58 protein-coding genes (1 of these 58 cut by a window edge) are annotated in these 57,229 nt (G+C 46.0%); 36 read left to right on the top strand and 22 right to left on the bottom strand.

Annotated elements, in window-relative coordinates; translation table 11 throughout:
* Together ACO0KY_RS12705 and ACO0KY_RS12700 are read left to right on the top strand one after the other, a co-directional pair.
* Positions 1-1,327: the 3' portion of an alkaline phosphatase family protein gene (locus tag ACO0KY_RS12705; protein WP_423046552.1), read on the top strand. It extends 1,118 nt beyond the left edge of the window; 1,327 of the gene's 2,445 nt are visible here — the last part of the coding sequence; its start codon lies off the left edge, out of view; its stop codon occupies positions 1,325-1,327.
* Between the two features lie 178 nt (positions 1,328-1,505).
* Entirely contained in the window at positions 1,506-2,840 is a 1,335-nt protein-coding gene (locus ACO0KY_RS12700) for a cytochrome-c peroxidase (protein WP_423046550.1), read from the top strand.
* Between the two features lie 13 nt (positions 2,841-2,853).
* On the opposite strand, the gene ACO0KY_RS12695 is transcribed toward ACO0KY_RS12700, so the two are convergent.
* The 3 genes from ACO0KY_RS12695 to ACO0KY_RS12685 are packed head-to-tail and all read right to left on the bottom strand — an operon-like array spanning position 2,854 to position 5,017.
* Positions 2,854-3,507 (bottom strand): response regulator, encoded by a 654-nt coding sequence (locus ACO0KY_RS12695; RefSeq protein ID WP_423046686.1) that lies wholly within the window; start codon positions 3,505-3,507, stop codon positions 2,854-2,856.
* A 40-nt stretch (positions 3,508-3,547) separates the two neighbouring features.
* Complete coding sequence (locus ACO0KY_RS12690; protein WP_423046548.1) at positions 3,548-4,066, bottom strand: ATP-binding protein; 519 nt, start codon at positions 4,064-4,066, stop codon at positions 3,548-3,550.
* A gap of 33 nt (positions 4,067-4,099) precedes the next feature.
* Complete coding sequence (locus ACO0KY_RS12685) at positions 4,100-5,017, bottom strand: HAMP domain-containing protein (RefSeq protein ID WP_423046546.1); 918 nt, start codon at positions 5,015-5,017, stop codon at positions 4,100-4,102.
* A gap of 282 nt (positions 5,018-5,299) precedes the next feature.
* On the opposite strand from ACO0KY_RS12685, the gene ACO0KY_RS12680 reads away from it, so the two are divergent.
* Positions 5,300-6,835 (top strand): cytochrome C, encoded by a 1,536-nt coding sequence (locus ACO0KY_RS12680; protein ID WP_423046544.1) that lies wholly within the window; start codon positions 5,300-5,302, stop codon positions 6,833-6,835.
* 62 nt (positions 6,836-6,897) lie between these two features.
* Here ACO0KY_RS12680 and ACO0KY_RS12675 read toward each other — a convergent pair whose 3' ends face one another.
* Complete coding sequence (locus ACO0KY_RS12675) at positions 6,898-7,449, bottom strand: thymidine kinase (protein ID WP_186913485.1); 552 nt, start codon at positions 7,447-7,449, stop codon at positions 6,898-6,900.
* 196 nt (positions 7,450-7,645) lie between these two features.
* Between ACO0KY_RS12675 and ACO0KY_RS12670 the strand changes: the two genes are divergently transcribed.
* The 9 genes from ACO0KY_RS12670 (at position 7,646) to ACO0KY_RS12630 (ending at position 17,605) form a co-directional block, all read left to right on the top strand.
* The gene (locus ACO0KY_RS12670; protein ID WP_423046541.1) at positions 7,646-8,098 is read left to right on the top strand and encodes an Hsp20 family protein; all 453 of its coding nucleotides are present in this window, start codon (positions 7,646-7,648) and stop codon (positions 8,096-8,098) included.
* 562 nt (positions 8,099-8,660) lie between these two features.
* Positions 8,661-9,029: a response regulator gene (locus tag ACO0KY_RS12665; RefSeq protein WP_186913487.1), complete on the top strand. Its 369-nt coding sequence runs from the start codon at positions 8,661-8,663 to the stop codon at positions 9,027-9,029.
* Between the two features lie 12 nt (positions 9,030-9,041).
* Positions 9,042-9,335: an STAS domain-containing protein gene (locus ACO0KY_RS12660; protein ID WP_186913488.1), complete on the top strand. Its 294-nt coding sequence runs from the start codon at positions 9,042-9,044 to the stop codon at positions 9,333-9,335.
* Positions 9,336-9,478: 143 nt separating this feature from the next.
* Positions 9,479-11,728, top strand: coding sequence for a chemotaxis protein CheW (locus ACO0KY_RS12655; protein ID WP_423046539.1), 2,250 nt, complete (start codon positions 9,479-9,481; stop codon positions 11,726-11,728).
* Positions 11,729-11,781: 53 nt separating this feature from the next.
* Complete coding sequence (locus ACO0KY_RS12650; protein WP_423046537.1) at positions 11,782-14,460, top strand: methyl-accepting chemotaxis protein; 2,679 nt, start codon at positions 11,782-11,784, stop codon at positions 14,458-14,460.
* A 9-nt stretch (positions 14,461-14,469) separates the two neighbouring features.
* Positions 14,470-15,060: a chemotaxis protein CheW gene (locus ACO0KY_RS12645; protein ID WP_423046535.1), complete on the top strand. Its 591-nt coding sequence runs from the start codon at positions 14,470-14,472 to the stop codon at positions 15,058-15,060.
* Positions 15,050-15,883, top strand: coding sequence for a CheR family methyltransferase (locus ACO0KY_RS12640; protein ID WP_423046533.1), 834 nt, complete (start codon positions 15,050-15,052; stop codon positions 15,881-15,883). The genes ACO0KY_RS12645 and ACO0KY_RS12640 overlap by 11 nt, the downstream gene beginning before the upstream one ends.
* Positions 15,884-16,019: 136 nt before the next feature.
* Positions 16,020-16,514, top strand: coding sequence for a chemotaxis protein CheD (locus ACO0KY_RS12635; RefSeq protein ID WP_186913492.1), 495 nt, complete (start codon positions 16,020-16,022; stop codon positions 16,512-16,514).
* A 17-nt stretch (positions 16,515-16,531) separates the two neighbouring features.
* Positions 16,532-17,605 carry a protein-glutamate methylesterase/protein-glutamine glutaminase gene (locus tag ACO0KY_RS12630; protein ID WP_423046684.1) on the top strand — a complete coding sequence of 358 codons (1,074 nt, stop codon included), beginning with the start codon at positions 16,532-16,534 and terminating at the stop codon, positions 17,603-17,605.
* Positions 17,606-17,862: 257 nt separating this feature from the next.
* Here the strand turns inward: ACO0KY_RS12630 and ACO0KY_RS12625 are convergent, their stop codons facing one another.
* Together ACO0KY_RS12625 and ACO0KY_RS12620 are read right to left on the bottom strand one after the other, a co-directional pair.
* Positions 17,863-18,996, bottom strand: a complete 1,134-nt coding sequence (locus ACO0KY_RS12625) for an alpha-hydroxy acid oxidase (protein WP_422990917.1) — start codon at positions 18,994-18,996, stop codon at positions 17,863-17,865.
* A 170-nt stretch (positions 18,997-19,166) separates the two neighbouring features.
* Complete coding sequence (locus tag ACO0KY_RS12620) at positions 19,167-20,075, bottom strand: LysR family transcriptional regulator (RefSeq protein ID WP_423046530.1); 909 nt, start codon at positions 20,073-20,075, stop codon at positions 19,167-19,169.
* Between the two features lie 186 nt (positions 20,076-20,261).
* Between ACO0KY_RS12620 and hmgA the strand changes: the two genes are divergently transcribed.
* Both hmgA and fahA read left to right on the top strand, forming a co-directional pair.
* Positions 20,262-21,590 carry a homogentisate 1,2-dioxygenase gene (gene hmgA / locus ACO0KY_RS12615; RefSeq protein WP_423046528.1) on the top strand — a complete coding sequence of 443 codons (1,329 nt, stop codon included), beginning with the start codon at positions 20,262-20,264 and terminating at the stop codon, positions 21,588-21,590.
* Positions 21,591-22,922 carry a fumarylacetoacetase gene (gene fahA, locus ACO0KY_RS12610; protein ID WP_423046526.1) on the top strand — a complete coding sequence of 444 codons (1,332 nt, stop codon included), beginning with the start codon at positions 21,591-21,593 and terminating at the stop codon, positions 22,920-22,922.
* Positions 22,923-23,060: 138 nt separating this feature from the next.
* Here fahA and trmL read toward each other — a convergent pair whose 3' ends face one another.
* Positions 23,061-23,531: a tRNA (uridine(34)/cytosine(34)/5-carboxymethylaminomethyluridine(34)-2'-O)-methyltransferase TrmL gene (gene trmL, locus ACO0KY_RS12605; protein ID WP_422990373.1), complete on the bottom strand. Its 471-nt coding sequence runs from the start codon at positions 23,529-23,531 to the stop codon at positions 23,061-23,063.
* A gap of 9 nt (positions 23,532-23,540) precedes the next feature.
* Positions 23,541-24,287, bottom strand: coding sequence for a phosphoribosyltransferase family protein (locus ACO0KY_RS12600; protein WP_423046523.1), 747 nt, complete (start codon positions 24,285-24,287; stop codon positions 23,541-23,543).
* Positions 24,288-24,387: 100 nt separating this feature from the next.
* On the opposite strand from ACO0KY_RS12600, the gene ACO0KY_RS12595 reads away from it, so the two are divergent.
* Positions 24,388-25,302, top strand: a complete 915-nt coding sequence (locus ACO0KY_RS12595; protein ID WP_422990377.1) for a methyltransferase domain-containing protein — start codon at positions 24,388-24,390, stop codon at positions 25,300-25,302.
* A 72-nt stretch (positions 25,303-25,374) separates the two neighbouring features.
* Here ACO0KY_RS12595 and ACO0KY_RS12590 read toward each other — a convergent pair whose 3' ends face one another.
* Entirely contained in the window at positions 25,375-27,303 is a 1,929-nt protein-coding gene (locus ACO0KY_RS12590; protein WP_423046521.1) for an alpha/beta fold hydrolase, read from the bottom strand.
* An 863-nt stretch (positions 27,304-28,166) separates the two neighbouring features.
* Between ACO0KY_RS12590 and coxB the strand changes: the two genes are divergently transcribed.
* From coxB to ACO0KY_RS12560, 6 genes are read left to right on the top strand one after another with little or no spacing between them, the layout of a single operon-like run.
* Positions 28,167-29,339 (top strand): cytochrome c oxidase subunit II, encoded by a 1,173-nt coding sequence (gene coxB / locus ACO0KY_RS12585; protein WP_423046519.1) that lies wholly within the window; start codon positions 28,167-28,169, stop codon positions 29,337-29,339.
* Between the two features lie 26 nt (positions 29,340-29,365).
* The gene (gene ctaD, locus ACO0KY_RS12580; RefSeq protein WP_423046517.1) at positions 29,366-30,979 is read left to right on the top strand and encodes a cytochrome c oxidase subunit I; all 1,614 of its coding nucleotides are present in this window, start codon (positions 29,366-29,368) and stop codon (positions 30,977-30,979) included.
* A 48-nt stretch (positions 30,980-31,027) separates the two neighbouring features.
* On the top strand, positions 31,028-31,153 hold the full coding sequence (locus ACO0KY_RS12575) for a cytochrome oxidase small assembly protein (RefSeq protein ID WP_423046515.1): 126 nt from the start codon (positions 31,028-31,030) through the stop codon (positions 31,151-31,153).
* 12 nt (positions 31,154-31,165) lie between these two features.
* On the top strand, positions 31,166-31,756 hold the full coding sequence (locus tag ACO0KY_RS12570) for a cytochrome c oxidase assembly protein (RefSeq protein ID WP_423046513.1): 591 nt from the start codon (positions 31,166-31,168) through the stop codon (positions 31,754-31,756).
* Complete coding sequence (locus ACO0KY_RS12565; protein WP_423046511.1) at positions 31,753-31,980, top strand: DUF2970 domain-containing protein; 228 nt, start codon at positions 31,753-31,755, stop codon at positions 31,978-31,980. The genes ACO0KY_RS12570 and ACO0KY_RS12565 overlap by 4 nt, the downstream gene beginning before the upstream one ends.
* 40 nt (positions 31,981-32,020) lie before the next feature.
* On the top strand, positions 32,021-32,881 hold the full coding sequence (locus ACO0KY_RS12560) for a cytochrome c oxidase subunit 3 (protein WP_186913503.1): 861 nt from the start codon (positions 32,021-32,023) through the stop codon (positions 32,879-32,881).
* Between the two features lie 101 nt (positions 32,882-32,982).
* Here ACO0KY_RS12560 and ACO0KY_RS12555 read toward each other — a convergent pair whose 3' ends face one another.
* A complete protein-coding gene (locus ACO0KY_RS12555) occupies positions 32,983-33,183 on the bottom strand; it encodes a twin transmembrane helix small protein (RefSeq protein ID WP_186913504.1) in 201 nt (66 codons plus the stop codon).
* A 68-nt stretch (positions 33,184-33,251) separates the two neighbouring features.
* Here ACO0KY_RS12555 and ACO0KY_RS12550 point away from each other — a divergent pair, with 68 nt between their 5' ends.
* The 5 genes from ACO0KY_RS12550 to ACO0KY_RS12530 are packed head-to-tail and all read left to right on the top strand — an operon-like array spanning position 33,252 to position 37,184.
* Positions 33,252-34,016: an SURF1 family protein gene (locus tag ACO0KY_RS12550; protein WP_423046508.1), complete on the top strand. Its 765-nt coding sequence runs from the start codon at positions 33,252-33,254 to the stop codon at positions 34,014-34,016.
* Positions 34,000-34,611: an SCO family protein gene (locus ACO0KY_RS12545; RefSeq protein ID WP_423046506.1), complete on the top strand. Its 612-nt coding sequence runs from the start codon at positions 34,000-34,002 to the stop codon at positions 34,609-34,611. Before ACO0KY_RS12550 ends, ACO0KY_RS12545 begins: the two co-directional genes overlap by 17 nt.
* A 5-nt stretch (positions 34,612-34,616) precedes the next feature.
* The gene (locus ACO0KY_RS12540) at positions 34,617-35,708 is read left to right on the top strand and encodes a COX15/CtaA family protein (protein ID WP_423046504.1); all 1,092 of its coding nucleotides are present in this window, start codon (positions 34,617-34,619) and stop codon (positions 35,706-35,708) included.
* A 1-nt stretch (position 35,709) separates the two neighbouring features.
* Positions 35,710-36,594 carry a heme o synthase gene (gene cyoE, locus ACO0KY_RS12535; RefSeq protein WP_186913508.1) on the top strand — a complete coding sequence of 295 codons (885 nt, stop codon included), beginning with the start codon at positions 35,710-35,712 and terminating at the stop codon, positions 36,592-36,594.
* A gap of 2 nt (positions 36,595-36,596) precedes the next feature.
* Positions 36,597-37,184: an SCO family protein gene (locus ACO0KY_RS12530; RefSeq protein WP_423046502.1), complete on the top strand. Its 588-nt coding sequence runs from the start codon at positions 36,597-36,599 to the stop codon at positions 37,182-37,184.
* An 82-nt stretch (positions 37,185-37,266) separates the two neighbouring features.
* Here the strand turns inward: ACO0KY_RS12530 and rpoH are convergent, their stop codons facing one another.
* The 4 genes from rpoH to ftsY all read right to left on the bottom strand — a co-directional run bounded on the left by rpoH (position 37,267) and on the right by ftsY (position 41,221).
* Positions 37,267-38,157: an RNA polymerase sigma factor RpoH gene (rpoH, locus tag ACO0KY_RS12525; RefSeq protein WP_186913510.1), complete on the bottom strand. Its 891-nt coding sequence runs from the start codon at positions 38,155-38,157 to the stop codon at positions 37,267-37,269.
* Between the two features lie 329 nt (positions 38,158-38,486).
* Positions 38,487-39,401 (bottom strand): cell division protein FtsX, encoded by a 915-nt coding sequence (locus tag ACO0KY_RS12520; RefSeq protein ID WP_423046499.1) that lies wholly within the window; start codon positions 39,399-39,401, stop codon positions 38,487-38,489.
* A gap of 23 nt (positions 39,402-39,424) precedes the next feature.
* On the bottom strand, positions 39,425-40,099 hold the full coding sequence (locus ACO0KY_RS12515; RefSeq protein WP_423046497.1) for a cell division ATP-binding protein FtsE: 675 nt from the start codon (positions 40,097-40,099) through the stop codon (positions 39,425-39,427).
* 30 nt (positions 40,100-40,129) lie between these two features.
* The gene (gene ftsY, locus ACO0KY_RS12510; RefSeq protein ID WP_423046495.1) at positions 40,130-41,221 is read right to left on the bottom strand and encodes a signal recognition particle-docking protein FtsY; all 1,092 of its coding nucleotides are present in this window, start codon (positions 41,219-41,221) and stop codon (positions 40,130-40,132) included.
* Positions 41,222-41,337: 116 nt separating this feature from the next.
* Between ftsY and rsmD the strand changes: the two genes are divergently transcribed.
* From rsmD to ACO0KY_RS12495, 3 genes are all read left to right on the top strand, one after another.
* The gene (gene rsmD / locus ACO0KY_RS12505; protein WP_423046493.1) at positions 41,338-41,967 is read left to right on the top strand and encodes a 16S rRNA (guanine(966)-N(2))-methyltransferase RsmD; all 630 of its coding nucleotides are present in this window, start codon (positions 41,338-41,340) and stop codon (positions 41,965-41,967) included.
* Between the two features lie 85 nt (positions 41,968-42,052).
* A complete protein-coding gene (gene coaD, locus ACO0KY_RS12500; RefSeq protein WP_186913515.1) occupies positions 42,053-42,547 on the top strand; it encodes a pantetheine-phosphate adenylyltransferase in 495 nt (164 codons plus the stop codon).
* Between the two features lie 92 nt (positions 42,548-42,639).
* Complete coding sequence (locus tag ACO0KY_RS12495) at positions 42,640-42,897, top strand: YfhL family 4Fe-4S dicluster ferredoxin (protein WP_186913516.1); 258 nt, start codon at positions 42,640-42,642, stop codon at positions 42,895-42,897.
* Positions 42,898-42,927: 30 nt separating this feature from the next.
* On the opposite strand, the gene ACO0KY_RS12490 is transcribed toward ACO0KY_RS12495, so the two are convergent.
* From ACO0KY_RS12490 to ACO0KY_RS12480, 3 genes are all read right to left on the bottom strand, one after another.
* Positions 42,928-44,067: a DUF484 family protein gene (locus tag ACO0KY_RS12490; RefSeq protein WP_423046490.1), complete on the bottom strand. Its 1,140-nt coding sequence runs from the start codon at positions 44,065-44,067 to the stop codon at positions 42,928-42,930.
* A gap of 53 nt (positions 44,068-44,120) precedes the next feature.
* Positions 44,121-44,978 carry an MOSC domain-containing protein gene (locus tag ACO0KY_RS12485; protein WP_423046488.1) on the bottom strand — a complete coding sequence of 286 codons (858 nt, stop codon included), beginning with the start codon at positions 44,976-44,978 and terminating at the stop codon, positions 44,121-44,123.
* A 108-nt stretch (positions 44,979-45,086) separates the two neighbouring features.
* On the bottom strand, positions 45,087-46,094 hold the full coding sequence (locus tag ACO0KY_RS12480) for a GlxA family transcriptional regulator (RefSeq protein ID WP_423046486.1): 1,008 nt from the start codon (positions 46,092-46,094) through the stop codon (positions 45,087-45,089).
* Between the two features lie 116 nt (positions 46,095-46,210).
* On the opposite strand from ACO0KY_RS12480, the gene ACO0KY_RS12475 reads away from it, so the two are divergent.
* Together ACO0KY_RS12475 and ACO0KY_RS12470 are read left to right on the top strand one after the other, a co-directional pair.
* Entirely contained in the window at positions 46,211-46,852 is a 642-nt protein-coding gene (locus ACO0KY_RS12475) for a cysteine hydrolase family protein (RefSeq protein ID WP_423046484.1), read from the top strand.
* Between the two features lie 167 nt (positions 46,853-47,019).
* A complete protein-coding gene (locus ACO0KY_RS12470) occupies positions 47,020-48,168 on the top strand; it encodes a hypothetical protein (RefSeq protein ID WP_423046482.1) in 1,149 nt (382 codons plus the stop codon).
* Positions 48,169-48,448: 280 nt separating this feature from the next.
* Here the strand turns inward: ACO0KY_RS12470 and ACO0KY_RS12465 are convergent, their stop codons facing one another.
* The 4 genes from ACO0KY_RS12465 to ACO0KY_RS12450 all read right to left on the bottom strand — a co-directional run bounded on the left by ACO0KY_RS12465 (position 48,449) and on the right by ACO0KY_RS12450 (position 50,536).
* The gene (locus ACO0KY_RS12465; protein ID WP_423046480.1) at positions 48,449-48,895 is read right to left on the bottom strand and encodes a hypothetical protein; all 447 of its coding nucleotides are present in this window, start codon (positions 48,893-48,895) and stop codon (positions 48,449-48,451) included.
* Between the two features lie 26 nt (positions 48,896-48,921).
* A complete protein-coding gene (locus ACO0KY_RS12460) occupies positions 48,922-49,443 on the bottom strand; it encodes a hypothetical protein (RefSeq protein WP_423046478.1) in 522 nt (173 codons plus the stop codon).
* Between the two features lie 474 nt (positions 49,444-49,917).
* Positions 49,918-50,322, bottom strand: coding sequence for a carboxymuconolactone decarboxylase family protein (locus ACO0KY_RS12455; RefSeq protein WP_423046476.1), 405 nt, complete (start codon positions 50,320-50,322; stop codon positions 49,918-49,920).
* Positions 50,323-50,350: 28 nt separating this feature from the next.
* Positions 50,351-50,536, bottom strand: coding sequence for a 4-oxalocrotonate tautomerase (locus ACO0KY_RS12450; RefSeq protein ID WP_422990429.1), 186 nt, complete (start codon positions 50,534-50,536; stop codon positions 50,351-50,353).
* A gap of 119 nt (positions 50,537-50,655) precedes the next feature.
* On the opposite strand from ACO0KY_RS12450, the gene ACO0KY_RS12445 reads away from it, so the two are divergent.
* Complete coding sequence (locus tag ACO0KY_RS12445; protein WP_423046474.1) at positions 50,656-51,555, top strand: LysR family transcriptional regulator; 900 nt, start codon at positions 50,656-50,658, stop codon at positions 51,553-51,555.
* Positions 51,556-51,706: 151 nt separating this feature from the next.
* On the opposite strand, the gene ychF is transcribed toward ACO0KY_RS12445, so the two are convergent.
* Positions 51,707-52,798 (bottom strand): redox-regulated ATPase YchF, encoded by a 1,092-nt coding sequence (gene ychF / locus ACO0KY_RS12440; protein ID WP_422990433.1) that lies wholly within the window; start codon positions 52,796-52,798, stop codon positions 51,707-51,709.
* Between the two features lie 152 nt (positions 52,799-52,950).
* Between ychF and ACO0KY_RS12435 the strand changes: the two genes are divergently transcribed.
* The 4 genes from ACO0KY_RS12435 (at position 52,951) to ACO0KY_RS12420 (ending at position 57,118) form a co-directional block, all read left to right on the top strand.
* Entirely contained in the window at positions 52,951-54,096 is a 1,146-nt protein-coding gene (locus ACO0KY_RS12435) for a site-specific integrase (RefSeq protein ID WP_423046472.1), read from the top strand.
* Between the two features lie 92 nt (positions 54,097-54,188).
* Positions 54,189-54,959, top strand: a complete 771-nt coding sequence (locus ACO0KY_RS12430; RefSeq protein ID WP_423046470.1) for a DUF6387 family protein — start codon at positions 54,189-54,191, stop codon at positions 54,957-54,959.
* A 168-nt stretch (positions 54,960-55,127) separates the two neighbouring features.
* Entirely contained in the window at positions 55,128-55,331 is a 204-nt protein-coding gene (locus ACO0KY_RS12425) for a hypothetical protein (RefSeq protein WP_423046468.1), read from the top strand.
* 80 nt (positions 55,332-55,411) lie between these two features.
* Positions 55,412-57,118 carry a phage/plasmid primase, P4 family gene (locus ACO0KY_RS12420; protein WP_423046466.1) on the top strand — a complete coding sequence of 569 codons (1,707 nt, stop codon included), beginning with the start codon at positions 55,412-55,414 and terminating at the stop codon, positions 57,116-57,118.
* Positions 57,119-57,229: the final 111 nt, after the last annotated feature.

Raw genomic sequence — 57,229 nt, 5'->3', positions numbered from 1 at the left:
TATGGCCAATCCTATCGGAACGACGACGGGTGATCCAGTGCACCGTTTCTTCCAGATGTGGCAGCAAACTGGCGGTGACAATTCTAAATTGGATATGTTTACATGGATTTCTAATTCAGTTGGACAGGGCGGCGATACGACTGGCATCACGCCAGCGAACCCATCGCAAGGTGGTGAGCTGATGGGCTTCTTCAATATGAATACAGGTGATGCACCTTACTTCAAATTCCTTGCACAGAACTATGCAATGAGTGACAACTATCACCAATCGATTCTTGGTGGAACTGGTGCTAACTTCTTTGCAATTGCGACGGCTGACGTACCATACTTTAATGTTGCCGGTGCAGTTGCCGTGCCGCCAGCGACGCAAATTGAGAATCCTAATCCCCTGTCCGGTACAGCGAATTTCTATACCAGAGACGGCTATAGTGGCGGCTCTTACGTGAATTGCTCAGATGCTACCCAGCCCGGCGTTGCACCAATTTTGGCTGCACTTGCTGTCAAAGGTGTAAAGAGTAATTGCGATGCTGGTAAATACTATCTGGTCAATAACTATGGACCGGGTTATGACATGAACGGCAATCCTCAGCCTATCGGCCCAAACAATTACAACTACCCGCCGCAGACAGTACCGACAATTGCCGAAGCGCTTGCAAGCAAAAACGTAACCTGGAAGTGGTACACAGGTGCACGTGACCTGGCCGATGTGACACAAGATGCATTAGCTTTTGGCGTTCCCGCACCGTATGCGCAAGTTGTTCAATATAATGCGATTGGCGATCCATTGGTTGCGTCCTCAAACGTGATGACAAATCCTAAGTTGAAGGCAGGTTTGGCGGGATTGACAACCTTCTTCTCCGATTTGAAAAGTAATAATTTGCCTGCAGTTTCTTTTGTTGTTCCGAAAAACCTGGATAGTGGACATCCTGGTTATTCAGTTGCAGCGAAATACGAATACTTCTTGCAAAATCTGATCGCTCAAGTACAGGCCAATAAAGCCTTATATGCGCATACTGCGATTATCGTAACGACCGATGAAGGTGGTGGTCACTTCGATACAGGTCCTATCCAGAACATTGATTTCTTTGGTGATGGCCCGCGTATTCCGTTCCTGATCGTTTCTCCGTATGCACGTACGAACTATATCGATCATACTTACCACGATCACTCTTCAATTTTGAAGTTTATTGAACGCAACTGGAAACTCCAACCTTTGTCAGCACGCAGCCGTGACAATCGTCCAAATCCAGTCAATACTGCTGCCGATCTGTATCGCCCAGCTAACTCGGCAGCATTGGGTGACCTGACAACGATGTTCAAGTTTTAAGTTGTAGCATTGAGTAGCAGCGGAGTGAATGCCTGGCATTGACTCCGTTTTTTGCTTTTTATTGAGGCTGTTAAGCGCGAAATATCAGAGATACACTGATTTCACAATAATGGTTTCATTAAGTAAGTTTAAGCAAGTTGAGCACTCTAAGTATTTTTGATTACGAAGGTAAGTTTGCATGTCTATACGAAGTAAGATTTTTTGTTCAATTTTTCTGTTGGCGCTGGCGGCTTGCCAGAAGCAAACCGAATCACAGCAAGTGGCAACAAACTCAGCGTCAGTAGCTACGACCCGCGCACAAACTGCGTCAGCATCAACATCAGCAGTCTCCGCAAGTCAGATCGCTACGCAACAGAAGAAAAGAATCTGGGTCCAATATCCTGATCCAAACACGCCGCTAAGTCCTGAAGCGAGTTTGGGGAAACAATTATTCTTCGACGCTACCCTTTCTGCTTCCGGCAAGATGTCGTGTGCGACCTGTCACGAACCTGATCATGCTTACGCTCCATCCAATAATCTGGCGGTGCAATTAGGCGGTTCTGACATGCAACAGCCGGGTACTCGTGCTGTTCCTTCTCTCCGCTATCTGGCATTTACGCCAAAATTTACTCGGCATTTTTATCGCCCTTCAAGTGAAGGTGTAGAGGATGAAGGGCCAACCGGTGGCTTTACGCATGACGGTGCGGTTGACTCACTGGCGTTACAAGCGGCGATTCCTATTCTGGCCGCAAATGAGATGGCGAACTTAACTGCAGGGGGTTTCACAGAGCGACTGCGCCAAAGTCCTTCTGCGGCTGCTTTTATTAAGTTGTTTGGCGCGGATATGTTGCAACGTCCAGAGCAAGCCTTAGAGCGCGCAGGGGCAGCCCTGGAAGCGTTTCAAATGGAGGACTATAGCTTTCATCCTTACACAAGTAAATATGATGCGGCAGTATCCGGTGAGACGCAGTTAAGTGACGCTGAAATGCGAGGCTTCATTGTCTTTAATGATGTACACAAAGGTAATTGCGCCAAATGCCACACCAATCAGATCGGGCCCGGTGGTCGTCCGGCACAATTTACTGATTTTGAATTTGAAGCAATCGGCGCGCCACGCAATGCCGAGATTCCTGCAAATAAAAATCCAGCCTATTTTGATCTTGGTATTTGTGGACCTGCGCGCAAAGATCTCATTAAAGAAACTAACTATTGCGGCATGTTTAAAACACCGACTTTACGTAACGTCGCAACACGTCAGGTTTTTTTGCACAATGGTGTTTTTAAAAGTCTCGATGATGTGATTCATTTTTATGCCGAACGCGATAGTAAACCAGAAAAATGGTTTCCTAAGTCGCACGGAAAAACCGAACTCTACAATGATCTTCCAAAAAAGTACCGTGAAAATGTCGACCATATCACAGCACCATTTAATCGCAAAAAAACCGATGGCCCAGTCATGACCGAAGCCGAAATGCAAGACTTGTTAGCATTTCTGAAGACGCTTGATGATGGTTATCGAAAAGTAGGGCATTAAAATAATCTGGAATTTAAGACGCAGGCATCTCAAAACGGTAACCAACCCCATACACAGAATTAAGGCACTCTGATTCTGGCAGCTTGCTTTGAATTTTTTTACGGATATTTTTAATGTGAGAATCGATGGTTCTGTCATTGATATCGCGTTGGTCTTCATGGGCAATATCAAGCAAATGCTGGCGTGAAAAAACACGACTTGGGTGGCTGACCAGTTCTGATAGCAGGCGGAATTCAACTGGAGTCAGAGCTAATGCGCTGCCGTCGACTAAGATTCTTTGCTCTGCTTTTTCTATATAAAAGCGATTTTCTGGCGCTGCTTTGAGAGTGCTATGGCGTAGATGTATTTTTGCTCGTGCCACTACTTCGCGCGGACTGAAAGGTTTGCAGACATAGTCATCCGCACCGACCTCTAATCCCAATAAACGATCGACTTCCTCAACTCTGGCGGTCAACATAATGATGGGAAGCTGGCTAAATTTTCGGATTTCCTGGCAAACCGAAATGCCATCCAATTCGGGTAACATGAGATCAAGCAATAGCAGGTCAGGCGTGCTTCTTCGAACGGATTCGAGTCCTGACCTGCCATCGTGTAGCTGTTCGACCAGATAACCGCTGGCAATAAAATAATCCTTTAACAGCGCAGCAATTTTTAGATCGTCTTCAATGATTAAAATACGTTAAACTGGATTTCCCATTATTATCTTTCTACTTAATCAAAGGCAGGCGGATTACAATTTTTAAACCACCTATGTCAGAGGGCATGGCGTCAATTTCACCATGATGCGCAGCCACTAAAGCGCGGCATATAGATAAACCAAGACCACTACCACCATGGGCGCGACTGCGTGCCTGATCGACACGGTATAAGCGGTCAAATAGCAAGGCATGGGTATGTGGTGGAACGCCTGGCGCACTATCTTCGATACTAATTTCAACCAGGTGATGGCTGCTTGTCACGCTGCATCGTAGTTGGCCGGGGCTATTTGTGTAGCGTATGCTATTTTCCAGCAAATTGCTGATGACTTGCGTCAGGCGAACCACACCTGCGTGAACAAATAATGGTTCATGCGGCAGTATTTTTTGCACGCTGATCTGTGCTTTCTCTAAACGTAGGGTGTAGCGTTGTATTGCTGAATTGACTAAATTAACGATATCAATCCTGGCAAACTCGTAGCGCAAATCACCGGCATCGGCGAGTGTTAATTGGCGTACGTCATCGACCAATTTATTGAGATGAAGGACCTCAGAACGTAGTGATTACATGGCTTGCGGAGATGAGACACGAACACCATCGATCAATGCTTCTATTTCACCAAGAATAACGGTCAATGGTGTTCGCAATTCATGTGAAATATCAGCCAGCATCTGTCGCCGTTGAGTCTCATTTTGCTGCAAAGAACGTGCCATACCATTAATGTCTTTGGCCAAATCACCAAGTTCATCGCGACTGACAATTTCTACACGCGCTTGAAATTGCCCTTTGGCGATACGCTTAGTGACTTGATGCAGTGACTTCAATGGTCGTAATAAGTGCCGCGCAAGATATATTGAAAAAATGAGTGCGAATACAATTAAAGCCGTGGCTAACCAGATTGTTTGTCGGATTTGAATACGGACGAAATCGAGCCCATTTGCATTCGAAATATTGCGTAAGGGGGCGAGCCGTAAGCGACCAATAATGTGTTTATCGTAGACTATGCTTTGCCAACTCCCATCAGGTGCCGTGGCGACATCTTTGGGACCGATAATGACCTTACCTTGCGCATCAATCAGTGACAGCCTTTGCGCGAACCCGGTTGGATCTGGCGGCGGACGTTGTTCGGGTGGTATTTCTGGAGGTGGAATATTCAATACTTCGCTATCGTCGCGTGGTCTCGGTGGTGGCTGGCGGTGGTTTGGATTGTCATTTTCTTTTGGGCGATGCGAGCGCAATTGGTCAAGTACATCGCGCATGTTTCTGCGGTCATGATAGAAGCGATCAAAATTACCGTTTTGTCGATAATCTTCCGCCAACAATTGGCTGAGTTTGTTCAAATCTTGTTGTTCCAGTTCGCTCAGATACGAAATAAAACCGCGCTTTAAATTCTGGCTACTAACCCATGCCATTGTTCCTATACATAAAATCACGATAGCAGTGATTGCAATCGCGAGCTTTTTGGCAATGCTTAATTGCATAAAGGAATATATTTAAGTAGTTAAAAAGATTTTTTATCGTCCACGCTGCGCATGATGGTACATAGTAAATCTTAATTGTGAAGAAAAATAGCAATTAAAATATTTTTAAAAATAAGTTATTTGGGCCGTAAAAAGTATGTCAAAAAATTCTCAATAATTCGTTTTTTCTCCATTTTATCTCCATATTTTTGATGCATTGTTGCAAGCATGCGCCTCAATGTGCGCTGCGTACTGCATATGAACATGTACGCTTATTTTCACGCGCATAGATGGAGGCTACGAATGGACCAGAAAAAACGGAGTTGGAAGTTTGGCAAACAATTATTGACGCTAAGCTTTCCCTTAATGAGTTTAAGTGCCTGTGGCGGCGGAGGTAGCAATAGTACTCAGGCGGCAACAGATACAACGACTGCCATAACCAGTACGTCCGCATCAGCCGGTACCACCTCAAGCGTGGCGGCTCCCGTACCACAAGCGAATAGTGAAGGTACCGTGCTCACTAGCAGCACCTCTGGCAGCATTGATCTTAGTAATGCATTTTTTCAAGCATTCGGTAATGGTCGTAGCTGTGCCAGCTGTCATCAGGAAAATCAGGCGTGGAGTATTCGTCCGGATGTCTTGCAACAGCGTTTTGCCAATACTAATGGTACCGATCCTATTTTTAATTTAGTTGATGGCGCTACCTCACCGAATGATGTCGTCGCAACGCTGGATCAAAAACGCCTCGCATATAGTATGTTGCTGACCAAAGGCGTGATACGCATTGGTTTGCCAATTCCCAATGGTGCTCAATTTACGTTGACGGCTGTCGATGATCCTTATAATTTTGCCGGTGCATCTCAGCTTTCTTTGTTCCGTCGACCTTTGCCAACGACGAACTTAAAATTTGAAAGTACGGTGATGTGGGATGGTCGCGAAACGTTCACCAATCCGCAATCTAATTTATGCATTAAAGACGCTAACCCCGCATCATGTTTTGCGACGGCTGATTCTGATCTGTTGAATCAGGCAAACACCGCCGTGATTACTCATGCCCAATCACCGCAAGGATTGACCGCGGCGCAGCAACGCTCGATTGCTAATTTTGAAGAGTCCTTGTTCACCGCGCAACTTACCAGCACGCGTGCCGGTAGCCTGACTGATGCGGGTGCAAAAGGTGGAGTGGTTGCTTTAGTCGCTGCCAATTATTATTTTGGTATCAACGATATTAGTGCAGGAGATTATCAGACTGGTGCGGCTTTCAATCAGAATGTAATGACCATGTATAGTACCTGGATCGGTTTAGATGCGCCTACACCGGGTGGGCAAGGTCAGCCTCCTGTAGCGCCGACCGCAGTCAATGTGCTGCGAGCATCCATCGCACGCGGTGAGCAAATTTTCAATACTAAGCCAATCAACATTGCTGGCGTAGCCGGTTTCAATGGTCAGTTGCGCACTTCATTACAACGCGGTACTTGCGCCAGTTGTCACAGCACACCTGCAGTGGGTACGCAATCTGTGCCGCGTCTGTTTAATACCGGGGTAGCTGCAGCGAATTTGCGTACATCTGATATGCCCTTGTACACGCTTAAAAATACAATAACCGGAGAAGTGATTCAGACGACTGATCCTGGTTTTGCGTTGACAACGGGACAGTGGGCTGATATTGGCCGTTTCAAAGTTCCCGCTTTACGGGCTTTGGCTGCACGTGCACCTTATTTTCATAATGGCTCCGCGGCAGATATTCCTGGTGTGATCCGATTTTATGACAGGCGTTTTAATATTGGTTTTACGCCACAAGAAGTCAATGACCTGACCGAATTTTTGAAAGTACTTTAATCTTAAAAAAAACCGGAATTGCGATAATTGCAGTTCCGGTTTTGGAATTTGGTGATTGCAGATTACGCTGAATAAAAACAGCGTCCACAAACATGCTGGTAACGTTCATTGCCGCCGATATCAATTTGTTCGCCGGACTTCATACGTTTTCCGCTGGTATCAACGCGAATATTCATAGTCGCTTTTTTTCCGCAAGTACAGATATTTTTTAACTCTTCTATCGTATCGGATAAAGCTAATAAGTACGTAGAACCCGGAAAAGGTTCGCCCAAAAAATCACTGCGTATGCCATAACAAATCACAGGAACGCCGCGCACATGTGCGAGTTGATGTAATTGCCTTACCTGTTCTGGCGTCAGAAATTGCGCTTCATCCACCAACACGCAATTGACTTGTGGCGCTTCTTTGAAAAAATTAAATTGGCTATCAAAAACTGCCGCCTCGCGTTGTGGACCTAAGCGCGAAGTGACCTTGCCTACGCCATACCGATGATCAATTGCTGCCGTGTATAAATGGACACTCTGCCCTTGCTCTTCATAGTTATGTGCAACTTGCAATAGAGCAGTAGATTTACCTGCGTTCATTGCAGAGTATCTGAAGTAAAGCTTGGCCACGGTTGGGTCCTTAAATTTTTATCGACGGGTGCATATTGTAACGTTATGCCAGAATTTCAAGAGCTTTGATTGCATTAAAAAAAGCAAAAAAAATGTCTTGAAATCGAAAAAAATCACCTTATCTTTGACTCAGCAGATGCTCAATCGAGGTCTGCTGAAAATAATTTATATCGCTTCTTTCTAAAAGGATATCACCATGCGTAATTTTGACTTTGCCCCTTTATACCGCTCCGCTATCGGTTTTGACCGTCTGGCACAATTGTTTGACGATGCCCAACGCAACGATGCAGCACCTAGTTACCCACCTTACAATATCGAGTTAATTGCCGAAGATAAATACAGCATTACCATGGCTGTTGCTGGCTTTGACCGCAGTGAAATCGAGATTGAAAGTGAGCGCGATACGCTCAAAATTGTGGGACGCAGACACAAGGATGAAATACAAAAAAATTATCTGCATCGTGGTATCGCTTCACGCGATTTTGAACACCGTTTCCGCTTAGCTGATCATGTGAAAGTCGTTACAGCTAGCATGAACAATGGCTTGCTGACGATAGAATTGGTGCGTGAAGTACCTGAAGCCTACAAGCCACGCCGGATTCAAATTGATGGCGACAATCTGCAACTGGTGCAAAGCCAGGCGGCGTAAATCTGAAGTTCCTTTTTCCAGGTAATTTTTACTTGGGGAAATAAATAAAAAGCATGGCGTACGCAACGCCATGCTTTTTTTGTTGCTCGTTACTTTTCAACATTTTTGCGTATTCAGCGGCGTCAAAACTATTCTTTTTGGTTGTTTATAAGAAATAGATTCCGTAAATAATCAGATGCTTACTTGTTCAACTTGGTTTTACATTCTCTTACGAAATATTTATGTATCTTTTTTAGCATTTTTGAAAAAAATGCATGAAAAATTATTTATTAAGCCACAATCTGGTTAATATACTGTTATAAGTATTGTCGAATAGTTCATTTTTTACGCGTTAGCAAATTTTTTTTGGACTAACTTGTGTGCAGAAAAATAAGTGTGTGAAATAATGTAATCGAGTTTTATCGATGATTCATCAAAGTCCATTCCGGTGTTCGGTGAATTCGATGCTTGATGACTGAAGTTGAATAAGCTTAATTTCTCGCTGATTGGTGTTTCTCTTGCTAATAGGGAAAGTGGTCAGATTCTGGAAGTACTTGCATAAAACGTCAGGAAAGGATGTCGTATGTCCAAGACCATCATGGTAGTAGATGATTCAGCATCGGTGCGCCAAGTCGTTGGCCTTGCTTTAAAAGGGGCTGGCTATACCGTGATTGAAGGATGTGACGGTGTCGACGCCTTATCCAAACTCAAAGGTCAAAAAGTTCACCTGATTATCTCCGACGTTAATATGCCCAATATGGACGGTATTAGCTTTGTGACAGAAGTGAAAAAACTCGCCGCCTATAAATTCACCCCGGTGATTATGCTCACCACTGAATCACAAGAAAACAAAAAATTGCAAGGTCAGGCAGCTGGCGCAAAAGCATGGGTGGTCAAACCTTTTCAACCAGCACAAATGCTGGCGGCAGTCTCTAAACTGATCTTACCTTAAACGAGGTTTGCCATGATTAGCCAGTCGATTGAGGGTGAATTAACCATTTATACGGCAGCCATTGAAAAGCAAAGGCTGATTAATTTTCTCGATTCAGAGGTTGGTCCAGACCGTGAACTGGAACTCAATTTATCGCAAGTATCAGAGATGGATACGGCTGGCTTACAAGTATTAATTTTGATGAAAAATGAAGCCAGACGTCGCGGCAAAGTTTTGCATTACGTGATGCATAGTAAAGCGGTGTTAGACATTTTAGAAATTTCAAACATGACCGCTCACTTCGGTGATCAAGTCGTATTAACTTAAAGCTTAAATATTTTTCAGATTCATTCGATTCATCGGACTCATAACATTCATAGCATTCATAGCATTCGTTTTACCGGATAACCGACATACCATCTCAAGTACCTGAAGCACAGCATTCCATAGGAATATAGGCGGAGGATTGAATGAGTTTCGATTTTGAAATGAAAGCTGCGCTGGAAACGTTTATCGTTGAAAGTCGCGATTTGTTGCGGGATATGGAAGATTTGTTGCTGAGCCTCGAACACAGCGATGACTCTGTTGATGCGATCAATGCTATTTTCCGTGCTACACACACCATCAAAGGCTCCTCCGGCTTATTTGGACTAGATCACGTTGTGCGTTTTACCCATGTGCTTGAAAGCTTGTTAGACAAAGTCCGTGATGGTGATATTCCGATTTCTTCTCAATTAGTTGCTGTTCTCCTACCTTGCTGTGATCATCTTGGTTTGCTGATAGACCGGATTGCTGCTGGTGAATTGGGTGACGCCATTGATTTAGCTGCGGCAGGGGCACAACTACATCTTCAGTTAGGACAGTTTCTCGATCAGAAACCAGATGGATCGACCGATCATGGTCGGCTTGCTCACCATCGACACGACGAGGCAAACCCGGCAAGTCGCACGGAAGGTGAGGCAGTGGATGCGGGTAACTGGTACTTATCTTTACGTTTCGGCCCTGATTGTCTGCGTAATGGCATGGATCCCCTCTCTTTTATTCGTTACCTGAGCACCTTAGGTGATGTCGTTCACCTGATTACTCTTAGCAACGATTTGCCTGAGGCAGAAGACATGGATCCTGAGACCTGTTATCTGGGTTTTGAGGTCGTCTTAAAAAGTAATGCAACAAAAGAAGCGATAGAAAATGTCTTTGAGTTCGTCAATGAAGACAGTGTGATTCGCATCGTTCCACCAAATAGCAAAATTGACGAGTACATAGAAATCATCAATGCGCTGCCGAATGATGATGAATTGCTTGGCGAGATTTTGATCAAGAGCGGTGTACTGACCAAAAATGAATTAGAAACTTGTTTGCAACTGCAGAAGCAAAGAAAAGAAAATCTGTCACCAGAAGATCGCGCATCGCAATTACCTATCGGTGAAATTCTAGTGAAAGAGGAGATGTTACAAGCGCCGGTGTTAACTGCGGCGCTCAACAAGCAGCAACAGGTGAAAGACTCTAAGGCGCGCGAACGACAAAGCATTCGTGTCGATGCTGAACGGCTCGATAAATTAATTGATCTGGTGGGCGAGCTGGTCATCGCTGGTGCTGGTGCAAATTTACGTGCAAGTAAGACGGCTGACATTGCATTATTAGAATCTACTAGTGAGGTGATGCGTCTGGTCGAAGAAGTCCGCGATAGTGCCTTGCAATTGCGCATGGTGCCTATCGGAACGACCTTCAGTCGCTTTCAGCGTGTGGTCAGAGATGTCAGTATGGAATTGGGTAAAGACATCGTGCTTGAGATTTCTGGTGGTGATACAGAAGTCGACAAATCTGTCGTTGAAAAAATTGGCGATCCGTTGATGCATTTAGTTCGCAATTCTATGGATCATGGCATAGAGTCTTCTGCCATACGGCTCGCCAGAGGCAAGCCTGCACAAGGGATTTTACGCCTGAATGCGTATCACGAATCTGGCAGCATCATCATTGAAGTCAGTGACGATGGTGGCGGTTTGAATAAAGACAAAATTCTTGCAAAAGCGGTCGAACGCGGTTTAGTCGCACCCAATACTAACCTGAGTGACAGAGAAATATACGCACTGATATTTGAGCCCGGATTTTCAACGGCCGATCAGGTGTCCAATTTATCTGGCCGTGGTGTCGGTATGGATGTGGTCAAACGTAATGTCAATGCCCTCAGAGGTACCATCGATATCGATAGTGAAATGGGCATCGGTGCCACGATGCGCATACGCCTGCCGCTGACCCTGGCCATCATTGATGGATTTTTGGTCGGGGTTGGTACCTCGTCGTTTGTCGTCCCTCTCGATCATGTGATTGAGTGCCTGGAATTACCTAAGGATAACCAAGATCTTGATTACATGGATTTGCGTGGCGAAGTGTTGCCGTTCATCCGTTTGCGTCATCTGTTTGATATTGAAGGCGATGTGCCGCGCCGTCAAAACGTTGTCGTGGTTGGCTACGGTAATACCAAAGCGGGATTGGTGGTTGATCGTTTGATGGGTGAATTTCAAACAGTGATTAAACCTTTAGGCCGATTGTTTAACCACGTTAAAGGTTTAGGTGGTTCAACAATTTTAGGTAGTGGTGAAGTGGCGTTAATACTAAGTATCCCAGCCATGACACAACTCTACACAGCACAAGAACAGAGGAAGCATTTGACTTCCAGTATGTCAGTCATTGGAAATTCCAAACAGGTTCAGGAAGTTTAAAAGAATACTTTTAGTTCATAGTGAATGTTGTTCCCCGAAGAAAGGAAGCACAGATGAAATCGCTCTTAGAATCCTTGAAAATGTGGCAGAAATTTTCACTCGTCGGCTTATTTGTCATAGCCTTATTTGGCTTGCCATTTGCGTTGTATCTTCGAGCGGCGAATCAGGAGGTACATGATTCCGACTTTGAAAAAATGGGTGCTCATTCTTTGGAGCCCGCTACTAAGCTTTTGCAATTGGCGCAACGCCATAGTCTGCAAAATCAGACCCTCATTAATGGTGACAAAAATGCGAGATCTCTGCGCGACGGTACGGCACAGGAATTTAATACTGAGATTGATGCGATACAGGCTTATAGCAAACAATATCCCGAGCTGACCCTCGATGAAAAAATCAACCAGTTAAAGCAAATCTGGACTACTACCATTGGAGAACAAGATAACCAAAATTTAGAGCAAAATCGGGAAACGCATGGAAGATTAATTGGTAAAATTTTTGAATTGATAGAGACGATTTCTGATAATGGAAACTTGCTCTTAAGCCCAGATGCAGGCACGTTTTATCTTGCTACCATGGGTAGTGATAGTGTCGTCAGATTGACAGAAAACTTCCGCATAGCGAGAGCAATCGGCGTTGATGCCTTGGTCAATAAAGCACTCACTGATTCAAATAGAGGAAAGCTCGCGGCAAATAATGCAGTCATTGCTGATCATGTCGTCAGAAATGAAAGGAATTTTTCTAAACTCATTGCTGTCGATAATATCTACAAAGATGCACTTAGTAGCAAAATGGAGGAACAGAAAATTCGCGCCAAAGAGGCTGCGCAGCTTACGGCTGAAAAATTACTGGATGCCAAAACATTCGATATTGAAGCGCCTGCTTATGCACAAAAAATCTCAGCAATCATTGACTCGACGCACGATTTAGAGCGTTTAGTGATCAAAGAATTAGTCAGACGTACTGAGGATCGGAATAAGCAATTGAAATCGCAACGCATGCTTACTGTCGGTGCGTGCCTGTTGATGTTTTTGGTTGTCGTATTATTGGCGTGGTTCATGATTAAGATGGTGATCCGTCAAATCGGTCAGGAACCTACTGATGTGGTTGAATATGCAAACCGCGTGGCATCCGGAGATTTTTCTGCTGAATTGAAATTAGCTGACAATGATATTTCCAGTATTGCTGCTAACCTGGCAGCTATGGTAGGTAATATACGCGCTCGCATGGATGAATCGGAAATCGTCGCCAAAGAAAATTTGCGGATTAAAATTGCGCTCGATAATTGCGCAACCAACGTCATGATTGCTGATCCTGATCGCAATATCATTTACATGAACAAGTCCATAGGAGACATGCTGACAGCGGCGGAAGCTGACATTCGTAAAGTGCTGCCAAATTTCAATGTGTCGAAATTGATGGGTTCAAATATCGATCAGTTCCATAAAAATCCCGAACATCAAAAAACCATGCTGGGTAGCTTTACCAGCAATCACAAAGCACAAATCGTGGTCGGTGCGCGTACCTTTGCCTTATCTGCAAATCCGGTCATGAGCGATAAAGGCGAACGCTTGGGCAGCGTGGTGGAGTGGGTAGACCGTACTGCCGAAGTTGCGATTGAAAAAGAAGTTGGCAATATTGTTGAGCAAGCAGTGGCCGGTAACTTTACAACCCGTATTGTTGAAGAAGGTAAAACCGGCTTCTTCGGTAAACTCAGTGCTGACATTAATCGTTTGATGGCAACCAGCGATGAGGGTTTGAATGAAGTATTGCGCGTTCTGGCTGCAATATCCAAAGGTGATTTAACGCAAACTATCGATAAAGATTATGAAGGTACTTTCGGTGCCTTGAAAGCATCTAGTAACGAAACGGTTGATCGTTTGTCGCAAATTGTGACTGACGTAATTAACGCCACAGATGCTTTATCTAACGCCTCTGAGCAAGTGAGTGCCACTTCACAAGCTTTATCGCAAGCGGCGAGTGAGCAGGCTGCCAGTGTTGAAGAAACCAGTGCCAGCATAGAACAGATGGCAGCGGGTATAAATCAGAATGCAGAAAATGCCAAAGTTACCGATGGTATCGCAGGTAAAGCAGCGAAAGAAGCGACTGAGGGAGGTGTCGCTGTCAAACATACCGTATCGGCAATGAAAGAAATCGCTTCGAAGATTGGCATCATTGATGACATCGCCTACCAGACAAATATGCTGGCATTGAATGCGGCGATTGAAGCGGCTCGTGCGGGTGAGCACGGTAAAGGCTTTGCAGTGGTTGCGGCAGAAGTACGTAAGCTGGCTGAACGCAGTCAAATTGCAGCCAAAGAAATTGGCGACCTTGCGGGTGGTAGCGTTAAGACGGCAGAACGTGCAGGTGAGTTGATTGACGAAATTGTCCCAGGCATTGGCCGCACCTCGGATTTGGTACAAGAGATCGCGGCCGCATCGCAAGAACAGTCTGCAGGTGTATCGCAAATTAATACCGCGATGAACCAGATGAATCAAATTACACAGCAAAATGCTTCATCGAGCGAAGAGCTGGCAGCAACTTCTGAAGAAATGACCAGTCAGGCTGAACAGTTAAAAGATCTGGTTGGCTTCTTTAAAATCGCGCAAGACAGTCATCGTCCTCATGCCGTTGAAATTAAATCAGTCCGGCATGGATCGAATACTTCAAAACGTGGCCGTATCGTCGCCGTAGCTGGAAATAATATTGATGAAGCTAAGTTTGAGCGCTTCTAGGAGCTTGAGATGGGGGCGATTATCGAGGCAAAAAAACGGTCCGGCGAGGTGTTAACGGGCGAAATGAAAGACTCTGGCGTTACCGGTCAATACCTGACTTTTGTATTAGGAGGTGAGGTCTATGCGTTGGAGATTCTTCATATTAAAGAAATTATTCAGTATGGAGATTTAACCGAAGTACCTATGATGCCAAGCTTTATACGTGGCGTTATTAATCTACGCGGTAAAGTAGTTCCGGTGGTTGATATGACGGCACGTTTTGGTAAAGGCATCACCAATGTCGCACGCCGTACCAGTATCGTGATTATCGAAATGGCGCAAGAGCATGAAGACGAAACCGAGAAGCAAAGTATCGGAGTCATGGTGGATGCGGTAAATGAAGTCGTGGACATTGCGAATGCCGACATTGAGCCGCCTCCGGCTTTCGGCGGACGCATACGGCAGGACTTTATCAGTGGAATGGCAAAGCGCAATGGGCGTTTCATCATTGTGCTTAATCTTGCGCAAGTACTGTCTGTCGAGGAGATGTCTGCACTAGGCAGCTCCATGTTGGGTGGTGCAGAATTGAATATCAGTGCGGAGTCGGAGCATGAAGCCTGAACCGATGGTGCTGAGGGCCATACAACCACTGAAAAAAAATGAGTTTGAATGGATATCCCGGTTCATGTATGACCGCACCGGAATCACGCTCAATGATGGTAAACAGGCCTTGGTCATGGGGCGCTTGGATAAACGTCTTCGTAAGCGTGGTCTGACTGCTTATGGGGATTATTTTGCTTTGCTCGGATTACCAGGTTTTGAAGATGAAACGACGGTTGCCATTGATTTACTGACGACCAATGAAACCTATTTTTTCCGTGAACCCAAGCATTTTGATTTTTTGCAAAAAGTGATATTTCCGCAGTATGCAAAGCAACGTGGTTTGCGGATCTGGAGTGCGGCCAGTTCCAGTGGTGAAGAGGCATATACGATAGCGATGATGTTAGCGGAATATTTTCCGGGTGACGGGTGGGAAATTATAGGCTCCGATATCTCTACCCAAGTGCTCGAGAAAGCGTCTCGTGCTTTATATCCCATGAGTGCGGCCGATAAAATTCCGCCATCACTGTTAAAAAAATATTGTCTTAAAGGGCGTGACGAATTTGAAGACTTTTTTTTGATCGACTCGGCATTACGTTCACGTGTGCGATTCTTGCCGGTAAATTTGATTGAGCCATTACCGGATGTTGGTCTGTTAGACGTTATTTTCTTGCGTAATGTGATGATCTATTTTGATCAGGAAACTAAACAAAAATTGGTGCAAAGACTGGTTGAAAAATTGCGACCCGGCGGCTACTTATTTATCAGTCATTCCGAAACACTCAACGGAATGAAGACTGCATTGAAATTAGTGAATCCTTCGATTTACCGGTTAGAGGCTTAAGTCATCTCAGCCAAAGCTGCTTGTTAAGATTATTTTTCTTTTTTGGTGGGCAGTGATTTTTGAGAATTTTTAAAAACGCGCTGCTTTTGAATACGTTCGACACACCAAATTTTTCAAGTAAAGTGATCTTCTTAGTATGGATGCTCCCAGTTTTTACATAGAAATTTTTTTACAACCCGGAGAGTTCTATTTCGGTGATAGTGACACGCGTATTCGTACTATACTTGGTTCATGTGTTGCTATAACGCTGTGGCATCCGATCTTGCGAATTGGTGGTATGTGTCACTACATGCTTCCCAAGAATAATCGTCGTCAACAACATGCGCATCTTGATGGCCGTTATGCCGAAGATGCGGTACAACTGTTTATGCATGAAATTAAAAAATTTCGCACTCTTCCGCGTGATTTTGATGTCAAAATGTTTGGCGGCGGTAATCAATTTCCCTCCCAAAATGTGGGGGAAATGACGGTGTCGGACAAAAATATCGATTTAGGTCGCAAGTTGTTATCTGAGCACGGTTTTTTAGTCAGAACCGAGCACATGGGGGGCGTGGGGCATAGAAACATTATGTTTGATCTATGGTCGGGCGACGTTTGGGTCAAGCACGTAGAGAAAGTGATCGTACCGTGAGTACTAAAATAAAAGTCATGTTAGTCGATGATTCAGCGGTTGTCCGTCAAGTATTGAGTGCCGTGCTGAGCAAAGATCCTGACATTGAAGTCATTGCGTCGGCATCTGATCCCATCTTTGCGATGGATAAAATGAATCAGCGTTGGCCCGATGTCGTGGTGCTAGACGTAGAAATGCCACGTATGGATGGTATAACTTTTCTCAAAAAGCTGATGTCTGTCCGTCCAACCCCTGTGATTATTTGTTCTACCTTGACAGAAAAGGGTGCTTCGACCTCGATGCAAGCGATGGCCGCAGGTGCGGTCGGCATCGTCACTAAACCGAAAGCTGGGTTGAAGGGTTTTTTGGAGCAAGATGCCGGCGAGATAATTCAGGCAGTGAAAGCTGCAGCGTCGGCTGATATGCGGCGCGTCAAAGCGCTGAGTATGGCATCGCTGAATCCGACAGCTAAGTTAAGTGTTAGCGAAGCGATTCCAGCGTTGGAAGCCAGAGGTACAGTGGCGATGTCAGTGACCACCGATAAGTTGGTGGCGATAGGTACGTCTACCGGCGGCACACAAGCCCTGGAGCTGGTCTTAAGTGCGTTAAATCGCACTACGCCCGGTATGGTGATTGTGCAGCATATGCCAGAAAAATTTACCGCCGCATTTGCTGACAGGCTCAATAAAATCTGTCCTATCGAAGTGTTGGAAGCAAAGAATGGTGATCGCGTAATCAATGGCCGGGCACTGATCGCACCCGGTGGGCGGCATATGTTAGTTAAGCGCAGTGGTGCTCAGTATCATGTAGAGATTGTGGATGCACCACCTGTCAACAGGCATAGGCCCTCGGTCGATGTTCTGTTCCGATCTGTTGCCAAATGTGCGGGGGCAAATGCCCTCGGTGTGATGATGACCGGCATGGGAGATGACGGCGCGCTAGGCATGAAAGAAATGCATGATGCCGGTGCAGAAACGCTGGCGCAGGACGAGAAGAGTTGCGTCGTCTACGGCATGCCCAAAGAAGCCGTCAAACTTGGTGCGGTTGATACCATCCTGCCCCTCAAAGATATCGCCGGAATGATAGAGGCGTACGGGCGAAAAAATACTTGAAATGAGTTTGGTTGGGCGAGTGCAACACGCCAAATTTGTTATGGTGCATTCGCTGCGCGGGTGCCACCAGCACTAAGCGCCAGAACCCTTCTCCCGCAAGCAGGAGAAGGGCAGGGATGAGGAGGCTGGATGAGCCGCGCTACAAATTCATGCGATCGACATGTTTTTATCGCCCCAACCGATAACAGATCTATCTTTTGCAATTACCTCTATCACCTATTTTTCTCTTCCACGAGTGAGACGAGTACGGCATTTGATTAGCGGATAATATTACTCAACCCAACATCACGTATATCCTTGGTGCCAGTCAGTGCCATGCTGACATCCAATTCTTTCTGCAAAATCTCTAGCATCTTGGTCACGCCTTGTTCACCCATCGCACCCAGACCATACAAAAACGCACGTCCAACCATGCTGCCTTTCGCACCCAGCGCGGTGGCTTTTAAAATATCCTGACCAGTGCGGATGCCGCCGTCAAACCAGACTTCAGTTTGATGGCCAACTGCTTCAACGATAGCAGGCAAAGCTTCGATCGATGACATTGCGCCATCTAACTGACGCCCACCGTGATTACTCACCACGATCGCATCGGCTCCCGCTGCTACTGCCAATTTTGCATCTTCCACATCCAGAATGCCTTTAAGAATCAGCTTACCGCCCCATTCTTGTTTGATCCATGCTACGTCTTCCCAATTCAGGGTGGGGTCAAACTGACTTGCGGTCCATTGACTCAAAGTCAAAATACCATCACCACCTTTGACGTGACCGACCAGATTGCCAAAGGTTTTGCGACCAGTGAGTGCACGCAATGCCCATGCTGGTTTGGTTGCCAGATCAATGATATTGGCCAGGGTCAGCTTTGGTGGCACCGACATTCCGTTTTTGAGGTCTTTATGACGTTGTCCTAAAATCTGTAAATCCAGTGTTAATACCAGCGCTGAGCATTTGGCGGCTTTGGCGCGCTGTATCATTTCTTTCACAAAACCGCGGTCACGCATTACATATAGCTGAAACCAAAATGGTTTGGTGGTGACACTTGCGACATCTTCAATTGAACAAATACTCATGGTTGACAAGGTGAAGGGCACGCCAAATTTCTCAGCTGCGATTGCACCTAACATTTCGCCATTTGCCCATTGCATGCCAGTCAGGCCTGTGGGTGCAATTGCCACGGGCATGGTCACTTCCTGTCCCACCATCGTAGTACGGGTAGAGCGGTTTTCAACGTTGATAGCAACCCGCTGACGCAATTTGATTGCCGCCAGATCACTGCTGTTCGCCTTGTAGGTGCTTTCGGTATAGGAGCCACTATCGGCGTAGTCGTAAAACGCTTTCGGAACGCGTTTTTTTGCGAGCAAACGTAAATCTTCTACACAAGTAATGACAGGCATGCTGAGACTCCGAATGGAAATTGAATAAGCAAAAGTGTAGGGGATATTTTCTGTTTGATGGGGGAAATCGTTTCAGTCAAAGAATGAAGTTTTTTCAGCTCAGAATCGATTTATCTGATTTTTTGCCGAATTTTGCCGAATTTTTGCGAATACATTTGATTTTTATGTAGTTAAGTTTCTAAAAAGTGCTCTGAAATAAAATGTCTTAACCACAAGTTACCTGCATCCTGATGATATCGACGATGCCAGAAGATATTGGTTTGTAAACTCGGTAAACGCAGCGGTGGCTTGACGTACTTCAGACCAAAAGGCGTTGCAGCACGTTCGGCTAATTTTTGCGGCACAGTGACCAGCAGATCCGAGCTGCTGACGATGTAAGGGACAGCAACAAAATGCGGCACCTTAAAATGCGCCGAGGCGCTGATTCCAGCTTTTTCCAAACTTTGATTAATCTTTAAGTAAGGCTGTTCCTGCGAGGCAACAATAAGATGCTGTGCCGCCACAAATTCCTTCAAGTCAATTTGCTTGTCAGCTAAAGGATGCGTCTGGCGAAACATACACACATAGTTTTGTTTGAATAAACGTCGCTGATACCAGGCTTCAGATAAATCATCAAATGCGCCGATGGCCAAATCGACGCGTCCTGATTCCATTTCAGTCTTAAGATCAATGCTGCTGGCACGCACCGTGGTCAGACGCAAATGGGGGGCACACGCATGCAGCCTGGCGGCAAGCAAAGGCATGAAATAAACCTCACCCACGTCGGTCATGGCGATCGTGAATTGGCGCTGACTGGTGCTGGCGTCGAAATCTTCTTTCGGATTAAGGGCGAATGTAATGTGCCTCAGTGCAACAGTGACCGAATCAGCCAGCTCTTGCGCTCTGGGGGTCGGTTGCATACCTGTGGCGGTCCGCACAAATAACTCATCGCCAACGGTACGCCGCAAGCGGGCTAAAGCATTGCTGACCGCTGGCTGCGACAAACCAAGCTGCCGCGCTACGGCAGAAATTTGTCTTTCCTGAAATACATGCTGGAAGATGACCAGCAGATTTAAGTCTATGTCTTTGGCTTCCAGCATTATTGATTTAGTGAATGATCTATATTTTTGTATTTATATCGTAAAAATGTCCAACTTGCACTACATTCCGGACTGACACGGAAATAACACATAAGAAGTTACGAATTTGACCCGGTCTCCGGCGAGGTCGTATCGTGTTACCAGATAAATGAATTTCACATTGAATATTTTGATCAAGGAGTGATGATGAGCGTGCACATAAATACACCCGTGGCAACGGAAGACCTGGTCTATCAAACCGGTTTTGCGAATGAATACGCCACCGAAGCCTTGCCAGACGCTTTGCCACAAAACCAGAATTCACCACAAAAATGTGCGTATGGTTTATATGCCGAGCAAATTTCTGGCACGGCATTTACTGCGCCGCGTCACGCGAATCGTCGTTCATGGACCTATCGTATTCGTCCGGCAGCGATGCATCAGCCATTCAAACAAATCGATAATGGTCAGATGACCAATGATTTTTCAGCTGCACCTTCAACGCCAAATCAATTGCGTTGGGATCCGCAACCAATGCCGGCTGCGCCTACCGATTTTATCGATGGCTGGTTGACGATGGCGGGTAATGGTTCCGCTGATGCGCAAACCGGATGCGCGATTCATTTATACGCAGCAAATAAAGACATGGTTGGGCGTTTTTATTACAACGCTGATGCTGAATTGCTGATTATTCCGCAACAAGGTCGCCTGCATTTGCGCACAGAAATGGGGCTGGTCAATATTGAGCCGCAAGAGATCGCAGTCATTCCACGCGGCATCCGTTTCCAGGTGCAATTACCCGATGGCGAAGCACGTGGCTATGTTTGCGAAAATTTTGGTTGCATGTTGAAATTGCCAGATCTAGGCGTAATTGGCTCCAATGGTTTAGCCAATCCACGGGACTTCCAGACCCCAGTCGCCTGGTATGAAGACAAAGAAGGGGACTTTGAGCTGGTTGCTAAATTCAGCGGTAATCTGTGGTCGGCAAAAATTGGTCATTCGCCTTTAGATGTCGTGGCATGGCATGGCAATTTCGCGCCTTACAAATATGATTTGCGTCACTTTAATACCATCGGCTCGATCAGCTACGATCATCCCGATCCGTCGATCTTCCTGGTCTTGCAAGCGCCTAGCGATACACCAGGCGTCGATACGATTGATTTTGTGATATTCCCACCGCGCTGGTTAGCGGCTGAAAATACTTTCCGCCCTCCCTGGTTCCATCGCAATATTGCATCTGAGTTCATGGGTTTGATACATGGACAATACGATGCGAAGTCGACCGGATTCCGTCCGGGTGGTTCTAGTTTGCACAATTGCATGAGCGGACATGGTCCCGATGCGCCGACTTTTGAGAAGGCAAGTAATGCCGATACCCGCACACCGCACAAAGTCGATGATACGATGGCGTTTATGATAGAAACACGTAATATCATCAAACCTACCCGTGCCGCGATGGAGTCGCCGCAATTGCAGGCCGATTACTACCAATGCTGGCAGGGTATTAAAAAGTATTTCAATCCGGAGCAAAAATAAATGACGGTTCAACTCAACGAAACCCACGACATCAACCTGCGTAGCTGGGTCGCCTCAGCCAACAATGCTGAGACTGATTTTCCGATCCAAAATTTGCCGTATGGCATGTTTCGTCGTCAGGGCAGTAATCAGACTTTCCGCATCGGTGTGGCGATTGGCGATCAGATTCTTGATCTGGCCGCAGCGCACGCCGTGCACGCCTTTGCCGGGTATACCGAATTGCAGGGCGGACATTTCACCGCTGCCGTGAATGGTCAGAATTTAAATGGCATGATGGGCTTGGGTGCGCCAGTATGGTCAGCATTACGCCTGGCGCTGTCCCGTGTGTTGCGTGAAGGTTCCTCACAACAAGGCACATTACAAGCCTGCTTGTTAGCGCAATCTGCCGCAGAATTCGCATTGCCAGCGCAGATTGGTGATTACACCGATTTCTATACATCTGTACACCATGCGACAGCGGTTGGTAAATTGTTCCGTCCAGATAACCCATTGCTGCCGAATTACAAGTGGATCCCAATCGGCTATCACGGACGCGCTTCGTCTATCGGCGTGTCAGGTCAACAGTTCCGTCGCCCGATTGCACAAACCAAACCACCTACATCCGAAACGCCAGTATTTGGTCCCGCTAAACGTATGGATTATGAATTAGAAGTCGGTATTTTCATCGGTCCTGGTAATGCACTGGGTGATGTGATCAATATGGATCGCGCTGAATCCCATGTGTTTGGCCTGTGCCTGTTGAATGACTGGTCGGCGCGTGATGTGCAAGCATGGGAATATCAACCGCTTGGCCCTTTCCTGGCAAAAAATTTCGCTTCGACGATTTCTCCTTGGGTTGTGACCTTAGAAGCACTTGCACCGTACCGCCTTGGCTGGACGCGCGATGCTGCTGATCCACAGCCATTGCCTTATCTCGATTCTGCTGATTTACGTGACAGCGCAGCATTCGACATCGAACTCGAAGTCTTGCTGCAAACTGAAAAAATGCGCACTGACGGTACGCCACCACAACGCTTGTCTTTGTCGAATTTCCGTCATTCGTATTGGACGGTTTCTCAGTTAGTGACGCACCATACCGTCAACGGTTGTAATCTGAATCCTGGTGATTTGTTAGGTTCAGGCACGCAATCAGGCCCAGCACCGGAGGAAGCAGGTTCGTTGTTGGAACTGACGGAAGGTGGTAAAAAGTCCATCGCTTTGAGCAACGGTGAGCAGCGCGTTTTCATGGAAGATGGCGATGCCATTATCATGCGTGGTTGGGCACAGAAAGAAGGTGCTGCACGGGTAGGTTTTGGTGAAGTTGTAGGTACTTTGTTGCCTGCACGTAGCTAAATCTATATCAGCCTGACTACTACATTCAGGCTATGCAAAACTGAAGACCTTCTCCCGCTTGCGGGGGAAGGTAATGACAAAAGTGAGTGAATTTTATGCAAGGGGTGCCAGCGCCAAGGCATAGCAAGCTATCACCTCTTATGCACCGCCCACAAACCCATTCTGGCGCCAGGCTTCATAAACGACGACCGCCACGGTATTCGACAAGTTCAGGCTGCGGTTGTCGGGACGCATAGGCAGGCGTATGCGCTGGGCTTCCGGAAAGCTGTTGCGTAGTTCCGGCGCCAGGCCGCGCGTTTCCGCACCAAATACAAAATAATCGCCAGGTTTAAACTCTGCATTAGCAAATACGCCAGATCCATGCGTAGTGAGCGCAAACATGCGACTTTGATCTGGTTGTTCCTGAGCGAGAAACGCTTCCCAATTTTTATGCACTTTCATTGTCGCATAATCATGGTAATCCAGACCCGCGCGTTTCATTTTGCTATCGTCCAGCGGGAATCCCAACGGTTCGATCAGGTGCAGCTGCACCCCCGTGTTTGCGCACAAGCGAATGATATTGCCAGTATTTGGTGGTATTTCGGGCTCAACTAAGACGACGTGAAACAAGGTATTTCCTTAATAAAAATGAGGTGGCGTGCGGGCAAACACGTAATTCGTAACTTTTTCCGCACCAAAGCGTTTCAGCATTGTAGCGATTTCATGCAGGGTCATGCCAGTCGTCATCACATCATCGACAATTGCAATGTGTGCACCTTTTACTTTTGATAACCAGGCTTCATCCAGCATAAACGCATTTTTGACGTTTTTCACGCGAGCATCCGGCGTCAGGCTACTTTGTTGGCTGGTCTCGCGGATGCGATGCATTGCCTGGATCGCGAATGGTATACCAAGATGTTGCGCTAAGGGACGGGCAATTTCTGTCGCCTGGTTAAAACCCCGTTCGCGTAATCTGTTCTCCCCCAACGGTACAGCACACAAGATATCAGGCAGGCTATCCGGCGTGTTCCGCAAAATCGCATCTCTTAACATCCGCGCAAATAAAGGTGCTAATGCTAGTTGATGGCCGAACTTGAGTGCTAACACCATTTGATCGCGTGGGGCGGCGTAATCGCATGCCACAATGCTGGTATCAAACGCGGGTGGGTTTTGCAGGCAATCACCACAACGTGGCGTGTTCGCGCCAGGAGGCATAGGCAACGCACACTGTTTGCAACGGCTTGTCGCTCGTCTGAAATAGTTGGTTTGACAATCTGTACATAATATTTCGGATTGATGCGCTTGGCACAGCACGCAACTGCATGGCAGCAGCGCGTTCAATGTCACGTTCAGACTTTTTCTGACTATCAGGGGTAAATAGAACATAGATAGGTGGTAATTGGGCGGCAAATCAGCGTGAGGTATCACAAACGTGTAAACTACGACCTTACCACATTCAAATCCAAACTTCGTTCGTTTCCATTTTATGCTCAGTGCTCCTATCGATCTGCAACTGGTTCGCCAGCTTTTCTCTCGTCCTGAAAAAATCGCTCCGTCGGATTTTTTACGCAGAGAAATTGCCGGACGCATGCGCGAAAAGCTGGAACTCGTCAAAATCCAGCCCATACGGGTGCTCGATGCGGGTTGTGGTGCTGGCGCTGATTTGCCTGAATTGCAAAGAATGTATCCGGATACGCAGGTAGTCGGTCTGGATGCCGCATTGCCGATGTTGACACAGATTCAGCAGCAAGAGCATGCCGCCATGAGTGCGGTCGGACGCCTGTTGGCAAAATGGACGCCTGCTGCTTTGCGCAGTGAACAAGGCGCTACCTTGCTGTGTGGCGACTTTGCCAGTGTCCCTCTGGCACCGCAAAGTGTTGATCTGATCTGGTCAAATCTGGCTTTGCATTGGCATCCACAACCTGACCTGATCTTTGCTGAGTGGCGTCGCATTTTGCGCACTGAAGGTTTGCTGATGTTCTCTTGCTTTGGCCCGGATACGCTGATCGAATTGCGCGAGGCTTTTGCCCAAGTCGATGCAACACCGCACGTACTGCCATTTGTGGATATGCATGATTTTGGCGACATGCTGGTCAATGCTGGATTTGCGACACCGGTCATGGATATGGAAAAAATCACCTTGACCTACCAAGATCCACATAAACTGCTGGCCGACGTGCGCGCCTTGGGTGGCAATCCATTAAGTACGCGTCGTCAAGGCTTAAGTGGAAAAAATGCCTACCGCGCTTTGCTGGCAGCAATAGAACGCCAACGCGCCGCCGATGGTCGCATCAAGCTGACGTTTGAAGTTGTTTACGGTCACGCTTTCCGCCCCGTCAGCCGCAAAACGGCTGCCGGAGAATCGATCGTGCGTTTTGATGTGCCGAAAAAGCGGGAATAATTTGGACATTGACGAAACGTGCATCATCATCGTTTCGTCAATTTTTTGGAATTAAATTCAGGTGTGAATGATTTATTGCGGTGCCAAATTCTTTTCAAGGAATTTTTCTACCCGACTCCAAAAGTCGACCCGGTTTTTTACCAAATGCCAGCCGTGTCCTTCATCGACATATTGAATCCACTCAACTTGTTTATTCGTTTTGGTGACGGCATCTCTGAAACTTTCCCCATGTTTGATCGGTACTCTGCGATCAGATCCACCATAGGCCATGAGCAAAGGTTGTTTGATCTGGTCCGCAATATTTATCGGCGATGTTTCCTTCAGTTGTTTAGCGTCTTTGACCGGATCTCCCACCAATACTGGCATGCTATATTTTTGCGATTCTTCGGACATGTCGCTGAGCCAGCTTAATTCAAAGAGTAGATTAAGATCTGTTACGCCAATCCATTCAAACCCACACTTAAATAGCTCGGGATTTTTAGCCAATCCCATCAATGTCGCATATCCACCATAACTGGCACCGGCTATACAAATTCGCTTTGGATCTGCGTATCCTTGTGCGATTGCCCAGCGAGCACCATCAGCGATGTCTTCTTGCATTGCCAGGCCCCATTGCTTAAAGCCTGCGGTAAAATGACGTGATCCAAAGCCTGTACTACCGCGGAATTCTGGTTGAAGTACAGCATAACCGCGTGATGCTAGGAATTGTACTTCTGGATCCCATTCCCATTCTGCGCCGCGCGCATAAGGACCGCCATGAACTAAAACAATCATTGGTAAATTCTTTTTGCTACTTCCTTTTGGTAAAGTCAGATAGGCAGGAATCGATAAGCCGTCTTTGGCTTGATAATGGATAAAATCCTGTCCTGACATTTCCTGCGGTTTGATCGCAGGGTGTGTTTCTCCGATGTTAAAGATTTTTTCGGTACGTTGGTTATACAAATAGTAGACGGTTGGTTGTCTATCAGAGAAAGAAGTAATGACAATGAATGGGTCTGTATATTGACGAGAAAAACTCAGTTGGTTGATGGTGCTTGGAAAGATGCCATCAATTTTTTTCTGAATTGCGTTGATGTCAGGGTCTAACCATGCAGTGCTTTGGCCATCCGTCAGATAGTGCACACCGACGAGCCTGTTTTTGACATCGTCCATAATCAGAGAGCCGCTAAAATCGTAGCCTTTTAGCGTTACTACAGGGGTATCGTCCAGCGCATTTTTGGACAGATCATATTTATAGACTGCCTCAGTATCTGCTCCAGCATTACTGATGACGTATAAATTTCCGTCTGGAGCGATGGCCAATGGCTCAAAGCCCTTGGAATCAAGTCTCGGAAATTCTGCTAACTTGCGCCACTTTGAATTGACAGGATCAAGATAGTAAACAGTTTTTATCCCTTTTTCTAAGGTGGTGCTGATACGCGGTGTTCCTGTGGAATCGATCAACCACGTCATCGTGTTCCCTACGCGCTCATAGGTCGTTGCCCTGCCGGTTTTGGTATTGACTTTCAGCAACCGGATAGCTTTTATATCATCCAAATTATTAAAAACAGACTGTCCGACATAAACATTATCTGTTTGATATGATTTATCAGTTGAAATGAGCCATGTCGGGCCAGTGAGTGTGTGAGAAATAATGTGTGTATCCGTTGTGGATCTTTCTGCCGGGTCAGGACTTGCGATTTGTACCCTCTCAGTGCCGTCTATATTGATAGCAAACAGACCGGGATAAAACCGCAGATCGCCTTCAGCGACATCGTGAAACCCGCCGCTATAAACGATACGACGATTATTGACCCAGCTATAAGATGCAACGTCTGCATTTGAGAAACCGGTCAGCACTTTGGAGCTCATATTGTCCAGATTGATTACAATGAGTTGCAAATAGCCGGTTTGCTTTGCTGGTGCTAAAATCGCCAGTGTTTTTCCGTCTGGCGACAAGCTTGGCTTTTGGATTTCTTCATTATTAAAAAATGTTTCTATGCCCGCCTTATCTGCGGCCACTGCTGGCAATGTTGTTATTGTGGAAATTAAAACGCTTGTGGCTATCAAAGAAGATAGGATGCATTTGGGCAAAAATTTAAGCATAGTCGTTAGATAGGCAAATATAGGCAAATAGAAAGAAAAACGAGAAAAGGTAATCTTGATTTTATATTATCTTTCATCTGCAAGATGAATTTATTGCAAGATCTATGTTTCTAGCTTTATTTTTTACTATTTACGAACCTTGCTTGCACTTTGGGCGTGTTTTCTTTGGAGGTGAAGCGCGTGTTTTTGAAATGCGAAATAAATATTTTTAGCAATATAATTTGGTGTCATGTAAAAATAACAAACCATCCAATTTGTGTGGCCGATGTTTTGTATGATTTTGTTTTTTCAATATTCGTCTCTTTTCATTTTGCGAAAGTTCGTGATTGAGAAAAATCAAAAACGAATGCAAAAAACTTGTAAAGCATTTTTTTATCGTTTGTTTCATTTGAGCCAGATCAACGATTTCTGTCACGCTTTCTGCTTGATATCCTTTCACTTTCCATCTTATACTCAGACCGTTGTAGAAGTTGCCAGTTCGCACTTTGTTAGGTCTTATGCAAAAAATGCCGCTGTCGGCATGAAAGCTTCAAGGTTCAGCCTAGTACAATTTGCACTGCCTTCGTCGATATGGTGTAGTCGGAATAGCGCTCTTTAGTACTAACCGATCAAATGAATATACTGTGTCATATGAATTGATGACAGGATATTTCCCTAACCCCGAATGCATTTGCGCCTTGCAGTCATGTTTTTGCGTTAGCTCTAAATGTAATTTGTAGTCAAGGTGATGCGTCTTGGCGCTGGTTCATAATAATTCTAATCGGGGTTTTGGGGAAAACATGAAACAAGCAAAGCGATTAAAGTCGTTCATGCTGGGTGCCTCTCTGCTGGCGGCCAGTTTGCCGACATGGGCAGTGGTAGATAGTCAGGGCGGCCCTGCGGTACTTCAGCTAAATTTGCAAACACCAGTTACGCAGATAGCCGAACAAATTTACTCGATACACAATCTGATGCTGATCATTTGCCTGGTCATCTTCGTGGCCGTGTTCGGGGTCATGTTTTATTCTATTCTGAAGCATCGTAAATCTTTGGGTCACAAGCCTGCGACTTTCCACGAAAGTACATCAGTAGAAATCGCCTGGACCATCGTTCCTTTCTTGATCGTGATCGGTATGGCGCTGCCAGCGACCAAAACGGTAGTAGCGATGAAAGACACTTCAAACGCTGATATCACCATTAAAGCCACGGGTATGCAGTGGAAATGGGGTTACGATTACCTCAAAGGTGAAGGCGAGGGGATTTCATTTTTATCGACACTCGCTACACCGCGTACCCAGGTGGGCTCCCCTGGTGTTGCTCCAACGGAAGCGCGCGGTGACAACTACCTGCTCGAAGTCGACAATGAAGTTGTGGTGCCGGTCAACAAAAAAGTCCGCCTGATTACGACGGCCAATGACGTGATCCACTCTTGGACTATCCCCGCATTTGGTGTGAAACAAGATGCGATCCCGGGATATGTGCGCGATACCTGGTTCAAAGCAGAAAAAATCGGTACTTACCGTGGCCAGTGCGTAGAGTTATGCGGTAAAGAGCACGCCTTTATGCCTATCGTGGTTAAAGTGGTTTCTGCTGAAGACTACAAATTGTGGGTTGACGGTAAGAAAAAAGAAATGGCCGCAAAAGCCGATGATCCTAATAAAGTCTGGACCATCGATGAGCTCAAACAGCGTGGTGAAAAAGTCTATGCTTCCAATTGTGTGGTTTGCCATCAAGCCACTGGTAAAGGTGTTCCCGGTGCTTTCCCTGCATTAGATGGCTCCAGTGTTGTCGCTGGTCCTAAAGACGCGCAGGTACATTTGGTGTTGAATGGTAAAGCTGCAATGCCCTCGTGGAAGGCAACTTTATCGGATACGGAAATTGCTGCGGTTATTACTTACACACGTAATAACTGGTCCAATAAATCCGCAGAAAACATTGTCCAGCCAGCCGAAGTTTTGGCGGCGCGTAAGTAATCGCACAGAACAGTACAGGAGACAAGATGAGTACAACCACCCTTGATCACGCTCACGATCACGACCATTCTCACGGCCACGATCATGATCATGCGCACGACCATCCGCATGGCTGGCGTCGTTGGTTATTTGCCACTAACCATAAAGATATTGGCACGCTGTATCTGTGGTTTGCTTTCACCATGCTGTTGACGGGTGGTGTATTGGCTTTGATCATTCGAGCAGAATTGTTCCAACCTGGTTTGCAATTGGTGCAACCAGAATTCTTTAACCAATTAACCACGATGCATGGTCTGATCATGGTGTTCGGCGCGATTATGCCGGCCTTTGTTGGTTTTGCGAACTGGATGATTCCATTGCAAATCGGTGCATCCGATATGGCATTTGCCCGTATGAATAACTTTTCATTCTGGTTGATGCCACCAGCAGCGATTTTGCTGGTGACGTCGTTCTGGGTACCTGGTGGCGCAACTGCTGCTGGTTGGACCTTGTACGCACCGCTGTCGACGCAAATGGGACCTGGCATGGACATGGCAATTTTTGCTGTGCATATCATGGGTGCTTCATCCATTATGGGTTCGATCAACATCATCACAACGATTTTGAATATGCGTGCTCCTGGCATGACATTGATGAAGATGCCGATGTTTTGCTGGACCTGGTTGATTACGGCATATTTGTTGATTGCTGTCATGCCTGTCCTGGCTGGCGCGATTACCATGACGCTGACAGATCGTCATTTTGGTACTTCCTTCTTTAATGCTGCTGGCGGTGGTGATCCTGTGATGTATCAACACATCTTCTGGTTCTTTGGTCACCCAGAGGTGTACATCATGATTTTGCCAGCGTTTGGCATTATCTCTCACATCATTCCTACGTTTGCCCGTAAGCCTTTATTTGGCTATGCGTCAATGGTGTATGCGACGGCATCGATTGCGATTTTGTCCTTCATCGTTTGGGCGCATCACATGTTCACTACTGGTATGCCAGTGACGGCTCAGTTGTTCTTCATGTACGCCACCATGTTGATCGCGGTTCCAACCGGTGTAAAAGTGTTTAACTGGGTAGCCACAATGTGGAGAGGCTCGATGACGTTCGAGACGCCAATGTTGTTTGCCGTTGGTTTCATCTTCGTGTTCACCATGGGCGGTTTTACAGGTTTGATTCTGGCGGTGACACCGATTGATATTCAGTTGCAGGATACCTATTACGTCGTAGCGCATTTCCACTATGTGTTGGTGGCTGGCTCTTTGTTTGCCTTGTTTGCTGGTTACTACTACTGGGGACCAAAATGGACAGGTTTCATGTACAACGAATCCCGCGGCAAGATCCATTTTTGGGCATCGTTGATTTTCTTTAACATCACTTTCTTCCCTATGCATTTCTTGGGATTAGCTGGGATGCCACGTCGTTATGCCGATTACCCAGCGCAATTCACTGATTTCAATCAGCTTGCAAGTATTGGCGCGTTTGGCTTTGGTCTGTCGCAGGTCTTCTTTATTCTGGCAGTGGTCATTCCTTCCATCAGAGGCGGTAAGCCCGCACCAGCGAGCCCATGGGAAGGCGCAGAAGGTCTGGAATGGACTGTGCCAAGCCCAGCACCATTCCACACATTTGAAGAACCACCTGTCGTTAAATAATTAACCTGAACGACGCTGTAGTTGACTTATTCAAGTGCAGCGTCGCGGATGGCAAAAGCCAATATGAAAAACGATAAAAAAAAGCCGAATAATCTCAGGACTGCGCTGATCTTGTTTTCAGTTGCCATCATCTTTTTTGCTGGTGTCATTTTGAAACAGACCCTGCGTTTTTAAAACGGAAACTGCATGGCTGAGCAAGACCCGAAATTGTCAGATATAAGTAAAAAACTCAATGCGACCATGCTCGGTAAGTTGATCGTGATTGCGATAGTGATGTTTGGATTTGGTTATGCTTTAGTGCCGATTTACAAACAAATTTGTGAAGTGACTGGTATCAATATTTTGACGCCTAAAGATATCTCTGCCAAAGAGTTATCGAATTCACAGATTGATCGTAGTCGTGAAGTCACCATTGAGTTTGATGCCAACACGCAAGGACCATGGCGTTTTCGGCCAACGGTGACGAGCATGAAAGTGCATCCTGGCGAGATGTCGCAGATTGTGTATGAAGTGGTCAATAAGCAGTCGTATAAGATGGATGCGCAAGCGATACCCAGCTATGCACCACAACAAGCGAGTGCGTATTTCAAAAAAATAGAATGTTTTTGTTTTAAGCAGCAAACGCTGGAACCCAATGAGGCGCGGCAAATGCCGGTGGTGTTTTATATTGATCCGGCTTTACCTGAGGATGTCAAAACAATTACGCTGTCCTATACCTTTTTTGAGGTCGGCGGGGCACCGAAGTTAAGTAGTTCGACAGAACAAGGTAAATCATGAGTGAAGTAGAAGAAACAACGAAACCTCAGGTGAAACAGCAAGCCTCGTTTTTTAAAGCAATGAAAGCGGTGTTTTGGTCGTTTCTTGGTATTCGTAAAAAAAATGATTATGAGCAGGACGCAGCAAAGCTCAATCCGGTTCACGTCATCATTGCCGGATTGATCGGAGCACTAATTTTTATTTCAACTTTAGTGTTGATCGTTCGGCAGGTAGTCGCAAAATAACAATTTAAGTAAGTATATTCAATTGCATCAGGAGATGGAAATGAGTTCTTCAAACGCGAAAGCGCCTTATTATTTTGTACCAGGGCCATCTCAATGGCCAGTGCTGGCGGGCTTTTCTCTGCTAGTGACCATGTTTGGCGCATCTGCCTGGGTCAATGGCTTAGGCTGGGGGCCATACGCGAACGGTATTGGTATTTTCTTGACGCTGGTGGTGTTGTACAACTGGTTTGGCGATGCCATCGCCGAATCCGAAGGTGGAAAATATAGCGAGCGTATTGATACGTCTTTCCGTTGGAGTATGAGCTGGTTCATTTTCTCTGAAGTGATGTTCTTTGGTGCATTCTTCGGCGCTTTGTTCTATGCGCGTAGCATCTCTATGCCATGGTTGTCTGATCTGGACCATAAGGTCTTATGGCCGAATTTCTCTGGTCAATGGGGCAATACGGGGCCAGCGGGAACGATAGAAGCATTCAAAACCATGACGCCTTTTCCTATCCCGACGATCAACACGGCTTTGTTGTTGACATCTGGGGTCACGCTGACGATTGCGCATCACGCACTGCGTGCTGGTCATCGCTCTCAAACGGCGTTCTGGTTGTTTGCGACGATTTTGCTCGGTGCCACTTTCATGGGTTGCCAGGCGTATGAGTATATCGAGGCTTACCATGAACTAAATCTGAAATTAACCTCCGGTATTTACGGTTCTACGTTCTTCATGCTGACTGGTTTCCACGGCTTCCATGTGACCATGGGCGCGATTATGTTGTCAGTCGTGTTGTTCCGCGTCATGAAGGGTCACTTTACGCCTGAGCAGCATTTCGCGTTTGAAGGGGCTGCATGGTACTGGCACTTTGTTGACGTCGTTTGGCTGGGTTTGTACGTGGTTGTATATTGGCTCTAAGTTGCCTGGCTGTTCGTTGCTTACTTCGCTGTTTGAATGAGCATCACCATGTAAAAAGCCGCACTTTCTCAGTGCGGCTTTTTTATACGGGGAATGAGGTTTTATCTGATGCCAGTGGGTTGTATTAAGCCGAAATGATTGGCCAGCAGAATCAATAAAAACAGACTGATAGAAAAGCCAACGCGAAACGCCAGTGCTTTGACGGTGCGATTGCTGCGACCTTTATCTTTCATCAAAAATACCAGGGCAGAGCCCATACTGAATATAATCAGAAAAAAAGCAATGGCGACGAGAATTTTCATACTTGAACTTTGCTAAGACGTCATACTAGTTGAATGATTTTCCATTGTAATACTTTCGTCATGCGCTTATGTTTATTTCCTTTCGATTGAAGTTTTTTCCCTTCGTTGCTACCGTCGTGGTGGTTAGTATTGGCATCGGTTTAGCCCAATGGCAGACGCGACGTGCTCTGGAAAAAGAACAGATCGCCAGCCAGATCAGTACACTTGCTCGGATGCCGGCGCAGCGCATCGCTGCTGATAAAGCCTTATCGACGGTGCCAGTATTTAGTAAGGTTTTACTACGTGGTGAATTCGTCGCGCAATGGCCACTCTATCTCGATAATCGTCCTATGCAGGGCAATGCAGGTCTGTACGTGTTGATGCCGTTTCATCTCGAAGGCACTCAGCGCAACGTGCTGATCGCACGGGGTTGGCAGGCACGAAATCAGCAAGACAGAAAGACTGTGCCCACGCTGATAACGCCAACAGGCGTCGTGGAAATTGAAGGCGTGCTGCGTGATAAGCTAGATAGAGTGATGCAATTAGGGCAGCCAGATGCTTTAAAGCCTGGTGCTATTGTGCAGAATCTTGAAGTAACGGGTCTGGCACAACAAAGCGGCATAGCGCTGGAGCCGCTCATCGTGGAACAAACGTCGGATACTTCCGACGGCTTGTTGCGACATTGGTCTGTGCCGTCTGCCGGTGCTGAAAAACACCGTGCCTATGCATTTCAGTGGTATGCCTTATCGGGCATGGCATGTTTATTTTTTGTAGTGACAGGAATTCGTCGTGGAAAACACAAAGTATCAAACAGCAATGACAAATCAGACACCAACAATGCAGCAACACAATAATGCCGCCAAAGGCCGCTGGAAACTATTTTTGGTCATCGCTATTTGCGCGGCTCCGATGATTGCCTCGTACATTGCGTATTATGTCATTAAGCCTGAAGGGCGCACCAACTATGGCACGATACTCGATCCACGCGAACACCCAATGCCAGAACTGCACGCGCATTTGCTGGGTGATACCACGCCTGTGAATGCAGGCAAAACCACGGGATTAGAAGCGTACCGCGGCAAGTGGATCATGCTTAGTGTTGATAGCGGTGATTGTGCGGATGCCTGTCAAAAAAAGCTGATTGATGTGCGCCAGCTCAGATTAACTCAGGGCAAAGACATGGACAGGATAGAGCGCGTCTGGCTATTAATGGATGAGCAAGCAATCGCGACCAGTCTGTTGCGCGAACACGATGGTTTGCATGTTTTGCGTGCTGATGCCAAGGCGCTCAAAGGCTGGTTGCCCGCCACCAATGAATCAGAAATCAGCGATCATATATACTTGATCGACCCTCTAGGAAATCTGATGATGCGCTTTCCTAAAGATGCTAATCCGAATCTGATTAAAAAGGATCTGACCAAGTTGCTGCGCGCATCAGCAATAGGTTAAACATTATGTGGTTACAACTTGCTTTAACTGGACTCGGTGTCGCGGTCATTCCGTTGTGTATTGTGTTCTTATCAAAAGAAACAAATAAACATCGCAAACTGATCGCGGTCACCTTAACGTTGACGTTTGAACTCATCATGTTTGGTGCGTTTACCCGGCTGACTGATTCCGGTCTGGGATGTCCCGATTGGCCGGGCTGTTATGGACAAGCGAATCCTTTGTTGTCTCATGAAGCGATCAAAGCCGCCGAAGTCGCTATGCCACATGGACCAGTAACAACACAAAAAGCCTGGATAGAAATGGTGCATCGTTATCTGGCGATGAGTGTTGGTGTACTAATCTGTGCTCAGGTCTTGCTGGCTTGGATGCGAAAAAAGACGACTGATATTTCACCGTGGCTGACCACCTCTGCTTTGCTTTGCGTGTGTGTACAAGGTGCTTTTGGTGCGTGGACGGTCACGCTCAAATTACAACCTGTTATCGTGACCACCCATTTGTTATTGGGCATGGGTCTATTGGCTTTGTTAGCGGCTGTACTTGAACAGCATAGTCACCAGATTAAGCATGTCTCCAGTATGGCTCCCAATGCAGCAAAAGCGTTGATACTGCCCGCGACGTTTGCTTTGATTCTCTTGTTTATACAGGTCGCCTTAGGTGGTTGGGTAAGCACTAACTACGCAGCACTCGCTTGTCAGGATTATCCTTTGTGTCACGGTCAAGTCGTGCCAACGATGGATTTTGAACATGGTTTTAGTCTCTGGCGTCAGCTAGGGATGACCACTAATGGAGAGTACTTGCCTTTTCCTGCCTTAGTTGCGATACATTGGTTACACCGGAACTTTGCCTTGCTGGTAATAGTGGTGGTGAGCTATGTAGCATGGCAGGCAATGCGCACACCAGGGTTTGAGTCACTAGGAAATAAATTGTTGTTGGCAATTGTTTTACAGTTCCTGATCGGGGTGTCGACTATTTTCTTTTCTTGGCCCTTATTATTAGCAGTTTTACACAACGGCGGTGCGGCAATGCTAGTCCTGTTGCTGACCATGTTAAACTATCGCGTTAGGCATGCCAGCCATGCCCTCAGTTCACCCATTTAACATGACCACTTTAAGTTTGCCCTCAAACCGTTTAGCCCAATACTGGGCATTAACCAAACCGCGCGTTACTCAATTGGCGGTATTTTGTGCCGTTATTGGCATGTTTCTCGCTACCCCTGATTTGCCTGACTGGCATGTCGTAGTAGCAGCGACCATCGGTATCTGGTTATTGGCTGGTGCTGCATTTGCGATTAACTGTCTGGTCGAGCGTGAAATTGACGCTCGTATGGCGCGCACTGCACGTCGTGCCACAGCGCAAGGAGAAATCAGTGCCTTGCAAACTCTGGTATTTTCTGGTGTGATTGGCGGCATCGGTATGTGGGTACTCAACACCTTGGTTAATCCACTCACGATGTGGCTAACGTTTGTGACCTTTGTCGGTTATGCCATTATCTATACGATCATTTTAAAACCGGCAACGCCACAAAATATTGTGATTGGCGGTTTATCCGGTGCGATGCCACCTGCTTTAGGTTGGGCAGCGGTTGCCAATGATGTGCCTATGCAAGCTTGGTTGCTGGTATTGATTATCTTTATCTGGACACCACCGCATTTTTGGGCTCTGGCGATGTATCGCCGTGACGATTATGCACGTTCGGGGTTGCCGATGTTGCCGATTACTCATGGACCTGAAATAACACGCTTGCATATCTGGCTCTACACCATTGCTTTGTTTGCGACCACGATGTTGCCGTATGCAGTACATATGAGTGGTTTGATTTATTTGTTTAGCGCTGTGGTGCTGGGTGGGATCTTCCTGTGGTACGCATGGCAAATGTATCGCAATTACAGCGATATTCTGGCGCGTAAAACCTTTGCTTACTCGATCATTTATTTGTCCTTGTTGTTTGCCGCTTTGTTGGTCGATCACTATCTGAAGTTTTGATTATGTTAAAAAAAATTCTGTCTTGTTTTTTGATTACCGGTCTGCTGACGCTGTTAGCGGCTTGTAATCCTCCTGCTGAAAAATTTTCAAACACCGACATCATCGGCATCGATTACGCCAAGGATTTTGCGCTGACTGATCACAATGGCAAGGCACGTACTCTGGCTGACTTTAAAGGCAAAGTGGTGATCATGTTTTTTGGTTATACCCAGTGTCCTGATGTCTGCCCGACGACCATGGTAGAGATGGCAAATGTGATGCAACAATTGGGACAACAGGCAGACAAAGTGCAGGTGATTTTCGTCACCATTGATCCTGAGCGCGATACGCAGGCTTTGCTGGCGTCTTACGTGCCGAATTTTGATCAACGTTTTTTAGGTATGTACGGTGATGCTGCGGCGACCGCCAAAATCGCTAAAGATTTTAAAGTCTATTACCAAAAAGTCCCTGGCAAGACGCCGACCAGCTACACCATGGATCATACGGCTGGTAGCTACGTGTTTGACACGGATGGGCACATACGCTTGTTCTTAAGCCTTGGTCAAGGAATAGAGCCTATCGTGCATGATTTGAAATTGCTACTTAAGTAATTTACTTCAATACTTTATTGAAGTCGAAAAAAAAGCACTCAATTTCTGAGTGCTTTTTTGTTGATTGCAATTTGTTGAGTGCTTAAGCGTAATTCGCTAAAGCGCCCTTCATTTTTTTCAATGCTGCGCTTTCAATCTGGCGGATACGTTCTGCAGAAACGCCATATTCATCAGCCAATTCATGCAGTGTCGCACCTGAGCCGTCGTCATTTTTTAACCAGCGCGCTTCGATGATGTGACGTGAACGCGCATCCAGTTTTGACAAGGCACTTTCCAGACCTTCGCTTTGCAGGCGATCATACTGGCGAGTTTCCAGCACTTTGGTTGGTTCGTCAGATTCAGTTTTTAAATACGCAATAGGTGCGAATTTTTCATCGTCGTCATCCGTCGGCGCATCCAGTGCAATGTCATGACCTGACAAACGCATTTCCATTTCAATGACTTCTTCGCGTTTGACATCCAGTGTTTTTGCCAGCGCATCGATTTGCTTAGGAGACATCGTCTCTAAGCCTTCTTTGTGGCTACGCAGATTGAAGAACAATTTACGTTGCGCTTTAGTCGTTGCTACTTTCACCAGGCGCCAGTTTTTCAAGATGTATTCGTGCATTTCAGCCTTGATCCAATGCATGGCATAGGACACAAGACGTACGCCCTGATCAGGATCGAAACGCTTAACGGCTTTCATCAAACCGATATTACCTTCTTGAATGAGATCTGCATGTGGCAGACCGTAACCCAGATAACCACGGGCAATAGAAACAACTAAACGCAGATGTGACATAACCAGTTGTTGCGCTGCGCCCAGATCATTGTCAGCACGTAAGCGGCTGGCGAGACTGATCTCTTCTTCGTGCGTGAGCATAGGCAGGCGATTGACTGCTGAGATATAGGCGTCAATATTTCCGAGCGTGCCACTGAAACCCAGGGCGAGCGCTTTGCTATCTGTTGCCGGGATAAGTTGTGTCGAAGTCATTGCGATGGTTCCTCCTCATTGCTGCCAGTTTCAATAAAAATAGAAAAACTAGCTGTATAAGCCCTTATATTAGCACTCTCTTGAGAAGAGTGCTAATAGTTGGAATTGATGCTCAAATCTGAGTGCGGCAGGCTGATGAATTTGCCTTGCAGAAAGATTTTTTGCGTCTATCCTCGTTATCTGTATGTGTTTTATCTGGGATAAACCGTCTTAGATAACGATAGTGCCTGACTGGGTAAAGATCTTGATATTGCACAAGAAAGCACAAATAACGATATTAAGAGTCCAATTTATCCAAAAAGTTGCATGAATTTGGAGAAAATCCGGTGTTAGCTAGCGCGCGCCAATTGTCGGCGAACCGATAAATACGCACCACATAGCCCTAAAAACATGCTAAATGCGAGCAAAGCAAGGCTAGGAATAATCCCTAAAGGCGTGAGCCGGAATTCCGATGCGTAGAGTTTGGCAAAATCGGCAATTGCCTGATTTAAAGGCTGCAAGGACGCCGCAATTGCGCCTAGTGCCACTGCCCCAGCCAGTAAGCCGAGCAGGGCACCTGTGTAGTAATAGGGCCGGTGGATGAAGCTATTGGTCGCACCTAACAAGCGCGTGACGGAGATTTCTGCCTGATGTGAAATCACTTGCAAGCGAGTTGCATTAAAAACCACCACTATGACAACTACTCCCAAAGTAATTGCCAGGAACAACAAACCCATTTGTAAAATTTGCACTAAAGCCGCCAGACGTTTAACCCAGGCCGAATCTACCTGAACCACATCAACATCTTGTAAAGCTTTTAATTTTTCAACCAAGCTGTCCAATTTCTCTGCATCGTTGTTCGATAGCGATAAGATATAGGCGTCAGGTAGTGGATTGCCACCTAGGGTCGACAACACTTCCGCCAGGCTAGACGAGTCTTGCATCGCAGCGAGCGCTTTTTCTTTGGGAATAAAAGCCAGTTTGCCATTGATCGCATTTTCTTTGAGCAAGCGTTTGATTGGTACCGATAAGGCAGTTGCGCTGTCACGCGCTGTGTCTGGGCTGACAAAAATACTGATTTCAGGTTCTATGGATAATTGTGAAGAAATCGGTTTGATGTTTTCAATCAATGTCAGGCCTGCGATAGGCAAGGCCAGTGCAATTGCAACCACTAACACATTAAATAAAAAATTGCCGGTACCTGCACGCAAGTGGGTGTAGGCACTTTTTAATGCAAACAGATGCTCACGAAACCAGATGGTCATGGGTTTATCCTTGAAATAAGATATCAGGCGGCGATGGAAGAATTCCAGGAATCAGTGATCTGGCCTTTGCTCAGATAAATCACACGGCTGGCCTGATCCAGAAACTGTTCATCGTGGCTGGAAATCAGGCACGTAACACCAGCGCTCTGAAAAGCTTTTAAAGCACTCAGTACCTTGTTCGCATTTTCTCGGTCAAGAAATGCGGTCGGTTCGTCGGCCAGAATGATTTTAGGACGGTTGACGATTGCGCGGGCAATCGCAACGCGTTGTTGTTCACCACCAGACAAAGTCAACGGGAGCGCATTGGCCTTTTCCAGCATCCCTACTTTTTCTAAAGCGACGCGGGCGCGTGATTCGGCTTCTTGCGCCGCGGCTCCTGTCACGATCAGCGGTAACATCACATTCGATAAGATGCTGCGATCATTCAGTAGCTTTTGATCTTGTAAAATCAAGCCTAGCTTACGTCGCAGGTAAGGCAAGCTGCTGGTTTGCAACTTGCTCACATCCTGACCATTGACCATCACCCGACCAGTCGTTGGCTTCTCAATGCCAGCAATCATCTTCAATAAAGTCGATTTCCCTGCACCGGAAGGGCCAGCTAAAAATATCAGCTCGCCATCTGGTATCGTCAGGGAAATATTGCGCAAGGCGCAGGCGTCGCCAGCATACAGTTTAGAGACGTTATCGAATTCGATCATGGCGGTGTAATGTCCGTACTATCGTTAAATTTAATTGAACAAAGCGTCGACAAATTCTTGCGCATTAAATGGCTGCAAATCTTCAATTTGCTCACCAATACCAATGAAATAAACCGGGACCGGGCGGTTCTTAGCAATCGCTGCCAGCACGCCACCTTTGGCGGTGCCGTCTAACTTGGTAATCACCAGTCCGGTCAATTGCAGTGCGTCGTCAAAGGCTTTGACCTGTGCCAACGCGTTCTGCCCCGTATTGCCATCGATGATGAGCAATATCTCTTGTGGTGCGCCGTCCATACCTTTTGCAATGACACGTTTGATTTTCTTCAATTCTTCCATCAAATGCAATTGCGTAGGCAGACGACCAGCGGTATCCACCATCACCACATCCGTACCCTTAGCGCGCGCGGAGGCGACCGCATCAAACGCGACTGCTGCAGGGTCGCCAGATTCTTGCGAAATCACTGTGATGTCATTGCGCTCACCCCAGATCGTCAACTGTTCGCGTGCGGCAGCACGGAAGGTGTCACCCGCGGCGAGTAAGACCGACTGGCCGTGTACTTGCATATGCTTGGCCAGTTTGCCTATCGTGGTGGTTTTGCCAGCGCCATTGACGCCAGAAATCATCATGACCATAGGTTGATGACGGCCGAGTTCCAAAGGCTTTTGCAGTGGCGTCAGCAATTCGAGTAATAAAGCCTTGAGTGCCGTTTTTACTTGTTCTGCTTCAGTTAATTTTTCTTCTTTAACCTTTTTCTTCAAGGCATCAAGCAAAAATAATGTTGCTTCTACGCCAGCATCGGATGTCAGCAATGCTGCTTCCAATTCATCGTATAAGTCATCATCAATGCGTGCACCAACAAACAAGGTGGTCAGATTGGACGAAGTTTTTGCCAGGCCTGCTTTTAAACGGCTTAACCACGAGCGTTTTTGCTCTGCCGGGACAGGAACCGTATCAGCGATCAGAGCTGATGCAGGAGTCGGTTGGATGGCAACTTCGGTCGTGAATGGCGTCGCTGAAACCGTTTCAGTAACAGCAATTATGCTCTCAGAGGCAGGCGCAGCAACACTTTGCGGCGTTGGCGCTGGCTCTTCTTTGGGTTTTCTTTTGAAAAAGCTAAACATCGGGGATGATTTTGTCGGAAGATGGATGGCTGTCTACGGCCCACCCAAGTATTATAGAATGCTGCCATTCTAACAGACCGCGCCCGGTAATTCGATTTACCAGTGTCAAGCAAACAATGAAACCCAAGACTAAAAAGCCTGTATCCCCACAACGTGCCGCCCATCAGGTCAGAATTATCGGTGGCCAGTGGAAGCGCAGCCTGTTGAGCGTGATCGAGGCGGAAGGCTTACGACCCACCCCAGACCGTGTCAGAGAAACCACATTTAACTGGATTAACCATCTGTTTGACGCACATTGGACGCCAATAACCTGCCTTGACCTCTTCGCCGGCAGCGGTGCTCTAGGCTTTGAAGCAGCGAGTCGCGGTGCTGCACAGGTCGTGATGGTCGAATCCCATACCCCAGCTTTTAAGCAATTAGAGCAGGTAAAAGCCAAACTACAGGCCAACCAATGCCAGTTAGTTCGCGGTGATGCTGCTAAAGTGATCGCGAATGTGGCTGCACAAGGGCAAAAATTTGACCTTATTTTTCTCGATCCGCCATTTGAACAAGGTTGGTTGGAAAAAATATTGCCAGCATGCAAAGAAATTATTCATCCTCAAAGCTGCGTCTATGTCGAATCAGAATTTGCATTAGATCCTGAAAGCCCAGAGGAGAACATGCAAGTTTTGCTGAGTGGTTGGCAGTTAATACGCGCTGATAAAGCCGGAAGTGTGTATTTCCATATTCTGCAACGCAGCATTTGAGTACGTAAAACGCGCGAAAATCAGGCATAATGGCAGGTCAAATTGGTGCATATCATTATGCAATTAGCAAAAATAGGGAGTGAAGATGGTCACAGCCGTATATCCGGGAACATTTGATCCGCTGACACGCGGTCACGAAGATCTGGTGCGTCGTGCCTCGGGTTTGTTTGATACATTGGTGGTAGGTGTTGCGGATAGCAAGAGCAAAAAGCCATTTTTCTCTCTGGAAGAGCGTTTGAGTATCGCTAACGAAGTACTCGGTCATTACCCGAATGTGCGGGTAGAGAGCTTTTCAGGCTTACTAAAAGATTTTGTGCGCAAAAACGATGCGCGCGTGATTGTGCGCGGTTTGCGTGCGGTGTCGGATTTTGAATATGAATTCCAGATGGCAGGTATGAATCGTTATTTGTTGCCAGATGTTGAAACTTTATTCCTGACACCGTCTGACCAGTACCAATTTATCTCTGGCACCATCGTCCGTGAAATTGCGATGTTTGGCGGCGACGTGTCTAAATTTGTGTTCCCATCAGTGGATCGTTGGTTGAAGCAAAAAGTAGCAGCAGCGAACGAAAATAAATAAGCGTTGCTGCATAGAATTTTAGTTATGGCGAAAAAATCAGGCTTGGCAGGTTGTTGAGCCAGCCTGATGCAATGAAAGAGAAGTGAGTAAGTATGGCCTTAATGATTACCGACGATTGCATTAACTGCGACGTATGTGAACCGGAATGTCCGAATGATGCGATTTTCATGGGGCCAGAAATCTATGAAATCGATCCACACAAGTGTACCGAATGTGTAGGTCACTATGATGAACCTCAGTGCAAACAAGTTTGTCCGGTCAATTGCATTCCGTTTAATCCTGAATGGCGGGAAAGTAACGCCGAATTGAAGGCAAAATACGAACGTCTGCAAGCAGCACCAACCAAATAAATTCTTGCCACGATGCGTGACCTGGTGTTTTTATTCGCAGCGCACCATATTGCGGCCTGAGCGTTTGGCGTCGTACAACGCGCGATCAGCTCTGGAAATCATTTCTTTAGCAACGATTACTTCATCGCCGTGGTTTTGTTTTTCCGACACGGTCGTCAGACCGATGGAAATACTCGTGTTGCAGCTACCCCCTTCAGATAGCGGAAACGCCTTCTCAGCGATGCTGCGGCGTATGCGTTCTGCCACCATCATGGCGTCTTGCAAATTGGCATTGATCAATAACACGACAAATTCTTCTCCACCAAAACGTCCGAGTGTATCGCTGAGTCGCAGTTCTGCTTTGATCCTACGTGCAACTTCGCAAAGTACATCATCACCGCCTTGATGACCGTATTGGTCATTCACTTTTTTGAAGAAATCAATGTCCAGATACATGCAGGCAATACCATAGCCCTGACGCCTTGCTCGACCGATTTCTTCCAGCGTGCGTTGTTCAACGTAGCGACGGTTGCTGACATTGGTCAGCGGGTCGGTGAGGCCGATGTAAGTCAGGCGTTCGTTGTTGATCACGTTTTCAAGACAAATCGCAATGATAGAGCCCAACCGTTGGATAAAGTCGGTTGCCATGCTCGATAAAAAACGATCCGCCGAAAAACTACCCAGATTGAGATAACCGATCAATCTTCCTTGTCGTATTAACGGAATCAGTGCAACACTGGCCGGCTTTTGGCTGAAACTGCGGAAGAACTGTTCATACAGATGACGTTCGTAAGGTCCCAGAACTGGTTTTTGTGAACTGATGCAGGGCGTCTGCAATTCGCGTTCGCTGCGAACAAACAACATATGTGGAAATTCGCGCAAATTGATGCGCAAATCGGTCAGCATTTGTTGCAAATCCTGGCGTGGATCAAGCAGGATCAGACTCACCATATCCAGTTCTGATGTTTCAGCGAGAGAGCTGAAAATACTGTTGATTAATTCTCTGAAATGGCTGGCACCGATGATTTGCAATTCAAATTTCTGGTGCCGCTCCATGATGTTTTGATTGCGATGTGCATGCTCAAGAATATCGTCCAGACGAGAGCGCAGCATGTTGTTTTCCAAACGCAATTCATCCATCGCTGATAAGCGCGGAGGATGTTTAGCAGAATAGGGGGCAGCACCATCCATCAATTTCTCTCAAGTTGCACATGCACAAAGTATGCAAGCTAATCTATGTGGTATTAAAAGGCAATAGCTATTTCGACGTCATCGCCTACTGTCAAAATGTGTCCGATACCATTCTCTACGATGACATTCATGCCAAACGTGATCTCGCCATCCACAATAGGATTAGCGCGATAAGATTGCAAGATATCCACTGGATTGGGTCCCACTTCGCCTGTCGTTTGATCCACTGCTGGCATGGGGCAGCGTGGGCAGGGTTTAACTGGACGTAATTGTATCCCATCGCCTATGCTGTAGGTCTCGGCATAGTCCTCCTCAAAGGCATCAATCCCGTCGAGTACGATATTAGGCCGGAAGCGATTCATTGGCACAGGTGTACGACCTTGCGCAATAGCTTTCTGGTTTAAGTCATCTAAAGAAGCCTGGGAAACCAGCAGCAGAGGGTAGCCATCAGAAAAACGGGTGGGCACTAGTTTGTCGCCAGTCCATTTGGTGTTGGCAAACCGTTGTGCTTGTTCGGAAAAACGCACTAAGCGACAAGATTTATTCAGAGCCTGACTAAACCAGGCGGCCGCAGCGTCGCCCGCGTCGTCAGCATGTAAAGCAAATTCCCAAATGACGACAGGAATCGCTTTTCCTGACTTGCTATCCGCCTGGGGGACTAAAGGCAATAATAAGCTTGGCATGTCATCGTAATCCACACACAAATTCTCAGCAGTGATGGTGCAACGTATGCGCGCCATCTGTGGATATTCGCGTTGACTGATAAATTGCCCTTGCAAATCCACCAGCATCCACTCTCTGTCATGTACACCACCCACACTTAATCCTGTCGCTGTGACTGTTGCTTCGGATACGCTAATGCCAGCGCAGGATTTGATTGGATAGATCGTTAAAACGGTGATATTAGGCATGACACTCCTTTAGACAAGCTGGTGTTGCATTGTGGATATCAGCTATTTTAATGTAAGTAGGCGGGTTTGCTAGGATACAGTTTTTCAGATTTTACCAATTCAATGCGATCACTTACCCTGAAACTGGCGACGATAAGCCGAAGGTGAAATCGTGAACTCGCGTGCAAAGTAACGCCGTAACAACAACCCCGAGCCGAAACCCGCATCAATCGCAATATCTTCGATAGAACGTTGGCTGGATTCGAGTTGTCGTTGGGCAAATGCCAGTCGTTGATGTAATAACCATTGACCTACTGTTGTGCCTGTCATTTTTTGAAAATGCCGGGTAAAACTACGCCGGCTCATCAAAGCGCGTTGCGCCAGTTGATCCAGATTATGTGATTCGGTCAGATGTGCAAGCATCCATTCCAGTATTTGTGATAAACGGTCATCACTGGCGAGAACCGGTATTGCTTGTTCTATGTATTGCGCCTGTCCACCTTGTCGATGCGGCGCCACTACCAGACGGCGTGCAACGGCAGCGGCGACATCCGCACCGTATTTGCTGCGTAAAAGATGCAAGCAACAATCTATTCCGGCAGCAGTACCCGCTGACGTCACGACATCACCAAGATCGACATACAACACATTAGGATCCAGATGAATATCCGGAAAACGCCTTGAAAACTCTTTCGCCAGTGCCCAATGCGTCGTTGCACTGCGTTGCTGCAATAAGCCCGCTTCAGCGACGACAAATGCACCCAGACATAAACCAACGATACGCGTTCCTGCTTTATGCGCCTTGCGTAAGGCGTTTAATGATTCCAACGGTGCAGGGCGCAAGTCGTTATACCAGGATGGGATGATGATCATATCTGCGCGTGACAACGCAGATAAGCCATAGCGCGTCTGGATAGAAAATCCGGCATTCGTTTTAACGACCTGCTCTCCGCTCTTCGCGGATATTCCGCAGACCTTGATCGCAAATTTCGGCAACGGCGTATCGCCATGCGACTCACCAAATACTAGGCATGGCACTGACAAATGAAACGGACTGATGCTATCAAATGCAACGATAGCGATATGGATAGTCTGTTCCACATCAATCATTTTTTTGCTTGAAATAGAATTTTTCATTGTGACCCGATTGTATCGAATATTGGCTATCGGGTCACTGCTCAAACAAAATGGTAAAGCGCAAAATAGCATGCAGTAACAGACATCTTCTTTAACGACTTTTTTGAAAGCTAGCCATGACAACGACTTCTCACTCCCTTACCCAAAAACGCGCCCTGATCGTGATCGACGTACAGAATGAATATTTCACCGGCAATATGTTGATTGAATATCCTGATCCAGCGGTTTCTTTGCGTAACATCGGTATCGCCATGGATACAGCGCGCGCGGCCGGTATCCCTATCTTAGTGGTGCAACATTCCGCACCAGAAAACGCGCCTATTTTTGCGCGTGGTTCCGATACCTGGCAATTGCATTCAGTAGTGCAGCAACGTCCCTACGATCATCTGATCGAAAAAAGCATGGCCAGCATCTTTGTTGGTACCGATGCTGGCGCATGGTTGAAGCAACATCAGATAGATATCCTCAGCATCGTTGGTTACATGACGCATAACTGCAACGCCAGTACGATCTACCAGGCGTCTCATGAAGGTTACACAGTGGAAGTGTTGAGCGATGCGACGGGGGCCTTACCGTATGCCAATCAAGCAGGCTATGCCAGTGCCGAGGAAATACATCGTGCTTTTAATGTTGTCTTTCAATCGAATTTTGCCGCTGTATGTACAACAGAGAGTTGGATCAATGCGATAAAAAATCAAACCGTCATCGAAAAAAGTAATGTATTAAGTTCGCACCTGGCGGGGCGGGGGCGCAGATAATTAATTTTTTTGGCGTGATATTGGCATCAATCTGAGCTGAAGGATTATTTAATTCAAGCAAATTTGTTCTTTTATTCATTATATTTTAAACAGTATAATTCTTAAAAATTAAATAATATGAAGAACTTGGGATCATTTTGATGAATAAATTTTATGTGAAGGTTGTTGTGTCAACTGTAGTATCCATGTATTTGGTAGGATGCGGCGGCGGTGGCGGATCAAATGTATCGACGGCTAGTGTGGGTAGTGGCAATACTGGCGGAAGTGTAACGCCTCCGCCTGTATTGCCGGTAACCTATACACGACAAGTTCCAGTGGCAGGTGATAGTTTTACTTATCAACATTTGGTTCGTGATGATCAAGGACAAAGCTGGACTTACTATTCAACAGAACAGTATGGAAATACATACCGTGGAGTGACCGGCAGCGCAAGTGTTCTAAACGATAAGTTGCCTAAAGCAGGGTATTTTTTTGCTGGAAAAAATACATCTGCTACCTTCTCTTATCTCAGCTTGTATGACGCAAATGGTGCAGAACTTTTGTTTTCTCCCCGGTCAGTTTCTTCCTTTCCATGTTCTTATTCGCAGAATTACCTTACCGCCAAATCGCCCTACTCTTTGGGCCAGACCTGGGATGTCAATATCACGTTGAATTGCACTTCAGGTAGCTCCTCAGTCACTTACAAAACTGTGCGAGATACTGGAAGTATTGTTGGTGTTGAAGACGTAAACGTTACGGCAGGTAAGTTTTCCACTTTAAAAGAAGTGGCAACAATAAAAGAGCTTACAACCTATACCCCACCTGGCGGCAACTATACAGATACAAGTAAGGATGTAAGTCGTACTTGCTGGCGCGATACGGTGAGCGGTCAGTATGTCAAATGCGTCACGACTGGTTTTGATTCCGACTTTCAGTCATCGAAACCCGGAGGAAGTAAAAATTTAATCATTACGTCGGAGTTGATTGGTCGCCTTAACGCCAGCAATGTCGGAGTTAAAGCGCTGCAAAGGTTTGCGGGTCGCTGGAATTTAACTATAGCTGGCAACACTGGCGTCAATTTGATCGAGATTGACCCAACGGGAACAGCCTCGTACCTGTTTGGTATCAGTGCCGGTGGACTTTCTACGGATTATTCAAGCAATCTACTTAATGCCAGTGTAAATAACGATGGGGATATTTCTATCACGATCAGCTCGTCCAGTGCTAACGGCATGAATGGGACTTTGAGCGGAAAGCTTGACTCATTGGGAGGAGGAAGTGGTGTAATCAATCTGAAGAATGGTTATGTGGCAAATTGGAAAATGTCTCGACAATAATATATTTGCGGATTCGTGATTATTTTCTCATTTGTCGGTGTAGTCTTTTTTGTTCTAAAAATGTTCTGCTAAGGCTTCTCAATATAAAAAAGACACTAGGTACTGTAAAACGTCATTAACCGGCTGACGAAGTTTTGTGTAGCTCTGTATTGAATTCTTTATTTAAAGTTGAGCCCAATACCATATATTGATGATGATTATATTTTTCTATGTTGATGGAAAGCGTGTTTAAAAAAAATGCCGCGAAAGATTTCGCGGCATTTTTTACTTCAAGTCTTTCTTATTTAGTGCATGCTTTGCCATGATCTGGACGATTGCCAGCTGCTTTTGCTTCGGCTTCAGTCATGTAGGAACCTTCTTTGGTTGTACCGTAATACTTAGCGCCTTCGCAATGGTAAACTTTGGAGCTCGTGTTAACCCACACTTTACCTGCGCCACCGCCGGCCGCTGGTGCAGCGGCTGGTGTCGTTACTTTGGCTGGTGCAGCTGCGGCTGGAGCTGCTGGGGTTGCTGCGGCTGCTGGTGCGGCTGATGCTTCCGCAGTTGCCCATTCTTTCACGCCTTTGTGACCTGAGCATGCGCCTTTTTTACTTGCTCCAGTGTATGCAGTGCCGTCATTGCAAGTTGCAGAGACCGTTGCAGCATCGGCAGCCATGGCAGAATTTAACAAGCCTGCGGAGCCAGCAACAGATAAAACACATGCCAACAACATTGATTTGATTTTCATATTCATTTCCTCGTGTGGTTAAAAAATTAATTGCTCTTTGGTGTATCAGCCATCTTAGATAACGCAATCGTTAATGCTGCGCCACCCAGTGTTTTGATGAGACCAGAATGTTGGGCATAGAAATCACTCATATGCTCAACGATGCCTGCATCTTGCTGGTGTGCATGATCAGCAAGTTGTTGTATCTGGTCTGGCGAAATTTGTGCTGCTTGCTCTGGCGTGACTGTCGCGTTCGCACCGCCCAATTGCGCCAAAATTGCACTTAAGCCGCTGCCACCCGCACCACCGGCAATCGCGCTTAAGACTTGCGGTCCCATGCCACTCAACAATTGATTGAGCATGCCTGCTTGCTGATTTGGATTTGCTTGTCCAAATAATTGCCCAACCATTTGTGCAAATGCAGGTGTCTGGTCAGAATGAAACATCGTTGCCAAACCCTGGCTGATCAATTCAGCAGGTGAACCTTGTGCGATCTGATCAAAATGATTTTCTGCAGGAGAGTTGCCTCCGATAACTTCTTGTAACAAGTTTCCCAAACCAAATCCCATAATGTACCCCTGATGAGTAATCTAAAACATAAAAATGAACAAATATTGCGTTGTAGCGCACTAAGATCAGCCACCAAAGAAAAATTATCGTAACAATTTGTGAATCATTTGGCGACGGTTGATTCTATCGACAATTCATTTCAATGCGATTACAGAGTGATAATGTTTAAATTTTTTTAACATAAATTATTGGACGGACTTAACAAACTCGGAGTCTACTTATCAAATGTGCGCACGAATTCGCATTGAAGTGCGATGTGTGATGTGGGAACTAGTTGCCAGGAAAAAATGTCCTGTCTTTAATGGAGGTGTACAGTCCGAAACTAACTTACGATGTTTTGAGCAGCGACATACATTGCAGAGGTGGGGGTTGAAAGAAAGCGTAATTTTTTTTCGTTCAGCTCGGGCGGGTGTAAGCCGCCAAATTTCTATGAACGCAAGATCAGCGCGGCTTTTACCTTCCGCGCTGGAGTCCTACTGGTTTGTTGAAGTCGCAGGGGATGGAGTCAATACGTCCTTCAGTTCTACCAAGGCATTTCTTACTGCGGGTCCGCCAGCGTAGAACGTCAATTGCAATATCGTCTCGATGATCTGTTCTTTGCTGGCACCAATTTGCAGTGCTGCTTCGGCATGCGCCCGCAACTGCGGCATGGCGTGTCCGAGCGTGACACAAGAGGCAATTAATACCAATTGCCGTGATATCAGATCCAACCCTGGTCGCGCCATGACGCCACCAAAAGCCCAATCGATAGTCATGGTGGCGAAATCGGGACAGACGACTTTCATTTCGTCTATCATCGCTTGCCCTGCATGATTGCCGTGCAGTTGCGCGATTAAAGCCAATCCTTGTGAATAGGTATTTCCAGCTTGCTGTGGCATGTGAATTTTTCTCCCATTTTTAGAGGAACTATTTATCGGCAACGAGCTTGCCAGCTTTGGCCCAATCGTCGCGGGCAACTTCAGTGATCACAATGTCGATGCTCTCTGGAGGGCAATTCAACGTTTCGGCTGTTACTCGCGTTACTTCACAAACAAAAGCACGTTTTTGATCTAACGTACGGCCGGGGTGCATTTCTAAATGTAATAGAGGCATGAGATTTCCTTGATCATTGACGCTCAGGATTGAGCGCCAGTGGATGCAGTATTACTTGCATTCAAAGATAGATAAATATGCTATAAGTTGAGCCATTTAAAACCTACAGGTTCTTAATCATGAGCAAATTGGCTGGTATGGAAATGTTTGTCAAAGTAGTCGAATGTGGCAGCTTTACCGCGGCAGCAGAACTCAGTGGCGTTTCATCAACGATGGTGGCCAAGCATGTCCGTATTATTGAAGAACGGCTCGGGACACGGCTGTTACACCGCACGACACGGCGACAGCACCTGACCGAAGTGGGGCAACTTTATTACGATCGTTGCAAACAAGCACTGGCAGAAGTGGCTTTAGCAGAAGCAAGTGCGTCCGAGTTACATGCCACCCCGCGGGGGCTGGTTCGATTGGTCGCACCAGTCAGCTTCGGTAATCAGAATCTGGTCCCGGTATTGGCTGCGTACTTAGCTCGCTACCCTGATGTCAAGGTTGAATTAACGCTGGATAATCGTGTATCTGATCTGATCACAGATGGTTACGAATTAGGCATTCAGATTGGCGACATTGATACGTCATTCTCAGAATTAGTCGCCCGTCCGTTACGCCCTTATCGCAGAATACTTGCAGCAGCACCGACATATCTTGCTCAACAGGGGCATCCAGAACACCCAGAACAATTAAGCACTCACAGTTGCCTCGGCTTATCGTATTGGCGTCACCATGATAAATGGCATTTAATCGGGCCAGATGCAGAGACCTGTGAAATTGCCGTAAGTGGCAGATTCAGTGCAAATCAAGGCAGTGCTTTGCGCACCGCCGCCTTACTTGGCGCTGGCATCGTGCTACAACCGGAGATGTCGCTCGCTGAGGATATCGCCACAGGTCGCTTGGTGCATGTTTTGCCACAGTGGTCATTCAAACCAACGCCCATGTATCTCATCTATAGGCAGAATACTCGCCCAACAGCAAAGCTACGCAGTGTGATTGATTTTTTGGTGCAGCATTTTGGACTGGAACCGTAATGGATAAAACTTCTCGGCTAAGAAAGCCACAAGTTAAAATTTTTCAAATAACAATTTATCGATTGCTGAGAAACACAAAAAAATAGCCCTATGCGAATAGGGCTATTTTTGATCAGATTCGCTGGTGATTCCCAGCGATGTAAAACAGTACTTAGACGTTGAACAAGAAATTCAACACATCGCCATCTTTCACGACATATTCTTTACCCTCAGCACGCATTTTGCCAGCTTCTTTCGCGCCAGCTTCGCCTTTGTAGGTGATGAAGTCTTCAAACGCGATGGTTTGAGCGCGGATGAAGCCGCGTTCGAAATCGGTGTGAATTACGCCAGCTGCTTGCGGTGCAGTGTCGCCGATGTGGATCGTCCAGGCGCGTACTTCTTTGACGCCAGCAGTGAAGTAAGTTTGCAAACCTAGCAATTTGAACGCAGCGCGGATCAGACGATCCAGGCCTGGTTCTTCCATGCCCATGTCGGCCAGGAAGTCAGTTTTGTCAGCGTCGTCCAGATCAGCGATTTCTGATTCAATCGCTGCGCAAATCGCCACGATAGGCGCGTTTTGTGCAGCAGCAAACGCGGTCAATTGATCCAGCAATGGGTTGTTAGTAAAGCCAGAGTCAGAAACGTTAGCAACGTACATGGCTGGTTTTGCAGTGATCAGGCACAAAGGCTTGAGCAGCGCCATTTCTTCCGCATCCAGACCAAGCGCACGTACTGGTTTGGCATCGTTCAAGGCTGGCATGACGCGTTCTAACAAGGCGACCAGTTTGGCTGCATCTTTATCGCCCGAACGGGCTTTTTTGTTTTCGCGGTGGATGGCTTTTTCTACGCTGCCCATATCGGCCAGGGCCAATTCGGTTTGAATGACTTCGATGTCGTCCAACGGGCTGACTTTACCAGCGACGTGGATCACGTTGTCATCTTCAAAGCAACGCACTACGTTGACGATGGCATCAGTTTCGCGGATATGCGCGAGGAACTGGTTACCCAGACCTTCACCTTTGGAGGCACCAGCCACCAGACCGGCGATGTCGACGAATTCAACGATAGCGTTTTGAATACGTTCTGGCTTAACGATGTCAGACAACTGTTTGAGGCGTGGATCAGGTACTTCAACGATACCAACGTTAGGCTCAATCGTGCAGAAGGGATAATTTTCTGCCGGAATGCCCGCTTTTGTCAGTGCATTAAATAAAGTAGATTTGCCGACGTTAGGCAGGCCGACGATGCCGCATTTGAGACTCATGAAAATCTTTCTAAAACAAGGGGTTAGCGGTTTTATTGCATTTAACCAGAACGATGTTAAATGCGTATTGCATAAAACACACTGCGATGTGGGATCGGATCAAATCTGGGGTTGTTTAACAGGATTTTGTATCCGTTTTGTAGCCAAAAATTATGACGATTGTAACCTTATCAGACGCACTTATCAAACGACTCGCCGTAAATGACAGAAGAATATTGCGGGACAGAGTATTAACAGGATTTTGTATCCAAATGAACAAAAGAAGTCGCACTTTCATTGTTGCGTCGAGTTCAAATGGTGTTCAGGTGCGGATTTCGATTGGTCGTTGGCCTCTTTTATGCACTGAAGAAGCTCGTTCTATTGCTGAAAAGATATTGCGTAATTGCCGTGAAGGTAGAGGAACAGGGGTATCTAAACCGGAGAAATTACCGACACTCCGAGTACTAATATCAGACTACGCAAAGGCAAAAGGTATTAAAGCGTCGAGTCTTAAACGCTATGATTCAATTCTACGAACACATTTTTCAGACTGGTTTGATCTTGAAATAACAGAGTTGAATTCAATAAAGTTTTCCAAACATTGCTATGTATTTGCAAAGTCAAATGGTGCGGCAATTGTTGAACTAGGAAGGGGACTCATTGGCGCAATAATTCGATACGCAAACGCTGTGTTTTCTTTACAGCTTCAGAGTCCATTTACTAAATTAGCTGAAACTGGATTGATGCCTGATAAGGCCGAACCTAGAAAGCGCAAGCTGCAACATGAGGAACTAGCCTCTTGGTATGACGCAGTGCAACGACTTCCAAATAAGCAAAGAAATCTTTTAATGCTACTTGCAATGACCGGTTTGAGGAGAAACGAAGGTTGGTCGATTAAAAAAAAGCAAGTAGATTTCATTAACGGTATTCTTCATATTCCTGATACCAAAACTGGCCGCCCACATTCGCTGCCGTTGACGCCAATGTTAAGGAATCTATTAATAACGTGTTGCAACGGTATGAATGATGAACAACTTTTGTTTGATGGGGTTTCAGGAGAGCACTTAGCTAGTATGGCAGAAAGAGCTGGGGCACCTAAATTTATGCTCCACGATTTACGTAAAATGCTTGCGACCACGGGCGAGAACTTAGGCTTTAGTGATGCCGTATTGCGTCGCATATTAAACCATAAGGCGAATAAGTCAGATGTACTACACAGACATTATGTGCAACTCTCAATTATTGATATTTATGATCCACTTGTATCCATACAAAAGAAATTATTGGAATTGATGGTGGTGAAGTCTGAACAAACATGACGTAAATTGAACGTTACAAATAATGAACTAGATCGAATTACAATTGAGTCATATATTTACTGAACGTTACATTAAAACTGAGATTTGCAAAAATGAGCCAAAATAAAGAAACTTGCAATGATAACGATGAGTTAGCGTGGTTTAACCTCGAATCGTATTCAGAACTGAAAAATGAAAAAAATAAAAACAGTCCAAATTATATTCAATGGTATTCCCTCGTAAACGATCGTGTCAATTTGGAGGCAATAATTAAAGCTAGTAAGGATGACGTTAGGTTGAAGGAACTTGCTAGTACACTTTTTGAAAAACTTAAAACTCATCCGCTACGTCCGCTGGGGTTCGAGCATCATTATAGAGGGCGTCAGCATGAAACAAATACTTCTACTGTTAAGTCAGTAACTGAGAGTCGCCTAAATTATTTGTATTCGGCTATGACTAATAGCAAGGAAAGTAAATCATTTCTCGTGGACGAAATAATGATGGAGAATGCCGATAATGTCTTCGATGGTCTTGCTCATGTCATGATCGATCTTCGAGCAACAGATGAACAAATCTGTAGTGACTTCAAACTTTGGCTTAGTAAGTGGCGCACTAAAGTACCCAAGACTAAGGTAGTTAAAGGCAAATACAATAAAAAAATAAAAAGCTGGGCGAATGCGTTAATTGTGCCTTATATGGATCTGGAATTATTTTCGTTATTGACCAACATGAAGATAAAAAAAGCTAAAAAGCTCGAACTCCTTTTACCAAAATCGAAGATAGATGAACGTGAGTCGCAGAGAATACGGCTTAGTCAAATGAGGACGAAAGTTTTTAATCCAATGACCGTGCATGTTCTTGAGCATCTTAAAAATAAAAATTAATTAATTTCGGAGTAAACAAGCCCCCCCTCTTTTTTCCTCGGAGATTCTATTACTAAATTCCATAATTCTACAAATCCCGATTCATGTCGGGAGCACTTTTAATTTAATGAAAGTGTTTTGGATGTACACATGTACATGTTTATTTGTAATTTTTATAGGATTTAGATCATGAAGGAATCAATAGATTTTGAAAGAAATATTAATTTGGAAGAGGCCGTTCCCTCGTCTGAGAAATGCGTATTAGACGCTCATGAGTTGTTAAAGTCTGTAAGCTCTGGATTGAATTTCGAAGCCGTTAATGTGCTAGCCCTAGGTTATGCTGATGAAATACTTGAAAATTGGCTTCCTGATGGCTTCCTGATGGCGAACTGAGGGGGAAACAATATGTCGCTCTTAATCCTACCCGTGAGGATAATGGGCTGGGATCATTTCAAATTAATACTGAAACTGGTATGTGGGCTGACTTTGCAACTGACGATACAGGCGGTGACCTCATTAGTTTGGTCAAATATGTCAGCGGATGCGAATATCAATCTGAAGCTGCAATAAATATTTTGAAATTTATCGCAGAGTTAGAAAAATCGGAAGGAAAAGCGGCTAAAAAAAACGTGATTGTACGGAAAGCAAAGACAGATCCCGAATTTTCTGTCGTCATGCCAATTCCTGAAAATGTTAGACCGAGACCAGTATTTTTTCCAGGTCTTGGAACGCCATCTTTCACTTGGGAGTACTGCAATGCTGATAACCAAGTTATGTGTTATACCAATCGATTTGATACTGTTGGCGGTAAATCATTTCGGCCATTAAGTTTCGTAAAGGACGCAAGCGGATTTCAGAGCTGGCAGAACATCGCACCACCTGCCCCAAGACCAGCTTACGGTTTAAATCGCTTAGCGATTAGACCAGATGCACCTGTTTTATTTACTGAAGGTGAGAAAGCTGCCGATGCTGCCCAAGTACTTTTTCCTGACTTCGTCACCACAACTACGATGAACGGAGCACAGTCGCCTGATAAAACAGATTTCACACCTTTTGAAGGTCGTAATGTTTACATTGCGCCGGATAACGATGAGCCAGGCAATCAATATGCAAACAAATTAATTGAATTGCTAACGGCAAGTGGCGCTCACGTTAAAGCTATTTTAAAGCTCGAAGTATTTGCCAATGATGGCGCTTTGGCTATAGGTTACGATTTAGCAGATGCTCTCGCTGAAGGATGGACTCCGAACGCTATTGCTGAATTAGGTGAGCAATTATGGACTCCAGTCATAATTAACTCTGTTAATGACGTTAGTGATCCAGAAAACCAAATTAGAAGTAAGCGAAAGCGTAAAGAATCCGTTGAAAACGACAAGCCGCAAAATTTGACGTCTTTACAAAGGGCCGAATTGTTTGTGCAGACACAATACGGCGGTAAAGTTATTTATACTAATAGCCAGATCTATGGCTATGGTACTGGCTATTGGGAAATGTTAGATCAAGACGTTGATATTCGTCAGCCTATTTTAAATATGATGGATATTAAGGCTACAGCCAGCTCTGTTGCCAAAGTATTTGATTTAATCAAAATAAAATATGCAGCCCCATCAGATGTTTTTGCTCGAAAATCACCTTTAATTTGCCTAAATAATTGCACATTCAACCCGATGAATGGCGAAGTTTTATCGCATTCACCTGACTACTTTTTGGCTAATAAGCTTGATATTACATATGATCCTCAAGCCGATTGCCCTCTGTGGTTGCAGACATTGAATGAAATATTTGAACCTGATGAGGACAAAGCTGAGAAGATACAGCTGTTGCAAGAGTTCATCGGTTATTGCCTGATTGCCGATACTCGGTTACCACAATTTCTGTGGATGGTTGGTGCTGGTGGAAATGGTAAATCATTAATACTGGCCATTATTACCGCATTAGTCGGCAAGGATAATATTAGCTATGCTCAGATCGAAGAACTTGAGAAGGCATTTGTTCGTGCTGAATTACAGGGAAAGTTGGCAAACATCAGTTCAGAGATGTCATCTCAAGCAACTGTAGCTGATGGCTATCTCAAACAAATTACATCAGGCGATATTATTCAAGCTGAGCGAAAATTTCAGGCACCATTTTCCTTTAAACCTTATGCTAGGTTAATTGGTGCCACTGTAACCCTCCCGTAAAATCAAGCCATGCATAACCAGAGTTCTTGAGGCAAACTTATATGCCAAAGGAGAACAGAAATGCGTAAGAGCAGATTTACAGAGACACAGATCATTGGAATATTGAAAGCG

The organism is Undibacterium sp. Dicai25W, assembly GCF_049340505.1.
GTDB classification, from domain to species: Bacteria; Pseudomonadota; Gammaproteobacteria; order Burkholderiales; family Burkholderiaceae_D; genus Undibacterium; species Undibacterium jejuense.
The sequence above is the reverse complement of the archived record's forward strand: the minus strand, read 5'-3'. Positions and strand labels throughout refer to the sequence as shown.

Bases quoted from the DNA above. Each gene is read 5' to 3' on its own strand.
- hmgA (WP_423046528.1), top strand. From the start codon at position 20,262: ATGAGCGTGCACATAAATACACCCGTGGCAACGGAAGACCTGGTCTAT.
- ACO0KY_RS12625 (WP_422990917.1), bottom strand. From the start codon at position 18,996: ATGCCTGTCATTACTTGTGTAGAAGATTTACGTTTGCTCGCAAAAAAA.
- ACO0KY_RS12450 (WP_422990429.1), bottom strand. From the start codon at position 50,536: ATGCCTCTATTACATTTAGAAATGCACCCCGGCCGTACGTTAGATCAA.
- ACO0KY_RS12545 (WP_423046506.1), top strand. From the start codon at position 34,000: ATGCAGCAACACAATAATGCCGCCAAAGGCCGCTGGAAACTATTTTTG.
- ACO0KY_RS12630 (WP_423046684.1), top strand. From the start codon at position 16,532: ATGTTAGTCGATGATTCAGCGGTTGTCCGTCAAGTATTGAGTGCCGTG.
- rsmD (WP_423046493.1), top strand. From the start codon at position 41,338: ATGAAACCCAAGACTAAAAAGCCTGTATCCCCACAACGTGCCGCCCAT.
- ACO0KY_RS12555 (WP_186913504.1), bottom strand. From the start codon at position 33,183: ATGAAAATTCTCGTCGCCATTGCTTTTTTTCTGATTATATTCAGTATG.
- ACO0KY_RS12515 (WP_423046497.1), bottom strand. From the start codon at position 40,099: ATGATCGAATTCGATAACGTCTCTAAACTGTATGCTGGCGACGCCTGC.
- ACO0KY_RS12655 (WP_423046539.1), top strand. From the start codon at position 9,479: ATGAGTTTCGATTTTGAAATGAAAGCTGCGCTGGAAACGTTTATCGTT.
- ACO0KY_RS12475 (WP_423046484.1), top strand. From the start codon at position 46,211: ATGACAACGACTTCTCACTCCCTTACCCAAAAACGCGCCCTGATCGTG.
- ACO0KY_RS12685 (WP_423046546.1), bottom strand. From the start codon at position 5,017: ATGCAATTAAGCATTGCCAAAAAGCTCGCGATTGCAATCACTGCTATC.
- coxB (WP_423046519.1), top strand. From the start codon at position 28,167: ATGAAACAAGCAAAGCGATTAAAGTCGTTCATGCTGGGTGCCTCTCTG.
- ACO0KY_RS12665 (WP_186913487.1), top strand. From the start codon at position 8,661: ATGTCCAAGACCATCATGGTAGTAGATGATTCAGCATCGGTGCGCCAA.
- ACO0KY_RS12600 (WP_423046523.1), bottom strand. From the start codon at position 24,287: ATGTTCTATTTACCCCTGATAGTCAGAAAAAGTCTGAACGTGACATTG.
- ACO0KY_RS12660 (WP_186913488.1), top strand. From the start codon at position 9,042: ATGATTAGCCAGTCGATTGAGGGTGAATTAACCATTTATACGGCAGCC.
- ACO0KY_RS12645 (WP_423046535.1), top strand. From the start codon at position 14,470: ATGGGGGCGATTATCGAGGCAAAAAAACGGTCCGGCGAGGTGTTAACG.
- ACO0KY_RS12550 (WP_423046508.1), top strand. From the start codon at position 33,252: ATGTTTATTTCCTTTCGATTGAAGTTTTTTCCCTTCGTTGCTACCGTC.
- ACO0KY_RS12430 (WP_423046470.1), top strand. From the start codon at position 54,189: ATGAGCCAAAATAAAGAAACTTGCAATGATAACGATGAGTTAGCGTGG.
- ACO0KY_RS12640 (WP_423046533.1), top strand. From the start codon at position 15,050: ATGAAGCCTGAACCGATGGTGCTGAGGGCCATACAACCACTGAAAAAA.
- ACO0KY_RS12670 (WP_423046541.1), top strand. From the start codon at position 7,646: ATGCGTAATTTTGACTTTGCCCCTTTATACCGCTCCGCTATCGGTTTT.
- ACO0KY_RS12530 (WP_423046502.1), top strand. From the start codon at position 36,597: ATGTTAAAAAAAATTCTGTCTTGTTTTTTGATTACCGGTCTGCTGACG.
- coaD (WP_186913515.1), top strand. From the start codon at position 42,053: ATGGTCACAGCCGTATATCCGGGAACATTTGATCCGCTGACACGCGGT.
- ACO0KY_RS12570 (WP_423046513.1), top strand. From the start codon at position 31,166: ATGGCTGAGCAAGACCCGAAATTGTCAGATATAAGTAAAAAACTCAAT.
- ACO0KY_RS12650 (WP_423046537.1), top strand. From the start codon at position 11,782: ATGAAATCGCTCTTAGAATCCTTGAAAATGTGGCAGAAATTTTCACTC.
- ACO0KY_RS12635 (WP_186913492.1), top strand. From the start codon at position 16,020: ATGGATGCTCCCAGTTTTTACATAGAAATTTTTTTACAACCCGGAGAG.
- ACO0KY_RS12680 (WP_423046544.1), top strand. From the start codon at position 5,300: ATGGACCAGAAAAAACGGAGTTGGAAGTTTGGCAAACAATTATTGACG.
- ACO0KY_RS12700 (WP_423046550.1), top strand. From the start codon at position 1,506: ATGTCTATACGAAGTAAGATTTTTTGTTCAATTTTTCTGTTGGCGCTG.
- ftsY (WP_423046495.1), bottom strand. From the start codon at position 41,221: ATGTTTAGCTTTTTCAAAAGAAAACCCAAAGAAGAGCCAGCGCCAACG.
- ACO0KY_RS12540 (WP_423046504.1), top strand. From the start codon at position 34,617: ATGTGGTTACAACTTGCTTTAACTGGACTCGGTGTCGCGGTCATTCCG.
- ACO0KY_RS12595 (WP_422990377.1), top strand. From the start codon at position 24,388: ATGCTCAGTGCTCCTATCGATCTGCAACTGGTTCGCCAGCTTTTCTCT.
- ctaD (WP_423046517.1), top strand. From the start codon at position 29,366: ATGAGTACAACCACCCTTGATCACGCTCACGATCACGACCATTCTCAC.
- ACO0KY_RS12490 (WP_423046490.1), bottom strand. From the start codon at position 44,067: ATGGATGGTGCTGCCCCCTATTCTGCTAAACATCCTCCGCGCTTATCA.
- ACO0KY_RS12575 (WP_423046515.1), top strand. From the start codon at position 31,028: ATGGCAAAAGCCAATATGAAAAACGATAAAAAAAAGCCGAATAATCTC.
- ACO0KY_RS12560 (WP_186913503.1), top strand. From the start codon at position 32,021: ATGAGTTCTTCAAACGCGAAAGCGCCTTATTATTTTGTACCAGGGCCA.
- ACO0KY_RS12480 (WP_423046486.1), bottom strand. From the start codon at position 46,094: ATGAAAAATTCTATTTCAAGCAAAAAAATGATTGATGTGGAACAGACT.
- ACO0KY_RS12460 (WP_423046478.1), bottom strand. From the start codon at position 49,443: ATGGGATTTGGTTTGGGAAACTTGTTACAAGAAGTTATCGGAGGCAAC.
- rpoH (WP_186913510.1), bottom strand. From the start codon at position 38,157: ATGACTTCGACACAACTTATCCCGGCAACAGATAGCAAAGCGCTCGCC.
- ACO0KY_RS12445 (WP_423046474.1), top strand. From the start codon at position 50,656: ATGAGCAAATTGGCTGGTATGGAAATGTTTGTCAAAGTAGTCGAATGT.
- ACO0KY_RS12420 (WP_423046466.1), top strand. From the start codon at position 55,412: ATGTGGGCTGACTTTGCAACTGACGATACAGGCGGTGACCTCATTAGT.
- ACO0KY_RS12495 (WP_186913516.1), top strand. From the start codon at position 42,640: ATGGCCTTAATGATTACCGACGATTGCATTAACTGCGACGTATGTGAA.
- ACO0KY_RS12565 (WP_423046511.1), top strand. From the start codon at position 31,753: ATGAGTGAAGTAGAAGAAACAACGAAACCTCAGGTGAAACAGCAAGCC.
- cyoE (WP_186913508.1), top strand. From the start codon at position 35,710: ATGACCACTTTAAGTTTGCCCTCAAACCGTTTAGCCCAATACTGGGCA.
- ACO0KY_RS12425 (WP_423046468.1), top strand. From the start codon at position 55,128: ATGAAGGAATCAATAGATTTTGAAAGAAATATTAATTTGGAAGAGGCC.
- ACO0KY_RS12465 (WP_423046480.1), bottom strand. From the start codon at position 48,895: ATGAAAATCAAATCAATGTTGTTGGCATGTGTTTTATCTGTTGCTGGC.
- ACO0KY_RS12435 (WP_423046472.1), top strand. From the start codon at position 52,951: ATGACGATTGTAACCTTATCAGACGCACTTATCAAACGACTCGCCGTA.
- ychF (WP_422990433.1), bottom strand. From the start codon at position 52,798: ATGAGTCTCAAATGCGGCATCGTCGGCCTGCCTAACGTCGGCAAATCT.
- fahA (WP_423046526.1), top strand. From the start codon at position 21,591: ATGACGGTTCAACTCAACGAAACCCACGACATCAACCTGCGTAGCTGG.
- ACO0KY_RS12485 (WP_423046488.1), bottom strand. From the start codon at position 44,978: ATGCCTAATATCACCGTTTTAACGATCTATCCAATCAAATCCTGCGCT.
- ACO0KY_RS12520 (WP_423046499.1), bottom strand. From the start codon at position 39,401: ATGACCATCTGGTTTCGTGAGCATCTGTTTGCATTAAAAAGTGCCTAC.
- ACO0KY_RS12455 (WP_423046476.1), bottom strand. From the start codon at position 50,322: ATGCCACAGCAAGCTGGAAATACCTATTCACAAGGATTGGCTTTAATC.
- ACO0KY_RS12620 (WP_423046530.1), bottom strand. From the start codon at position 20,075: ATGCTGGAAGCCAAAGACATAGACTTAAATCTGCTGGTCATCTTCCAG.